Annotated in this window: 43 protein-coding genes (2 of these 43 only partly in view); 20 read left to right on the top strand and 23 right to left on the bottom strand. The window is 39.6% G+C overall.

What is annotated here, in order from left to right; translation table 11 throughout:
- The 3 genes from prpF to HUU81_RS13770 form a co-directional block, all read left to right on the top strand.
- A protein-coding gene (gene prpF, locus HUU81_RS13780) for a 2-methylaconitate cis-trans isomerase PrpF (RefSeq protein ID WP_199609514.1) crosses the window boundary here: on the top strand, positions 1 to 613 show its 3' portion. It extends 575 nt beyond the left edge of the window; only the last 613 of its 1,188 coding nucleotides appear in the window; the start codon falls outside the window, past its left edge; it ends in the stop codon at positions 611 to 613.
- Positions 614 to 719: 106 nt separating this feature from the next.
- Positions 720 to 1,196, top strand: coding sequence for a GNAT family N-acetyltransferase (locus HUU81_RS13775; RefSeq protein WP_199609513.1), 477 nt, complete (start codon positions 720 to 722; stop codon positions 1,194 to 1,196).
- A 16-nt stretch (positions 1,197 to 1,212) separates the two neighbouring features.
- Entirely contained in the window at positions 1,213 to 1,620 is a 408-nt protein-coding gene (locus HUU81_RS13770) for a GNAT family N-acetyltransferase (RefSeq protein WP_199609512.1), read from the top strand.
- Between the two features lie 126 nt (positions 1,621 to 1,746).
- Here HUU81_RS13770 and HUU81_RS13765 read toward each other — a convergent pair whose 3' ends face one another.
- A complete protein-coding gene (locus tag HUU81_RS13765) occupies positions 1,747 to 3,852 on the bottom strand; it encodes a neutral/alkaline non-lysosomal ceramidase N-terminal domain-containing protein (protein ID WP_199609511.1) in 2,106 nt (701 codons plus the stop codon).
- A gap of 176 nt (positions 3,853 to 4,028) precedes the next feature.
- Between HUU81_RS13765 and HUU81_RS13760 the strand changes: the two genes are divergently transcribed.
- Complete coding sequence (locus HUU81_RS13760) at positions 4,029 to 5,441, top strand: hypothetical protein (RefSeq protein ID WP_199609510.1); 1,413 nt, start codon at positions 4,029 to 4,031, stop codon at positions 5,439 to 5,441.
- 65 nt (positions 5,442 to 5,506) lie between these two features.
- Here HUU81_RS13760 and HUU81_RS13755 read toward each other — a convergent pair whose 3' ends face one another.
- Complete coding sequence (locus HUU81_RS13755) at positions 5,507 to 6,121, bottom strand: FMN-binding negative transcriptional regulator (protein WP_199609509.1); 615 nt, start codon at positions 6,119 to 6,121, stop codon at positions 5,507 to 5,509.
- A gap of 260 nt (positions 6,122 to 6,381) precedes the next feature.
- Here HUU81_RS13755 and HUU81_RS13750 point away from each other — a divergent pair, with 260 nt between their 5' ends.
- The gene (locus tag HUU81_RS13750; protein ID WP_199609508.1) at positions 6,382 to 7,179 is read left to right on the top strand and encodes an acyl-CoA thioesterase; all 798 of its coding nucleotides are present in this window, start codon (positions 6,382 to 6,384) and stop codon (positions 7,177 to 7,179) included.
- 24 nt (positions 7,180 to 7,203) lie between these two features.
- Here HUU81_RS13750 and HUU81_RS13745 read toward each other — a convergent pair whose 3' ends face one another.
- Positions 7,204 to 7,443 carry an oxidoreductase-like domain-containing protein gene (locus HUU81_RS13745; RefSeq protein WP_199609507.1) on the bottom strand — a complete coding sequence of 80 codons (240 nt, stop codon included), beginning with the start codon at positions 7,441 to 7,443 and terminating at the stop codon, positions 7,204 to 7,206.
- Between the two features lie 246 nt (positions 7,444 to 7,689).
- On the opposite strand from HUU81_RS13745, the gene HUU81_RS13740 reads away from it, so the two are divergent.
- From HUU81_RS13740 to HUU81_RS13720, 5 genes are all read left to right on the top strand, one after another.
- Positions 7,690 to 9,036 carry a sodium-dependent transporter gene (locus HUU81_RS13740; RefSeq protein ID WP_199609506.1) on the top strand — a complete coding sequence of 449 codons (1,347 nt, stop codon included), beginning with the start codon at positions 7,690 to 7,692 and terminating at the stop codon, positions 9,034 to 9,036.
- 201 nt (positions 9,037 to 9,237) lie between these two features.
- Complete coding sequence (locus tag HUU81_RS13735; protein WP_199609505.1) at positions 9,238 to 9,831, top strand: TetR/AcrR family transcriptional regulator; 594 nt, start codon at positions 9,238 to 9,240, stop codon at positions 9,829 to 9,831.
- Between the two features lie 208 nt (positions 9,832 to 10,039).
- Entirely contained in the window at positions 10,040 to 10,711 is a 672-nt protein-coding gene (locus HUU81_RS13730) for a glutathione S-transferase family protein (protein ID WP_199609504.1), read from the top strand.
- Positions 10,712 to 10,852: 141 nt separating this feature from the next.
- On the top strand, positions 10,853 to 11,554 hold the full coding sequence (locus tag HUU81_RS13725) for a pseudouridine synthase (protein ID WP_199609503.1): 702 nt from the start codon (positions 10,853 to 10,855) through the stop codon (positions 11,552 to 11,554).
- A 152-nt stretch (positions 11,555 to 11,706) separates the two neighbouring features.
- Positions 11,707 to 13,533, top strand: coding sequence for a DUF885 domain-containing protein (locus tag HUU81_RS13720; RefSeq protein ID WP_199609502.1), 1,827 nt, complete (start codon positions 11,707 to 11,709; stop codon positions 13,531 to 13,533).
- A 102-nt stretch (positions 13,534 to 13,635) separates the two neighbouring features.
- On the opposite strand, the gene HUU81_RS13715 is transcribed toward HUU81_RS13720, so the two are convergent.
- The 5 genes from HUU81_RS13715 to galE form a co-directional block, all read right to left on the bottom strand.
- On the bottom strand, positions 13,636 to 14,187 hold the full coding sequence (locus HUU81_RS13715) for a hypothetical protein (RefSeq protein ID WP_199612074.1): 552 nt from the start codon (positions 14,185 to 14,187) through the stop codon (positions 13,636 to 13,638).
- Between the two features lie 119 nt (positions 14,188 to 14,306).
- Entirely contained in the window at positions 14,307 to 16,112 is a 1,806-nt protein-coding gene (locus HUU81_RS13710) for a putative bifunctional diguanylate cyclase/phosphodiesterase (protein WP_199609501.1), read from the bottom strand.
- A 248-nt stretch (positions 16,113 to 16,360) separates the two neighbouring features.
- A complete protein-coding gene (locus HUU81_RS13705) occupies positions 16,361 to 16,918 on the bottom strand; it encodes an NAD/FAD-utilizing enzyme (RefSeq protein ID WP_199609500.1) in 558 nt (185 codons plus the stop codon).
- An 89-nt stretch (positions 16,919 to 17,007) separates the two neighbouring features.
- Positions 17,008 to 18,153, bottom strand: coding sequence for a GGDEF domain-containing protein (locus HUU81_RS13700; RefSeq protein ID WP_199609499.1), 1,146 nt, complete (start codon positions 18,151 to 18,153; stop codon positions 17,008 to 17,010).
- 119 nt (positions 18,154 to 18,272) lie between these two features.
- Entirely contained in the window at positions 18,273 to 19,283 is a 1,011-nt protein-coding gene (gene galE, locus HUU81_RS13695; protein ID WP_199609498.1) for a UDP-glucose 4-epimerase GalE, read from the bottom strand.
- A gap of 293 nt (positions 19,284 to 19,576) precedes the next feature.
- Between galE and HUU81_RS13690 the strand changes: the two genes are divergently transcribed.
- The 3 genes from HUU81_RS13690 (at position 19,577) to phoR (ending at position 22,720) form a co-directional block, all read left to right on the top strand.
- Positions 19,577 to 20,485: a porin gene (locus HUU81_RS13690; RefSeq protein WP_199609497.1), complete on the top strand. Its 909-nt coding sequence runs from the start codon at positions 19,577 to 19,579 to the stop codon at positions 20,483 to 20,485.
- 214 nt (positions 20,486 to 20,699) lie between these two features.
- Positions 20,700 to 21,389, top strand: coding sequence for a phosphate regulon transcriptional regulator PhoB (gene phoB / locus HUU81_RS13685; RefSeq protein ID WP_199609496.1), 690 nt, complete (start codon positions 20,700 to 20,702; stop codon positions 21,387 to 21,389).
- 11 nt (positions 21,390 to 21,400) lie between these two features.
- Positions 21,401 to 22,720 (top strand): phosphate regulon sensor histidine kinase PhoR, encoded by a 1,320-nt coding sequence (gene phoR, locus HUU81_RS13680; protein WP_199609495.1) that lies wholly within the window; start codon positions 21,401 to 21,403, stop codon positions 22,718 to 22,720.
- Positions 22,721 to 22,884: 164 nt separating this feature from the next.
- On the opposite strand, the gene HUU81_RS13675 is transcribed toward phoR, so the two are convergent.
- The 4 genes from HUU81_RS13675 to HUU81_RS13660 form a co-directional block, all read right to left on the bottom strand.
- Complete coding sequence (locus tag HUU81_RS13675) at positions 22,885 to 23,316, bottom strand: rhodanese-like domain-containing protein (RefSeq protein ID WP_199609494.1); 432 nt, start codon at positions 23,314 to 23,316, stop codon at positions 22,885 to 22,887.
- 28 nt (positions 23,317 to 23,344) lie between these two features.
- A complete protein-coding gene (locus HUU81_RS13670) occupies positions 23,345 to 24,310 on the bottom strand; it encodes a cobalamin biosynthesis protein CobD/CbiB (protein WP_199609493.1) in 966 nt (321 codons plus the stop codon).
- Positions 24,311 to 24,383: 73 nt separating this feature from the next.
- A complete protein-coding gene (gene mtnN / locus HUU81_RS13665; RefSeq protein WP_199609492.1) occupies positions 24,384 to 25,091 on the bottom strand; it encodes a 5'-methylthioadenosine/S-adenosylhomocysteine nucleosidase in 708 nt (235 codons plus the stop codon).
- Between the two features lie 146 nt (positions 25,092 to 25,237).
- Positions 25,238 to 25,855, bottom strand: a complete 618-nt coding sequence (locus HUU81_RS13660) for a DUF2726 domain-containing protein (RefSeq protein WP_199609491.1) — start codon at positions 25,853 to 25,855, stop codon at positions 25,238 to 25,240.
- Positions 25,856 to 26,113: 258 nt separating this feature from the next.
- Here HUU81_RS13660 and HUU81_RS13655 point away from each other — a divergent pair, with 258 nt between their 5' ends.
- Positions 26,114 to 28,369, top strand: a complete 2,256-nt coding sequence (locus HUU81_RS13655; RefSeq protein ID WP_199609490.1) for a malate synthase G — start codon at positions 26,114 to 26,116, stop codon at positions 28,367 to 28,369.
- Between the two features lie 79 nt (positions 28,370 to 28,448).
- Here the strand turns inward: HUU81_RS13655 and HUU81_RS13650 are convergent, their stop codons facing one another.
- The 4 genes from HUU81_RS13650 to aceK all read right to left on the bottom strand — a co-directional run bounded on the left by HUU81_RS13650 (position 28,449) and on the right by aceK (position 37,534).
- Positions 28,449 to 29,387, bottom strand: coding sequence for a LysR family transcriptional regulator (locus tag HUU81_RS13650; protein WP_199609489.1), 939 nt, complete (start codon positions 29,385 to 29,387; stop codon positions 28,449 to 28,451).
- A gap of 254 nt (positions 29,388 to 29,641) precedes the next feature.
- Positions 29,642 to 31,231: an isocitrate lyase gene (locus HUU81_RS13645; protein ID WP_199609488.1), complete on the bottom strand. Its 1,590-nt coding sequence runs from the start codon at positions 31,229 to 31,231 to the stop codon at positions 29,642 to 29,644.
- Positions 31,232 to 31,442: 211 nt separating this feature from the next.
- Positions 31,443 to 35,681 (bottom strand): EAL domain-containing protein, encoded by a 4,239-nt coding sequence (locus HUU81_RS13640; RefSeq protein ID WP_199609487.1) that lies wholly within the window; start codon positions 35,679 to 35,681, stop codon positions 31,443 to 31,445.
- A 116-nt stretch (positions 35,682 to 35,797) separates the two neighbouring features.
- Positions 35,798 to 37,534 (bottom strand): bifunctional isocitrate dehydrogenase kinase/phosphatase, encoded by a 1,737-nt coding sequence (aceK, locus tag HUU81_RS13635; protein WP_199609486.1) that lies wholly within the window; start codon positions 37,532 to 37,534, stop codon positions 35,798 to 35,800.
- A 148-nt stretch (positions 37,535 to 37,682) separates the two neighbouring features.
- On the opposite strand from aceK, the gene HUU81_RS13630 reads away from it, so the two are divergent.
- Positions 37,683 to 38,057 carry a DUF3703 domain-containing protein gene (locus tag HUU81_RS13630; protein ID WP_199609485.1) on the top strand — a complete coding sequence of 125 codons (375 nt, stop codon included), beginning with the start codon at positions 37,683 to 37,685 and terminating at the stop codon, positions 38,055 to 38,057.
- Between the two features lie 8 nt (positions 38,058 to 38,065).
- Here the strand turns inward: HUU81_RS13630 and HUU81_RS13625 are convergent, their stop codons facing one another.
- Positions 38,066 to 39,481, bottom strand: a complete 1,416-nt coding sequence (locus tag HUU81_RS13625; RefSeq protein WP_199609484.1) for an FAD-dependent oxidoreductase — start codon at positions 39,479 to 39,481, stop codon at positions 38,066 to 38,068.
- 9 nt (positions 39,482 to 39,490) lie between these two features.
- The gene (gltB, locus tag HUU81_RS13620) at positions 39,491 to 43,951 is read right to left on the bottom strand and encodes a glutamate synthase large subunit (RefSeq protein ID WP_199609483.1); all 4,461 of its coding nucleotides are present in this window, start codon (positions 43,949 to 43,951) and stop codon (positions 39,491 to 39,493) included.
- Positions 43,952 to 44,506: 555 nt separating this feature from the next.
- Here gltB and HUU81_RS13615 point away from each other — a divergent pair.
- On the top strand, positions 44,507 to 46,390 hold the full coding sequence (locus HUU81_RS13615; protein ID WP_199609482.1) for a cyanophycinase: 1,884 nt from the start codon (positions 44,507 to 44,509) through the stop codon (positions 46,388 to 46,390).
- Between the two features lie 31 nt (positions 46,391 to 46,421).
- Positions 46,422 to 48,806, top strand: a complete 2,385-nt coding sequence (locus HUU81_RS13610) for an ATP-binding protein (RefSeq protein WP_199609481.1) — start codon at positions 46,422 to 46,424, stop codon at positions 48,804 to 48,806.
- A 205-nt stretch (positions 48,807 to 49,011) separates the two neighbouring features.
- On the opposite strand, the gene arcA is transcribed toward HUU81_RS13610, so the two are convergent.
- The 5 genes from arcA to trmB all read right to left on the bottom strand — a co-directional run bounded on the left by arcA (position 49,012) and on the right by trmB (position 54,113).
- Positions 49,012 to 49,737, bottom strand: a complete 726-nt coding sequence (arcA, locus tag HUU81_RS13605) for a two-component system response regulator ArcA (protein ID WP_199609480.1) — start codon at positions 49,735 to 49,737, stop codon at positions 49,012 to 49,014.
- A 134-nt stretch (positions 49,738 to 49,871) separates the two neighbouring features.
- Positions 49,872 to 50,432: a YfiR family protein gene (locus HUU81_RS13600; protein ID WP_199609479.1), complete on the bottom strand. Its 561-nt coding sequence runs from the start codon at positions 50,430 to 50,432 to the stop codon at positions 49,872 to 49,874.
- Complete coding sequence (locus tag HUU81_RS13595; RefSeq protein WP_233520506.1) at positions 50,429 to 52,060, bottom strand: ATP-binding protein; 1,632 nt, start codon at positions 52,058 to 52,060, stop codon at positions 50,429 to 50,431. Before HUU81_RS13595 ends, HUU81_RS13600 begins: the two co-directional genes overlap by 4 nt.
- 132 nt (positions 52,061 to 52,192) lie before the next feature.
- Positions 52,193 to 53,257 carry a 16S rRNA (guanine(1207)-N(2))-methyltransferase RsmC gene (gene rsmC / locus HUU81_RS13590; protein ID WP_199609478.1) on the bottom strand — a complete coding sequence of 355 codons (1,065 nt, stop codon included), beginning with the start codon at positions 53,255 to 53,257 and terminating at the stop codon, positions 52,193 to 52,195.
- A gap of 133 nt (positions 53,258 to 53,390) precedes the next feature.
- Positions 53,391 to 54,113 carry a tRNA (guanosine(46)-N7)-methyltransferase TrmB gene (gene trmB, locus HUU81_RS13585; protein WP_199609477.1) on the bottom strand — a complete coding sequence of 241 codons (723 nt, stop codon included), beginning with the start codon at positions 54,111 to 54,113 and terminating at the stop codon, positions 53,391 to 53,393.
- A gap of 149 nt (positions 54,114 to 54,262) precedes the next feature.
- On the opposite strand from trmB, the gene mutY reads away from it, so the two are divergent.
- The 3 genes from mutY to HUU81_RS13570 all read left to right on the top strand — a co-directional run.
- Positions 54,263 to 55,339 (top strand): A/G-specific adenine glycosylase, encoded by a 1,077-nt coding sequence (gene mutY, locus HUU81_RS13580; RefSeq protein ID WP_233520505.1) that lies wholly within the window; start codon positions 54,263 to 54,265, stop codon positions 55,337 to 55,339.
- Positions 55,340 to 55,460: 121 nt separating this feature from the next.
- Positions 55,461 to 55,733, top strand: a complete 273-nt coding sequence (locus HUU81_RS13575) for an oxidative damage protection protein (protein WP_199609476.1) — start codon at positions 55,461 to 55,463, stop codon at positions 55,731 to 55,733.
- 376 nt (positions 55,734 to 56,109) lie between these two features.
- Positions 56,110 to 57,671, top strand: partial view of a DUF885 domain-containing protein gene (locus HUU81_RS13570; protein ID WP_199609475.1) — the 5' portion only. 223 nt of this gene lie beyond the right edge of the window; 1,562 of the gene's 1,785 nt are visible here — the first part of the coding sequence; its start codon is at positions 56,110 to 56,112; the stop codon falls past the right edge of the window.

The following is a 57,671-nucleotide window of genomic DNA, read 5'->3' as shown; positions in this document are numbered from 1 at the left end:
GAACTTAGTCGATCAACTTGAAGTGCCGGGCATAGGCACGTTGAATGCAACTATGATAAACGCCGGTATTCCAACAATTTTTGTAAATGCCGCGGATATTGGTTACAACGGTACCGAGTTACAAGAAGCGATTAATGGTGATGAAAATGCATTAACCATGTTTGAAACACTGCGTGCTCATGGCGCAATCAAAATGCGATTAATCAGTGATTTAGCAGAAGCAAAAGCACGCCAGCATACCCCTAAAATTGCGTTTGTAGCTCCGCCAACTGGCTATGTTTCTTCAAGTGGTAAAACGGTAGACGCTGAGCAAATCGACTTGCTCGTTCGTGCACTTTCTATGGGCAAGCTACACCATGCAATGATGGGAACCGCTGCGGTCGCGATAGGTACAGCCGCCGCAATTCCCGGCACTTTAGTTAATGTAGCCGCAGGTGGTGGAGAGCGAAATGAAGTTCGTTTTGGTCATCCCTCGGGAACATTAAAGGTAGGCGCGCAGGCGTCATTCGTTGATGGACAGTGGCAAGTCGACAAGGCAGTGATGAGCAGAAGTGCACGCGTACTGATGGAGGGCCATGTTCGGGTTCCCGCAGACGTATTAGACAATAATTAGCCGCTACTTTATTTCAGTTTTTAAAGGGGGATATCCCCCTTTTTTTGTGCTTAATACAGACCGCAGTTAATAGTGATTAAGCAAAGTAAATTACAACACGGATAATATGATTAAGAAACTTGCGCATTACAATCAAGTAGTTGCACAGCAAATTTACACTGTGTTCCAACGCTCATATCAAGTTGAGGCACAATTAATTGGTGTGAGTGACTTCCCGCCTTTGTCGAGAAGTGTGGATGATATACAAAGTGCTGACACGTTATTTTTTGGCTTTTTTGAAGATAACTGCCTTGCTGCCGTTATTGAAATTGCGCTAGAGGATAAGATATTAGAGATTGATAGTTTAACGGTTGACCCAGCGCATTTTAGAAAAGGCATTGCCAACAAATTAATAAAGCATGTATTAAGCGTTACTAATTATCGCCAAGCTAAAGTTGAGACTGCTGTGGCGAATATGCCCGCAATCGTTTTATATCAAAAGCATGGATTTGTAGAATATAAACGATGGACTCCTTCACACGGTATTGAAAAAGTAGCAATGTCGCTTGAATGTTCAACACATCAGTCACTTAATGGAAATTAATGGGAAGTTAATCAGTATGGAAATTAAAACGATTTCTTGGGAGCAAGCCATCCCACTTCGGCATCGTGTTCTATGGCCAAGTAAAACACCTGAGTTTTGCTATGTAGAGGGAGACGAAGAGGGGCTGCATTTCGGTGCTTTTATTGATGAAGTATTGGTGTGCGTGGCGTCTGTTTATGTACATCAAAATAAAGCACGTTTACGAAAGTTTGCGACCGATGTTCGCTATCAGCAACAAGGTATCGGCTCAAAGATGCTAAATCATATTATTCAGTCGCTTAAAGCAAGTGGTTTAGCATATTTTTGGTGCGATGCTAGAGAAACCGCAAGCGGGTTTTATAGTCGTTTTGGCATGCATAAAAGCAGCGAACGTTTTTACAAATCTGACGTAGCGTATTTTAAAATGGAGCTAGCCTTGCAATAAGTGCCTTTGTAAAGCTGCTATTTGTAATAGCGCTTACTGTAATAGTTGAGCAAGCTGTATTCTGCTATTAGAGTTTTATAAGTAAGGGGGAAGTTAACTTCCCCCTGTCAGCATCAGGATGAAGCGTTATGGTTTAACCACAGTAAACGCCTTTGATTTACCAGTATAACTGCGTATTCTTCTATCCCAGCCACTTTTCCAATGACCACGATGTACAATACGATAGGTTCCTTCAGGTGTAGATGCACTTGGGCGCCAGACTCCATCTGCAAATGAACAGGCTAAGCAATCTACGGCTGTATCTCTTCGCCAAATAAATTTTGTATCAATATCATCATCGGTTAACCATGTAACCCAATTGCCATTCACTTTACGTTGTACGTCAATAAAGCTGCCACCAATTTGCAAATTGTTACGAGGATGGCCAGAGCGGAAGGTAACTTTAACTTCCTCACCGATAGTATATTGGTTTCTTGCATTCTTTGTAACTTGGCCAAATGACTCCCACAAGCGCTTGTCATCATATACCACACCAAGCACGGGAATAATTTGGTCGTCAGACAAGTCTGGCGGCGTAGGCCCACTTGGTACTGATTGGTTTTGGAGCATGGCGTCTGCCATATTTGAATATATTTGTTGATATGCAGGAAGCGTATTTGGACCATAAATAGTATGGCCACCTTCATAATACTGCATTTGGAATTCTTCTGGTGTAGTTACGTAGCCATGATAAGCGTTAGCTAGCCCTGCAATCACTACTTGATCAATCCCGTGTTCTGCAAACTTAGTGGTAAGTGTATTAATAAGACGTCGGCCAGACATTGTCGTCATTTCACCCGCACTTGATACGATTAAAAGCGAGCCAATTCTAAACATTTGAAACGGTAGATGGGCTGTATAGAGTTCTATGCCGAGTGTTTTTCTATTTAAAAACGTTGGTTTTGGGTGCTGGCAAGGATCGTCTTGAGCTTCGTTGAATAGACTAATGGAAGAAAACGCATTCATTAGGCCGAAAATAGGGTAGCCGCTGATAACCGAGTCGAATAGATTTTGACTACGATCCCAGCTTTGTCCTTCATTGATGGTGGTCATCCCTTCAAAAATGCCGGGAATATTTGTTGGCCCATCCCAGGTTGAACCTGCAGTCATTGACCAACCTATGGCTCCTTCACATACTCCTTGCTGAATACCACCAGTAAAATTAGCATTAACTTGGTAGTCCGGCATGTACACGTATTGATGACGATAGTCTAACGAACCATTTAACGGTGCAGAAGCGGCTTCGTATAATGACTTTGCTTTATTAAATTGTTTAGTCGCAGATAACAGTGCACTTTCTTCATTATTTGCGCCGCAACCATCTGATGGGCCGCACACATTCGGTGAGGCATCTCCTAGGTTACTGTTAGCAAAAGCGCCGACAAAATCGTTAGAAGCGGAGTTTCTTGATTTCGTCCACTTCTCAAACAATTGGCTGGCAATGCCTTTGTTATCACTGCTTAATTGGCGTTGAGACATGCCAAAAGAGACATTATGCACAGCAAACCAGTTAATCATGCCAATTTCTTGATTATTATCAGTCACTAATTTTAATACTGTCATATTTTTATTAGTTTTGTGGAGGTAATCAGTAGCCTCTGGATTTTGCCCATAAGGCACAGGGTTGCGGTTGATGCTTGCGTCAGTGAGCAAACCGTTTTCGATTAATATATTGCCTGGTGCAAGTTTGCTATCCGCTGCCACAATAGAGTCGTAAATGCCATCTACAATCGCTTGATAATTTTTGCTGTCGTAGCCAAGTGCACTCATATTGAGCATCACGTAATGATCATAGCCGCCCGGGCCTACATGTGTATGGGTAGCAGTTAACATTACATTTTCGTCGTTATAGCGGCTACCAAATTGCGCCTGTAATTTTTTGATAACGCCCTGCTTTACGCCTTGTGTAATGCTTTGTAAGTCAGCAGACACAAACACTACTCTTTTACTGTTAGTTTTATCTGCAATGACAAAGGCGCGCGACCATAATCGTGTATGAATGCCTTGGGTGGTTTGACTTACTTCGCCATAACCTACCATACCCGCATCGGCAGCCGGCCCTGTAATATCGTATTTCGCACTGCCAATTAACCATTCACCCGCCAATGTAGTCGTAGGCCCAACGGTGATAAATAGCAGTAAGGCACTTTTTATCAGCCGTGTAGCCGAAAGTAGACTTTTATTTTTCTTCATAGGTAACCTTCTGATTTTATTTTTATATTTATTTACAGCACAAATAAAGTAGTACATAAATTAACGGTTGTTAATAACATATTTAATAAATATTATGGATGTTGGATTCTGGGGTTTAAGCCATGTCATATTAAAAGTGGTAGCCCAAGTTGTAATCGTAGTAAGGGAAGGAAGTTATGTTACAGAATGACAAAAAAGTCACTGAAATATGTCGCGATGAAGTAGGACGTAATACCGAGCAATATTCAGCAGAGTACTCTGAGCTTGTTTCATTTATCGAGTCTAATAAAGAGTATGCCGAGCAAATAGCGCGTGCGGCTAAACAGCATGTGCCAGCAAATATGCTTACTGTCAGCTTTAAAATGGGGGCTTGGCCAGTAGTAATTAACACGCAGATGGTAAATCAATTTAAAGACTTTAATCAGCGTTTACCCACACTCATAGTTAAAGCGCTAAATAGCTACTTTGAGGGTGATGCTAATGCGTTTTCGGCATACTTGAATGAAGATCCAGCTTGTTATGCTCAGGTCTGTAATAACCAATTTAATTTAAATGAATTATTGATGCGTCATGATCTTTGCTTTTCTGATAATCAGTTAAAGTTATTAGAGGTAAATGCGGGTAGTGATCTTGGTGGTTGGGAGTTAGATTTATTACATGCAGGGCCACTTTTTGCTGCAAGCAAAATTCCTAGTCAGTCATGGTCTAAACTAACGCATCGTAATGTATTACACACTCTTATGAGTAGACTGTGTATTAATTTAGATAAGCTGAGTAAAAAAATAAAAACAGGCAATATTTTATTCATAACAGATAAAACCAACCAAGCCACGCTTCCTCAGTTACAGCTTTTTATACAGTCTATTTTTCAGCAATGTAAGGAATATAAACAAGGAAAGGTATTCTTAAGTTGCCATCCTGATGAGTTAGAACTGTCATCCAACAACCAAATTCATTATCAAAACCATCAAATGGACGCGGTATTGCTGCTCGATTTTAATTTCTCTAATACAACAATGAATAAGCTAAAAGTGAGTTACCAAGCTGGAAACCTATTATTTCCAGACAGTGATACACATCGATTGTTTGGAAATAAAGTGCTTATGGCTTTGATGCATGAAAAGAAAACACTATCAAAATTTACTGAAGAAGAGCAGGCTTGGGTAAAGCGTCATATACCTTGGACGGCCAAACTAGAAAGCGAGCATGTGAATTATGAAGGGAAAGATTACGCATTATCTGATCTGCTGGTTGAACAAAAAGCACGGTTAGTATTAAAGAAGTCTAACTCGATGCAAGGTAAAGATGTAGTAATTGGGAAGGATGTAACTATTGCTCATTGGCAGCAAACTATTGAGCGGGTTAGCAAAGAGGCGGGCTGGATTGTTCAAGAGTTTTGTGCCCCAGACTTAATTTTTGCCACAGATCCTGAAGGTCAACTAGATACCTATGTGCCTGTGTGGGGGATTTTCGGTTTTGGTGAAAGCTATGGTGGCGGCTTTACTCGAGCGCAAAGGCTAAGTAGTGGTAACGGAGTCGTTAATGCTGCGAAAGGCGCTATTCTTCATGCAACCTTAGAAGTTAATTAACTTATATTAAGAGCCTAAGCTTGGTCTAGGCTCTTAATTTCTCCTCATCAAGAAAGTAGTTATTCCTATTCACCTATTCCTAATGTTAACTGCTGCATATAACTTGCGAGTGCTTGATCGTCTGGGCGTGACGATTGATTAAGGGCGTGATAGACACCTTGTTGGTCTTCAACTTTACGGTGCTGACCTAACTTATGCTTGCCTTCTAGCTTACTCAGTTCAACTTTAAACCCGACGATGCCTTTTAATAATTTACTTTTGAATTCATCACTTAAAGTTGTGGTGTCGTTATGAAGGTTGGGTTCGTATTTCGTTACAGTGTCATTAATAATAGACAATGTTTCATCATCGCTGGTTAAAGTTAGCACGCCATAAGCATGTACCGCAGAATAATTCCATGTGGGTACTGCGGGGGCAGTTGCATACCAAGTTGGTGAGATGTAAGCATGTGGCCCATTAAAGATGATGAGTGCAGCTTGATCAGAAAGGGTTTTGTAATGTGAATTAGCGCTAGCGAAATGGCCATAAAGCGTACCATATTCTCCTTCATCTTTTTTTAAAAGAAATGGTAAGTGTGTAGCAGTGAGATCATCTGAAACAACAATGCCAAAACTAAATTGTTCAATAAAAGCGTGAATGTCAGATTTACTTTTAATCTCCATATTTTTAGGTATGTACATCTTATCCCCATCATTTTGCTAATTTATTTGTATCTGATAAATAAAGCTTATTTAGATTCAAATATTGAAGTAAAAAGAAAGTTGTAGTTATTAAAATCATACTTTCCAGACCGCGACTAAATCTACCATGTTGGTTTTTTAAGTCGATAATCATGGTGCTATTTCAGGGAAAATATAATGACATCAGACCAGTTTAAGTGTTTAAATGTCGCAGAAAACAGTATTTGAATTAGTCCAAAGCCAGTATTAAAAGGTGATTTATGCATATTGATGAGTTATTTAATCAAGTTAAGGTAGCAGATAGCGATACCACATTGAGTTTTCCCGCCAACTGGTGTCAGGGACGTACCGCATTTGGCGGTTTATCTGCATCAATGTTATATGTTGCTATTCGTCAACGTGTTTCTTCTGATCGAGTGTTACGTGCTTTAAATACCAGCTTTATTGGTCCGTTATTGGCTGAAACTCCATTTTCAATTGAGGTGGAAGTATTACGAGAAGGAAAAAATACTTCAGTAGTACAAGCAAAAGCGATTCAAAATGGTGAAGTTTGTGTATTAACACAAGCAAGCTTAGGTACTTCTCGTGAATCTGAAATAAATGTTGCTTCAAATACTCGTCATCAGATGCAAGCGCCAAACCCAAAAGCTAGCATTAAATATGTTGAAAATATGATGCCTGCTTTTTTTCAACATGTTGACTTAAATGTAAGTAAAGGAAGTATGCCGTTTTCTGGTAGTGAGAGTTCAGAATTGTCAGGATGGATGCGGTTTGCGAGTGCACCAGATGTTTTTACAGATGCACATCTTATTGCGTTGGCAGATGCATGGCCACCGTGTGTATTACAAATGGCGAAAAAGCCAGCGCCAGCGAGCACCTTAACGTGGAATTTAGAATTTATTCATCCACACTCAGAAATTACTGCTGATAATTGGATTGCTTATGAAGCAAAAACGCGACAAGCTGCTGGTGGCTATGCGCACACTGAAGCTAACCTGTGGGACGAACAAGGTGAGTTAATCGCGATTAGCCGTCAATGCGTAACGGTATTTGCATAACTCTTACAGTGCTATTTTCTGTGATTAACGAAAAACAGGCCAAACTCGACCTTTATCGTCTGGTTTTGGCTTGTTTTGTTCTTGGTTATTAGCAAGTTGCTCATTTTCAACATCGTCTGCAATATTATTGGCTAATCGCCATGCCTTCAGTTTTTCTCGGTAGTCATCCCAGACACACGGGCAGCAACTGCCACTGCCGCAGCATTCATTGGATTCTGGCCGTTTCGGCTTCATCATGTTTTTAGAAATGTTTTGCTCTTTCATATTACGGCATTCATACGTTTAGAACTTGGCTATATTTGGCGAAAGTTTACCCTATTTGTCAGACCAGTGATATTAAGGGCTATCCTTTTTGCAGGATTTTGAGTAGATTAACCCGCTAATTGGTTAGTTTTGTGCTTTTTTAAAAGTAAACACAAGGAAACATTCGAACAATTTCGTTTTTTTGTGAAAGCGACCATGAAGTCAGAACCTATCTGAATAACTAAAAAATAAAGAAAGAAGACGTATATGAGTGCATCTAGGGGTGAATTTACTTCACGATTTGGTTTTATCTTAGCGGCTGCGGGATCAGCGGTTGGCTTAGGTAATATTTGGGGGTTTCCTACACAAACAGCAGGGAACGGCGGCGCAGCATTTGTGCTTGTTTATTTAATTTTGGCATTTTTTCTAGCTTATCCTGCATTTATGGCAGAGTTAGTCATTGGTCGTCATGGTCAAGCTAACGCGGTTACTTCTTTAAGAAAAATTTCTAACAACAGTACTCAGCGTATTTTTGCCTTTATTGTCGGCTTCGGCGGTATTGTGTGTGCTGCGTTAATACTAAGCTTTTATGGCATTATTGCAGGTTGGATGATGTCTTACGCGGTAGAACCTGTTACCAGAGTCGTAGGATTAACAGCCGTAGGGGATTGGGTAATTTCGCAATCGTTAGCAAGAAATCTCTTATTTGTCAGTATTTTCATGTTTATGACGGTGTCGATTATTCGCTTTGGGGTAGAGCAAGGGATTGAAAAATGGTCGAAGCGCTTAATGCCAGCACTGATCATCATCTTGCTTTCATTAATTGGGTATGTGATGACCCTAGAAGGCGCTTCAGAAGGGCTTCAAGCCTATTTACTCCCTGACTTCAGCAGAGTATTAGATCCTAATTTATTGGTAAGTGCATTAGGACAAGCATTTTTCTCCTTATCGCTGGGCACCAGCGTTATGATCATTTACGGTTCTTATATCTCACGAAAAGAAAATCTAGTCACATTAGGTGCTCAGGTTACGTTGATAGATGTCAGCATTGCCTTTTTAGCAGGCTTATTAATTATTCCTGCAATGTATGTTGCACAGGCAAGCGGAGTAACGATTTTTGGTGAAGATGGCAGCTTAGTGTCAGGGCCGGGCTTAGTATTTTCGGTATTACCTGCCTTGTTTGATGGCATGGGGAGCATGGGCGTATTATTTAGTTTTGCATTTTTTGTATTAATGAGTGTAGCTGCGTTAACGTCTTCAATTTCAATGTTAGAAGGACCTGTATCCTACGTGGTTGAAAACCATGGAGTAGAGCGTAAAAAAGCGACTACGTTGATTGGTATTTTCATTCTTATGCTTAGCTGTATTATTGTGTTTAATTTAGGCACTTTATTAGACTTTGTTGCTACATTATCAACAGAGTATGGCCAGCCAATTATAGGGATGTTGTGTTGTATTTTTGTTGGTTGGATTTGGCACAGAAATAACTTATTGTCAGAGTTACAGTCTGGTTATGAAGGCGTTGAGCACTCGTTGTTCTGGAAAATTTGGCCTTGGTACACCAAGTTAGTTTGTCCACTTTGTATTGGGTTAGTGTTCTTTAATTCTTTATAAGTTTACTTTCTGGTCTGAAAAAGCACGGTATTGCCATGGGTAGCCGTGCTTTTTTGTTTCTCTCTTATTTTCTTCTCTTCACTTCTTTTTCTAAGTAGTTCTATTTTTAAACGTTAAATTAAGTGTTGCATTTATAGACCGATTGGTCTATTTTTAATTTATCAACTGAAGTAATAGCAAACGTGGTCATTAGTAATAGCAATGAATCAATCAAAAGGTGAACAAACAAGACAGCATTTAATTGAAGTTGGCGCACATCTTTTTCATCTGCAAGGCTATAGTAGTACGGGCTTGCAGCAAATTTTAAAAGAAGCGGGCGTAGCTAAAGGTTCATTCTATTTTCATTTTAATGATAAAGAAGCATTTGCATTAGCAATTATTGATTACTTTGCGGGTGTTTTTAAACAAAGGGTCGCACAGCATTTACTTAACCCTGAATTAAGCGCTGAACAAAAGCTAGACGCGTTTAATCATTATACCGTTACAGCTTTTACTGAGATGAACTTTAAAGCAGGCTGTCCAATTGGAAACTTTTGCCAAGAATTGGCTGATTCATCTGAGAGTGTTGCTATAAAAGTTGGCGCCTCGTTAAACGGAATGGCAAGGTGCTTTGCCGGTGTTATTGAGCAAGGTAAACAGGAAAACGTTTTCAGTAATGACCTTGATGCAGAAGATTGTGCGAATTTTATTGTAGACAGCTGGGAAGGGGCTGTATTGCGAATGAAAGCACAACGCTCTGCTGAACCGCTTCACAATTGGTTAAGTTTTATTAAACGATTACTAAAGCCCAGTTAAGTTGATGTGTGGCTGAAAGTAAAAAATTTTAACTAAAAATAGACCACTTGGTCTATCAATTGAAAAGGATCTGTTGGAACGTAATCCACAGTATTAACGTAATTCGATGTAAAAATTGAATTACCTTCTCGGCTTTGTATTTTGTGGTATGGCTTGGGATATTTAGTCCTCTGTTAAACAGAGATAATGGAAATTAAAGGAGAAAAACATGGCTATTATTTATGGCGTTGAAGCATCACCCTATGTACGTAAAACACTGTTGGCACATCAGTACAAAGAGGCGGAATATGAGTTGAAAATGACAGTGCCCCACACTGATGATGCTGACTTTAAAGCGGCCAGTCCATTTGGCAAGATTCCGGGATATAAAACGGATGATGGTTTTGCGTTTTCTGACTCGTCGGTGATTATTGCTTATCTTGAAAAAACTAATCAACACAAGCCGCTTTACCCGTCAGATGTTAACGACTATGCCTTCGCGCTATGGTTAGAAGAATTTGGTGATACCAAAATGATGGAAGCAACCGCAGGCTTGTATTACCAAAGAATTATTGGTCCAATGTTTTTTGAGCACAAAACCGACCCTGAACGTGTTGCAGAATTGACTGATGAGCTCATTCCTGCGGTGCTAGATTATGTTGAACAGTTATTGGAGAAAAAGCCTGCTGATCAAACTTGGATAGTGGGTAATGACCTGTCGGTTGGCGAGCTAGCAATTGCAACAAACTTATTTAATTTACAACATGCTGACTTTAATCTTGATGAAAACAAGTGGCCGTTAGTAGTGAAGTTTAAAAAGCAGTTATTTGAGTTAGAGTTTGTTGCTAAACAATTGCAAGTAGAAGTGGCTATGTTTAAAGAAGCTTTTAAACAAGCGTAATATTGCGCCTAAATTAACCCGCAATATGATAAGGGTGGCTGTCTTTTAAAGTGATTAGGCAGTCACTTTTTTAATGGTAGAATGCTCGCTTAATGCGTGCTTTAAAAACGTTTATTTTTGTAACAAAGGTAACAAAGAAGTTTGACAACAAGACTGGCAAAATACATCGCTCAATCAGGTTTATGTTCAAGGCGCGCTGCCAGCAGGTTAATTGATGCACATCGAGTAACGGTTAATCATCGGCTTGCTAACCATATAGATCATGTGACCGATAATGACAAAATATGTGTAGATGGCGAAGTACTTGCACCTAAAGCGCAGCAATTAGTTTTGGCACTCAATAAACCTGTAGGAGTAGATTGTAACTGCGATCCTACCAACCCTGACAGCATTGTTCATATTATTGCTGGTGATGAGCGGGTCTTTCCGGTTGGGCGGTTAGATAAAGACTCACACGGCCTAATGTTACTGACGAATGACGGTGAACTGTGCCAGCAATTACTCCATCCTGACTTTTATCATGAAAAAGAATACTTAGTGGCGGTTGATCGGCCTTTTGATGCCAGCTTTGTTTCTGCTATGCAGCAGGGTGTTAGCATCCCCCAAGGCATTACGCGTCCGTGCAGTTTGCTTCCAGTTTCAGACAATCAATTTAAATTAACTCTAACTCAGGGCTGGAATAGGCAAATTAGAAAAATGTGTAAACAGCTGGGATACCGCGTGATTGATTTGCAAAGAATTAGAATGGTAACGATAAAGCTAAACGCGCTGCCGCTAGGAGAAATACGACGGCTATCTCATGAGGAAGTGAACACGCTCTCACGCGCAGTTCAGCCTATATAACAGCGTTAGATGGCTTATAAAATAGCGTTTCCTTCACTTTGTTACAATTTTAAGCGTAAAAATAGCAATAAAGTGTGATCAGCTACTTGATTGTTCTTGATAGCCTCGGCAGACTTGCTCCATTCCAATTTTGTTACAGATTATGCTAAAACATGAAAAAAACAATTCTTACTGTAGCGCTGAGCGCTATCTTAGCCACTGGCTGCCAAAGCACCAACCCCAACGCCTATCAAAATACCAGTGCCACTTCTAATAAAGAAGTGGCTGGGCAGAATAACGAAGCAAGAAAACTAGAGCAACTAGTTACTAAATACTTTGAAGAAAGTTTAAAGCGTGACCCAGTGTACGCAACGTTTGTGGGCGTTAATGATTATAACGACCAATTCAATGTACCAATTAATCAGCTAAATATTGATGACGCTAAAGCGTTTGAGCAAAAATATTTAAAAGCCATTAATGCAATTGATGCGAGCTCATTAAGTGGGCAAGATTTACTAACTTACCAAATTTTTAAGCGCGATCGTGAGTTAGCGATAGAAGGCTTTGAACATCCTTCATACCTAGTGCCGTATAACCAAATGTATGGCGTTCATAATATCTTTGCGATGCTCGGCTCGGGTAGCAGTGCCCAACCATTTAATACAGCCAAAGACTACAGAGACTTTATCAAGCGTGCAGCAGGCTTTGCTACGTTTATGGATAGCACTATTGTGGCTATGCGAAAAGGGGTAAGCATTAACATAGTGTTACCCAAGCCTATTGTGGAAAAAGTGATCCCTCAACTTGCTGCCCATGTCGTAGAAGATGTGACCACTAGTGTATTTTATGGCCCTGTAAAACAGCTAGACAGTAATACGCAAATTAGTGAAGCTGACAAAGCAACACTAAAGCGCGATTACATTGAAATGATTAAGCAAGTCATTATTCCAACGTATAAAAAGTCCCATGACTTTGTAAAAGATGAATATGCGCAACACGCGAGAAGTAGTGTAGGGTTGTCTGCGTTGCCAAATGGTAAGGCGTGGTATGAATATAAAATTAAAGAAAATACAACGCTGCCATTAAGTGCTGAAGAAATTCATCAATACGGTAAAAAAGAAGTTGCACGCATTCTAACTGAAATGCAGCAAGTTAAACGTATCGTGAAGTTTGATGGAACCTTGCCAGAATTTTTTGCGCATTTGCAAAACCATCCAAAGTTTTACTTTGATTCAGAGCAAGCGGTGATTGACGCTTATAACGAGGTTAAACAGCGTATTAATGAACGCGTGCCGCAATTATTTAATGTGTTCCCAAAAGCTGATTATGAAGTAAGAGCGGTTGAAGCTTATCGTGCTGCGTCATCAGCTGGTGCAAGCTACCAATCACCTGCACCAGACGGATCGCGTCCGGGTATTTTTTATATCAATACACATAACTTAAAAGCACAGCCTAAGTTTTTAGTTGAAACGCTAAGTATTCACGAGGCTGCTCCAGGACATCACTTCCAGATTAGTATTCAGCAAGAAGTTGAAGGCTTACCAGAATTCCGTAAATTTGGTGGCTATACTGTATTTGCCGAAGGTTGGGCGTTATATGCTGAAAGCTTAGGTAAAGAAATGGGATTATTTACCGACCCATATATGTGGTACGGCAGATTAGTAGATGAACAACTTCGTGCAATGCGCTTAGTTGTAGATACAGGATTGCACGCATTTGGTTGGACACGTGAAGAAGCGATTCGATTTATGGCGGACAACTCTTCAATGGCACACAGTGATATTGTGTCAGAAGTCGAGCGTTATATTTCTATACCAGGTCAAGCCTTAGCCTATAAGCTAGGAGAGCGAGCGATTAGAAAAATGCGTGAAAAAGCGGCGGATCAGTTAGGCGATAAATTTGATATTAAAGCGTTTCATACTCAAATTCTCATTGATGGCGCATTACCAATGCCGATTTTAGAGCAAAAGATTGATCGTTGGATTGAATCGCAACTGTAAAACGTAAATCAAACATAGTGTGAGATGATGATAAAAAGAGTTAGCCTGTATTGGGTTAACTCTTTTTTATTTAACACTGAACATTTAACACTTAAAAATTAGCTACTTTTGCTCATAACCCCACGGTGCGGCGGGTGGTGTTATAGGTGTCGTTAAATCAAAATCTACTCTAAATTCTCTACCTTGTCGGATTAAGCGATAGGTAAATTGCTTTGGATAAATAAACATTTGCCACGTATTACCAATAGATTGCGGAATACCTTGTTGAACAAATAGTTCTTTAGAGTATTGATCTGCTGGAAATGATTGTACTTGTGCCCAGCCAGCATCAACAGTATGACCGCCGTACATGGTTGAGATGTCTGAACTACCATCTTTATGGCGATGATCATGTTTTAATGATAACCCTGAGCCTGTTTTGGTGATTAACCAAGTGCGAGAAGCGTCATCGCCTACATGAAAAGGGATTTGCAGTTGATTTTCTTCACACTTACGCACGTGCATAATTAATGGTTTATTACTGAAGCCATCACTCTTGGCGTTATCAACGGTAACTTTGCCTGAATATGCTTTGCCACAGTGCTGTTTAATACTATTAAAAAACGCATCATGATTTGAAATTGAAACGGTATTTGCCACTTGGTTACCTGCCATTGCAGGGATAGCAAACAAAGTAGAAAACGCTAACAGCGCAAATGTAGGGGGAGTTTTTGTTTTTATTCTTTGATTATCAAGCATATTTTTTCTTATCACGTGATTGATGTTCCAGCACGTTATGAAACTAAATGATAAGTGTCAATAAATTCCTGCCAAGGAATGGGTTTCGATAAGTAATAACCTTGCATGTAATCGCATTTGGCTTGCTGTAAATATTCAAATTGATATTGGTTTTCTACCCCTTCTGCCACAAGCTCTAAATCGTACAACTTTGCGATTGTGAGGATGACATCAACCATCGAGCTTTTACTGTTGGTCTCGTCGCCAATACTGTCTACAAATGAGCGATCAATTTTCAGTGTATCAACAGGGTAAAGTTGCAGTTGGCTAAATGCGGTATAACCTGTGCCAAAATCGTCAAGCGACAGCCGGAAGTTCATTTGTTTTAGAATAGTGAGCATATCGATACTTTGTTCGTCATGCGACACAAGGCTGGTTTCAGTAAGTTCAAGTTCAACCATTTGAGGGGGGACATTGTGCTTTTTCATTAACTCTTTTAACTTGTCGGGAAATTCTAAATTTTGTAGTTCAATGGCTGAAATATTAATGGCAAAGCGCAAATTGCAGTCAGGGTTATGATTGAGTAATTCTCTAATTTTTTCAAAGGTGTGATCTATCACATAATAGTCAATATCTTTAATGAGGCCATACTCTTCCGCAATTGGAATGTATTGATCAGGCCCAATACCTTTTAATTCGTCAGAGTGGCAGCGAATTAATGTTTCTGCTCCTGCGACAACCACACCGTCGGGATGAAAAATAGGCATAAAGACAAGGGTAAATTCATTGTTTTCTAAGGCTGATTTAATTCCAAGCGAAACGTTTTTACGTAAACCAATATCATTTGCAATGCTTGAATTAAAGAATTGATAGCGATTTTTTCCTTCTTGTTTCGCTCTAAACATTGCCGCATCTGCATTGTGTAACACTTCGTCAGCAGTTCTGGTGTCTTCGTCAATGAACGCGATGCCAATACTGGCATTAACTCTTATAGTTAGGCCATCAATATCAAAGTCTCTGTTTAGCGCAGCAATCAGCCTGTTAGCAATGACATCAGCATTATTTTTACTTTTCAGATTGGTGGTGACTAAGGCGAATTCGTCGCCAGCAAGTCTGGCGACCCCTTCTTCATTTAATAACGACAGCGCATCGCCCACGCGGATACACGACAATAAGCTTTTACTGACGTGCTTAAGTAGAAGATCACCCGTTTCGTGGCCATAGGTGTCGTTAACTCGTTTAAAGTCGTCTAGATCAATAAAGTACACGGCTGCAATCTGCTTTTCGCGAAGTGTTCTGTGTACTAGTCGTTGTAGCCAATCATTAAATCTGCGGCGATTCATAATGCCTGTTAGGTGATCAACGCTGGCCTGTGTTTCGAGGGCGATTTGGTGTTTGGAAATAAGGTAAGAGTAAGCTGCTGACAATAACATAGTCATCATCAACGGTACTGAAAAGCGTAATATCATTTGCCAATGCAAGGAGTTTAGCGCGGCTAATAGACAAAGTATTAGCATGCTGGTTGTTACAACCATTGAAAAGCGGAAGGACGTAAATGTGAAAAATATGCCAGTAATGGCTGGGAAGGCGAAGATAATGCCTCGTATGCCTAAAAAGTAGGTAGCGACAATGACAGTGAGGCAAACGGAAGCTAGGATGCCGTATCGATAGTACGTGTTATCTAGCTCTTGCATGACTTTATAGGTTGAAAGTAAGATGGCTAAGCATATTGCGGTAAGGCAAACACCCAGCCAGATATTTCCTTCTAATAAGTGATATAACGCATAACCTGCGGAGGGAACCAGTCCGATAAAATGAAATAACGTGGTATGTTTATTCGAAAATCCAGTATCACCTACCATACAAAAGGTACCCCAAGTATTTGATCATAAATTGCCAGCGCGTTGATCACTCGTCGCGCTACTTTAACGCTATTACACTTAGTAAAATCTTTTAGAAACTTGGGTATAATACTAGTTGGTAAATGTAGATTGTCATTATTAAACAGCGACAACCCAATTGATTTTCATCCATAATTCACAAAAAAATAAGGGTAGATAACGGCTTCTACCCAGTTAATAAATCAGAGAGCGGAATATATGATTCTTGGTTATGGCATCGATTTCATAAATCGCCTAAACGTATCTTGGCTACGAACAAACCATCGTGGCCTAGCCTCACCAACGCCTGCCATTTGTAGTTTAGGATGATGGCCAACAACGTTAGCTAGCACTGGCTCTTGCTCTGGATCTACATCTACAAAAAATACATGCATTCCTTTTTTTAATTTGTCTTGAAATTGTTTAAATTGATAATTGGGTTCTTGAATGCCAAACAACCCGCCTTCCCAAGTGCAAAATCCAAGGATAACAATAGATAAAAAAATAAAGGGAAGCCAACCTGCTGCTGAACTTGTCCATCCGAGCAAGTATGCCACTGTTAATACTAATGCGGCGAATACCACTCCGATTGCAGCGCCAATTTCTGTAGAGTGCACAACATCTTTTTTTAGTACAGCTTCGACTTCGTTTAATTGATGTTTTTCTACTTCACTGTCTTTTTCACTGAGCACATGAATTTGAAAAGGTGAAAAACCTTTCTGTTTTAGTTCCTGTTCAACTGTAGCAAGGTCATCCAAGTCCTCAGTAATATAGAAATGTCGTAACATACTCCATCTCCAATTAATAAGTATTAATAACTACAGCTGATAAATAACAAACACAGTTACCAGTACGCGATAGCTTAAGTGTAGCAGGATTAAACAGTATTGCGTTTTAGGTTATCAAGAGACGGTTGGTAAAGTTGTACGTTATTTCTGCCAGTATCCTTCGCTTTATAAAGCGCAATGTCGGCATTTTTAATTAACTTGTCTGAACTGATGGTTTGGTTTGGCACAATGCAGGCAACGCCAATACTTGTTGTTAAATTAAGCTCGACGCCATCTACTGTAAATGGGGCTCGCGCTAACTCTTCTCTGATCGATTCAGCTAACGCATATGCGTTTTGTTCACTGCAATTAGGTAGAATAATGGCAAACTCTTCACCGCCATAGCGCGCGATAGTGTCGGTACTTCTTTTGGCGGTCTGCTTTATGATATCTGCGGCATGGCGAAGGCATCGGTCGCCCACCAAATGACCGTATTGGTCGTTAACTCGCTTAAAATGATCTAAGTCGATTAACAGTAAGGATAAGTCGGTTTGGTGCCTGATCCCATATTGCCACTGTAGTGCTAATGTTGTATCAAAATGGCTGCGATTGTAGAGCTGAGTAAGGGCGTCTGTGATGGTTAGTTTTTCAAGTTCTTCCTGTCGCTGTTGTAATTGGTATTCGGTATAAAATGCCCGTCTATATTCTTCACTATAACGATGGCCAATGATTAATAAGTAACACCATATACCAAATAACATTGGGCTTAGAAATGCATCTGTTGAGTCATAAAAGCCAGCAATAAATGAAGGGAGCATGAGAATTGTGATGTAGGCAAGAGTAAGGCGCGGCTTTGGAATTAAGCTGGAAGTAGCACCGCAACTTATTGCAATTAACAGAATAAGCATTGCTTGTTGTATAGACTCAAATCGTGCATCGGTAAGGGTAATATAAAAAATGATACCCCAAATTGCAGAATGACCAAGTGCAAGTATTGCGAGTGTGAGTCGCCATGAGTCAGGATTTTTAGGGTACCAAAAACGAGTAGTAAATAAGTGAACTAAGCGAAGTATTCCTGGAATGATGAGCAATAGTGCAAAATAAAAGCTAAGTACCGGAGCTGTTTTATAAAAGCCTGTGCTTCCGGCAATAATTGGCCAAGCAATAATAAAAATGATAACGCCCGGAATAGAGCGTTTTACAAAATCATGATCAGCGCGCTGCTGTAATTGTAACCCTTCATCTTTATTGGTCATTTTATCTTATTGATGTACGTACAATAGGAACGTGCAACAACATTGGTAATGAATTACGTTACACACGCCCTATAAAGATAGTTCAAGTATGGTTAAAGTATAAGCGTAATTTTTTAATGCTATTGATAACCATTGGGGTTATTTTGCTGCCAGCGCCAACTGTCTTCCATCATTTCAACTAATGATTTTGTGGCTGTCCAATTTAACTCTTGGTTCGCGAATTGTGGATCAGCATAACACTCTGCAATGTCTCCAGCGCGTCTGGCGCTAATTTGATATGGAATCGCTTGTCCGGTGGCTTTTTCAAATGAATTTATCATCTGTAAAACGCTGTAGCCTTGTCCTGTTCCCAAATTATACGTTACCAAGCCAGGCTGACTGTTCAGTTTCTCTAACGCTTTTAAATGGCCATGAGCTAGGTCAACAACATGGATATAGTCGCGCACACCCGTTCCATCAATCGTATTGTAATCATTTCCGAAAACGCTTAATTGTTTTAACTTACCTACTGCAACTTGAGTAATATAAGGCATGAGATTATTAGGGATGCCATTTGGTGCTTCACCAATGGTGCCGGATTCATGCGCGCCAATGGGGTTAAAGTAACGTAATAATGCGATATTCCAGCTAGGATCTGAGCGATATAAGTCTGCTAGCATTTCTTCAACCATTAATTTGGAACGACCATAAGGATTGGTAGCACTAGTAGGAAAAGATTCTTTTATTGGAACGGTTTCTGGGTCACCATATACGGTGGCCGACGAGCTAAACACTAAGTTTTTAACACTGTGTTGCGCCATTACTTCACACAAATTAAGCGTGCCATAAACATTATTTTTGTAATAATGAAGTGGTATTTCGTTAGATTCACCAACCGCTTTTAAACCTGCAAAATGAATCACGCTGTCGAATTGATATTGTTTAAATAAGGAATGAAGTAACTCGGTATCAAGAATGTCGCCTTCAACAAAGGTAACTGCTTTATTGGTAATACTTTCAATTCGCTTTAACACTGCTTTAGATGAATTACTTAAGTTATCAAGGATAACTACATCCTGATTGATTTGCTGTAGTTCAACAACTGTATGGCTGCCAATATAGCCTGCACCGCCAGTGACTAAAGTCGCCATCAAATATTCCTCATTAAGGCCGTTAATTCGTGCATCAGTTTAAATGACTTTACGTCATTTGTAATTAAAAAATCCACATCGGTAGGAAACAGGAAGAATTACAAAATCCTGCTAAAATTAATCCGTGCATTAATCAAAAAATATGTTTAGGCGCATACTCTTATGTCATTTTAATGCGTTTTCTGTTTCATATTTAAGAAAAAATTATGACTGTCATATAACTGTCATAAATGGGTGGCAAACTGCCTGCCAATTCAGTTTGACTGCCTACAAATATCCGCAAGGGGACAGAGATGAAAACAAGAAAATCTATAATAGCTATCACTTTAGCTAGTTTGTTTGCTGCGCCAGTGATGGCTCAAGAAGTGCAAGTGTACGGAAAAGCGAATGTATCTTTTCAATCTTCTGACGAGGGTGAAGGCTCGTTTACTGAAATTAAAAGTAACGCATCACGTTTAGGTGTTAAAGGCAGTTATAAATTATCTGATAGCTTAGAAGCGGTTTATAAGTATGAATTGCAGGTTGATTTGTCAGATGAAGCTAACGAAGACAATCTAAAGTCACGTAACCAGTATGTAGGATTAAAAGGTAATTTTGGTGAAATCTTATTAGGCCGTAACGATACGGTACTTAAACAGTCTCAAGGTAAGATAGACCTGTTTGGCGACTATGAGGCTGATGTTAAAGTGCTGTGGAAAGGCGAAAATCGTATGGGTGATTCACTCACCTATAAGTCGCCAAAATTTAATCATTTTCAGATCGGTGTAACTTATATTACAGAAGATGATCCAGAAGGCGACGATGGAGTTTCTTTAGCTTTAATGTATGGTGACGCTAAGCTTAAAAAGAGTAAGATATTTGCTTCAATTGCAATGGATAATGATGTGAAAGGGTATGATACTGTGCGTGCCAATATCCAAGGCAAAATGGGCGACTTTAAATTAGGTGCAATTTATCATACGCAAGAGCCATCTGAAGGTGGTGAAGATATGGACGGTTACTTGCTAAGTGCTGCTTATAAAGTCGGTAAAGCAACATTGAAGGGGCAGTATCAAACACTTGAAGATGATGATGCGAGCTCGGTAGGTGTAGATTACTCGTTAGGCAAGAAAACGAAAGTGTTTAGTTGGTATTCAACAATGAACCTTGAATTTAAAGAAGATAAAGACTATTTCGCGGTTGGTGTAGAACACAAGTTTTAATCTTATCAATATCGCTAAAAAGCCGCTGTAGCGGCTTTTTTTATGAACACGTCTATTAGCGAAACTATGAGTAAAATACAGTTTCATATGACCAAATCGCATATAAATGTTATAAAAGTGTCAAATATCTCAGTATGGGATAGATTTTTTAATAAAACTGTCATACTTATTGAGAATAATTCATCCAATCTAAAAATGAGTACAGGAAAGAAACATGGCTAGGAAAATTTTAGTAGTTGAGGATGAAGCACCAATTAGAGAAATGTTGGCGTTTGTATTGGAACAAAATGGCTATCAAGCGATTGAGGCAGATGACTACCACTCTGCATTAGAAGCGATTATAGAGCCTTATCCCGATCTAATCTTATTAGATTGGATGCTACCTGGTGGCAGCGGTATTCAGGTTGCTAAAAAAATTAAGCAAAATGAACTAGCTAGAAACATTCCTATTATTATGCTGACAGCTCGTGGTGAAGAGGAAGATAAAGTTAAAGGGCTTGAAGTTGGTGCTGATGACTACATCACTAAACCATTCTCACCTAAAGAGCTGATGGCTAGAATTAAAGCGGTTATCCGTCGCGTTTCTCCAACTAGCTTAGATGACTCCATTGAAGTACAAGGACTGCGTTTAGATCCAGTATCACACCGTGTTACCTCGAATGAAGCTGATTTAGACATGGGACCAACCGAGTTTAAACTGCTGCACTTTTTTATGACGCACCCAGAGCGAGTATATAGCCGTGAACAATTGCTTGACCAAGTGTGGGGCACTAATGTTTATGTTGAAGACAGAACGGTAGATGTGCACATAAGAAGGTTGCGTAAAGCCCTTGCTGCATATGAACACGACCGTTTGGTACAAACAGTGCGCGGTGCTGGCTACCGTTTTTCCAGTAAACTATAACGAACCATAACATGCACAAATCCACGTCTATTTCTGATTTGCTAACAACATTAGCAATATATTTTTCCCTTGCGGGCGTATTCGGCTTTTTGATTGGCTTTCCCTTCGCTGTGTTGTTTATCTGTGCGCTTGGATTGCTAGGGTGGCATTATCGGCAAGTGTTAAAAATGAATGAATGGCTGTGGCACAGAAAAAGCTTCATACCCCCTCAAGGGCAGGGAAGTTGGGCGTCTATTTTTGATGGCGTGTATCGTATACAGTTAAATAACCGAAAAAAGCGTAATGAATTAAAAGAACTCATTCGACGCTTTCGAGAAGGGGCAGAAGCGTTACCGGACGCTGCAATAGTCATGGATAACAACTTAAATATACTGTGGTGTAATAAATTATCACAGTTATTTTTAGGTTTACGCTGGCCTCATGACAAAGGTCAGCGGATAGATAATTTACTGAGGCATCCAGACTTTGTTCGATACATACACTCAAACGATTTTAATAACCCTTTAGAACAAGCGTCGCCACTTAATGATGAGGTGATCTTAGAATATCGCGTAATGCCTTATGGTGCGCAGCAATTGATGTTGATTGCCCGCGATATCACGCAAGTAAAACAGTTAGAGCAAATGCGCAAAGACTTTGTCGCAAACGTTTCGCATGAGCTTCGTACGCCATTAACAGTATTACAAGGTTATTTGGAAATGTTTGACGAAAGCCTCATACCTGAGCAGCCTATGTGGGGTAAAGCGCATCAAATGATGACAGAACAAACGCATCGCATGGATAGCTTAGTGACTCAATTACTTAGCTTATCGAGAATTGAAGCCAGCTCACAGCAAGAATTTGAAGAAGTTGTTGATGTTCCAGCTATGTTAAATCTGATTAAGACTGAGGCGGCAACCCTTAACGCCGATAAGGCTCATACGTTGAGTTTCAATATTGATGCATCATTGATAGTGTATGGCATGAAAGATGAGTTGCGTAGCGCGATGTCTAACCTTATTTTTAATGCCGTGCAGTACACACCAGCGAGTGGATTAATTGAAATTACATGGGCATTAAAAAACAATAGTGCTTACTTTGCAGTTAATGATAATGGTGAAGGGATTCCTGCAGAGCATTTGCCAAGAATTACAGAACGATTTTATCGATTAGATAGAGCAAGGTCACGCAAAACAGGTGGTTCAGGGCTAGGCCTTTCTATTGTGAAACATGCACTTAGCCGACACAACAGTCATTTAGAAATTAATAGTGAAGTGGGTAAGGGTAGTACATTCTATTTTACACTTCCTAATAACTTAACGGTAAGCAAACAAGAAAAAGTAGCGGGCTAATGGCTGAATATAAGGGGTTAATATAAGGGCTTAACTCTTCTTAGCTGCAAGATATGCTTATCCCGGTCGAGCTCGGCGGCGCTGAGGGCGCTGAGAGTGTATCTCAGCGCTATTTTTCAATTTTACCCTGAAAATATTTCATCAAGCGAATAAATTAATTTTGATTACTTTGATTCGTTTGCAGGTTTTTCAATGGGTAGTTTAGCAGCTCGCCAGCCTTTCATGTCACCAGCAAGGTGCTGAATATGATTAAATCCTTGTTCAGATAAGATATCTTCTGCGATACCTGCTCGGCGGCCAGAGCGGCAATACACCACAATAGTTTTATCTTGCAGTGTTTTTAATTGCGATAGGTTTAGTGGTAGCTCATCGTGTGAAATATTAATTGCATTAGGGACGTGGCCTTCGGCAAACTCCTTCGCTGTACGAACATCTAAAATAACGATGTCATCCAGTTTATTATCAATAATTTTTTGGTGCAGTACTTCTGGTTGAATTAACGGTTGCTTACCCGTATATCCCGCATAAGCAGCAGTACTTATGCACACAATAATTAGTATTGCTAAAAACATGTTGATTGTGCGTAGCGTATTCATTTTTTCCTCGAAAATAGGCCATTACAGTTTAACTAACAGTATGGTATGCAATGACGAGTAATTGAATTAATAATGCACCTAATAGCCAAATTATTAAATTGATTTCGACTAACTTTATTGCCTCCCCTAGCATGGAAGGGGTTGGTTCTACACCACAAAGTATCCGAGTTCGTCGATGCTTTTCGTTATCATATATTAGTGGGCCGCCTAACTGTGTATTGATGGCTGCTGCTCCCGCTGCAATAACCCATGCTGCATTTTTATTTGGCCATTGAGAGTGGATTGATTTTAGGTTTTTGATGCTTTGAGAAAAACGCCCTGTTAAGGCTAGCGTAAAGGCGAATAATCGGGTGGGGAACCAGTTTAGCCACTGCGTTAATCGCGCAATAGCTTGGCCAAAGTAGCGGTAACGATAAAGTTTAGCATTCCATACCTGTTGCATTTCAATAAGCAACCGGCAGCTAAAAGCAGCAATGCCTCCACCTATTAAATAAAAGAACATCACTACAAATAACTCTTTTTGGGCGCGAAGTAGCGTAGCTTCAATGCCTGCCTTACAAATGCCCATTTGACTTAAGGTTTTAGTGTCGCGCAGAACGAGCCGTTTTAATGTTTCTTTTGCTAGCGACTTTTGATTTTTTAATAAAGCGCGTTGCGTTTTTTTTATCGCTGACCGGGTAGATGCCCAGCTGAGTGATAGCCAAAGCAAAACAGCCTCAATTAGAAGCGGATATTCAGCAAAAAAAATTAACGCATAAACAATGGTAATAATAGGGGTTAACAAGATTGGAATTGCTAACTTTCCCGCAAAGCGTTGATGGGCAATAGAGTGTTTATCAGGATTATTCACTTTTTTACCCACCACCATGGCAACATGTTTAAATAAACTTAATGGATGGTAAGCAGGGGAAACAGGTAGGAAGCGATCTACAAGTAGAACAATGAGCAGTAATCCAAACTCTGCAGGTAATTGAAGAAGAATATCAGTGAACATAGCATGTTAGCTGGATACGTTATGATGACATAACGTATCCAGTGTAATAGGACGCAATAAATAACACTTCAAATTAAAGTGCATTTACATCCAGCTTTTTGATTAGTGCCGTCACCATTTCTGAAGAATGTTTTGAAGCTTGTTCTAAATAAGCTTCGAATGAGTCTGGCGACTCTTTTCCTGCAATGTCTGAAAGCGAGCGAATAACCACAAATGGCATATCCAGTTGGTGGCAAGTTTGAGCAATAGCTGCACCTTCCATTTCAACAGCAAGCATATCTGGAAAGTTGTTACGCATTTCTTCAATACGTTCAGGTTGGCAAATAAAGCTGTCACCCGTGGTGATAAGTCCCAGTTTGGTTTTACACTGTCCTAGCTCTTGAATGCTCTGCTGCGCGGCTTCAACGAGTGCCATATTAGGCTTAAATGACGCAGGCATATTGGGTACTTGTCCAATCGCGTAACCAAATGCGGTAACATCCACATCATGGTGTTTAACTTCAGACGAAATAACAATATCGCCGATGCTTAATTCTTTATCAAAACCACCAGCTGAGCCAGTATTCACTACACAAGCAGGTGTAAAGTGATTAATTAACAGTGTAGTTGCAATAGTTGCCGCTACTTTGCCAATACCAGACTGCACTAATACTACGTCTTTACCAGATAAGTTACCTTCAAAAAAAGTATAGCCGCCAATGGTGTGTTCAGTTTTGTTAGTAAGTGCTGCTTTTAATATTGCAACTTCAGGCTCCATTGCGCCAATAATGCCAATCTTCATGTGTTGTTCCAGTCTATTGAATTTATTTGAATTATAAGCGTTATAAAAAGAGGATCAAATGACAAATAACGAAAGTGTGAAAGTAGACGTGCCTTTCGTCCATAAAAGGCACATCAACGGAGGTAGCTATTGTGCTAAATATCCCGCTACAGTTGAGGGATTAATTGCTGGGAAGCCGGTGTATTTGTATTCTTTTGTGCTTTAACTTGCGACAGAGATAACGCCGCTACAGGCTGGCGCGGTATATTGCCTTTAATCCGTGGGGTTAAGCGAGCCTTCTTCCCAATTTTAAAGTCAATGCAATCTCTAATGTCTTTTGCTTTGTAACCGGGTTTCACTTTTATTCGTACATGTGGAATACCGGCAGACTCTAAAGCGCCTGTTACAAACCAGTCGCGTTTTGCTTTATGACCGCTAGGGCGTTGGTTATTAACCAAATCTACCGCAGCCACAATAGATAAGGTGTCTTTATCTACTAATACATAATCTATTGTTTTACTGGTTGCAGCAAGCATTGCCGCTCGCTTTGCACGACTAGCTACACCAGGTTTAACTATCACGATATCAGTTAACTTAACCCGGTTCATGATTTTATATTCATTGCCTACAGCGCGTTCCATCAGCGTTAAAAACGACCTTTCAACTTGCGTAAACAACGTCGGCTTTTTGGTAAATGGATAGGGGTTGTTATTATCCATAAAGCGACTAGATATGACGGCAACAACCACGACCAGTACAACTAATAACAATAAGATGAGTTCCATTTACTACTCCAACACAAAAGTTTGACGATTTTGGGTTTAATCAACATTTTCAGTTCTATCAAGCAGAATGTATGCCAGAAGAATAAAAATAGTGGATTAATAAAATGAATGAAGGTTATGGTTGGTATAAATGTTGTAAATGCTAGGATGAGCTAAAAAACGCATATAGTTACCTATATACGTTTAATATATCTTCCTTAGTTGAAACACATGCTTCAACTTCATCAGGATTCGGCATAAATGCAAATAGGATCAGGTATGAGTCGTTTAGACAATTCAACATCTCCAATTCAATATAATTCATCAAGTTACACGTCGGTTGGTCAATTACAAGTTGCAAATACCTTGTATCAATTTATGGAGCAAGAAGCATTGCCAGGTCTTGGTATTTCAAGTGATGACTTTTGGCAGAAATTTGCAGACATCGCTATGCGATTAACCCCCATCAATCACGCCTTATTGGAAAAGCGAGAAAAGCTACAGCAACAAATTGATCAGTGGCATAAAGATCACCAAGCTGATTTTAACCTTGCTCAATATAAACAGTTTTTATTAGACATTAATTATTTATTGCCAGAAGGCGATGACTTTGAAGTAACAACCAAACAGGTGGATGCAGAAATAGCTACCATTGCTGGACCACAATTGGTGGTGCCAGTAAAAAATGCACGTTTTGCGTTAAATGCTGCTAACGCGAGATGGGGGAGTTTATATGACGCACTGTATGGCAGTAATGTGATCAGTGAAGCCAACGGTGCTGAAAAAATTGGTGGCTATAATCCGATTCGTGGTCAGCAAGTGGTTAATTACGCTAAAGAGTTTCTTGATAAGGCCGTTCCGCTTAAAGAAGGGAAATATAGCAACGTTGTTAGTTTTAACGTTGAATACAATAAATTAGAAGTGTATGTAGAAAAGGAAACTGGCGATCTCACCAAAACAACCCTGCAAGATAAAACGGCGTTTGTTGGCTATAAAGGTGAGAAAAATGCACCTAGTGCAATATTATTGAAAAATAATGGGCTGCATATTGAAATACAACTTGATAAAAGCCACCCAATTGGTAAAGACGATGCTGCGAATATTAAAGATGTACTGTTAGAGTCAGCAATCACGACGATTCAAGACTGTGAAGACTCTGTTGCTGCGGTTGATGCAGAAGATAAAACGCAAGTGTACCGTAACTGGTTAGGTTTAATGAATGGCAACCTTAGCGAGTCGTTTGATAAACAAGGTAAAACCATCACGCGCAGTTTAAATACGGACCGTACTTACTTAGCACCAGATGATACAGAATTAGTGCTCTCAGGCAGAAGCTTAATGTTAGTGCGTAACGTAGGGCATTTAATGACTAACTCAGCGGTGCTGTTTAATAATGAGCAAGGCGAACTACAAGAAATACCAGAAGGTATTTTAGATGCAATGGTAACCAGCACCATTGCATTACACGACATTACAGGTAAATCAAAATTGCAAAACAGCGCGCAAAATAGCGTTTACATTGTAAAGCCTAAAATGCACGGCCCTGAAGAAGTAGCATTTGCATGTGACTTGTTCACCGAAGTTGAGCAAGCGCTTAACATTCCTAAAAATACGTTAAAAATAGGAATTATGGATGAAGAACGACGCACCACGCTTAATTTAAAAGCATGTATTCGTGCTGCTCAGTCTCGCGTTATCTTCATTAATACCGGATTTTTAGATCGCACCGGCGACGAAATACACACCAGTATGCACGCAGGTGTTTTTGTGCCAAAAGCACAGATGAAAAATCAAGCGTGGATAAAAGCATACGAACAATGGAATGTTGAAACAGGGTTAATGTGTGGCCTACAAGGCAAGGCGCAAATAGGTAAAGGTATGTGGCCAAAACCTGATGAGTTAGCCGAAATGATGGAAACCAAGGTGGCACATCCTAAAGCGGGCGCTAACTGTGCGTGGGTGCCGTCGCCAACTGCTGCGACTTTACATGTTACTCATTACCATGAAATTAATGTAGCGGAGCAGCAACAGCAAATTAAGGCTGAATTAGCTAACGAACAACGTGAGCAACGGTTAGATGACTTGTTAACTATTCCATTGCAAGCTAATGCGAAAGAAACATTAGACGAGCAAGAGATTCAAAAAGAAATCGATAATAACGCTCAAGGCATTTTAGGGTATGTAGTACGTTGGATTGATCAAGGTGTGGGTTGCTCAAAAGTGCCTGACATTGACAACGTTGGATTGATGGAAGACAGAGCAACGCTGCGTATTTCTAGCCAGTATTTGGCCAATTGGTTGTTACATGGAGTGTGCAGTGAAGCACAGGTAATGGCGTCGATGAAACGGATGGCTGAGGTTGTTGATCAGCAAAATAGTGGTGATTCGAGCTATCAGCCGATGTCTGCTGATTTTGAAAACAGCATTGCATTTCAAGCGGCATGTGACTTAGTGTTCAAGGGAGAAGTGCAGCCTAGTGGATATACCGAACCGCTATTACATCAACGTAGATTACAGAAAAAAGCACAAGCGTAAGTTGCTTTAATTGTTATAAAGAGTAATTGAAAAGGGCGTACCAATTGGTACGCCCTTATTGTTTCAGTACTTAAGAGAGTTAAGCGAGCTGGTGTGCAATTTCCGTGATGGTTTGTCTTAACCAGTTGTGGCTGGTGTCACGATGTAATAATGGGCTCCATATCATTTTCAGTTCTAATGCAGGAATTGGAAATGGCGGATCTAATATTTCCATATTTTCATTATTACGGTACAGCTCTGCCGCTCGGGTTGGCAGTGTTACTACTAAGTCTTGTTCTTTTGCTAAATGCATTGCGACATGGTAATTACGAGTAAACACCGAGATGGCCCTTTTTTTACCAATATTCGACAATGCTTCGTCTACCCAACCTAGCTTTTGTACGTCTTGTGGATCCATGCCTACGCCAACACCAAACCCTGTTTTGCTGACCCAAATATGCTGCGCTTTTAAATAAGAGTCTAAATTAAATCCATTGATGATGGGGTTATTTTTATTTACTAAGCATGAGAAGCTGTCGCGCCAGACTGTTTTTTGATGAAACGACTGAGGTAATTCATCAAAGCGGTTAATCGCCATGTCTACTTTACCGTTTTCAACATCATGAAACGTAACATCACTGGGTGTCATGATATCAATGGAGGTATGTGGTGCTTCTTCGCGTAATTTTTTTAACAGAGGAGGGATTAACGTTGAGGCGGCGTAGTCACTGGCCATAATGCGAAACACGCGGTGGCTCAGTTCAGGTTCAAATTCTTTATCAGGTTGTAGGGTTTCTTCAAGAGTTAAGAGTATGCCACGTACAGTAGGTTGTAATTCTTTTGCCCGTTCTGTGGGTACCATGCCTTCACTTGTTCGCACTAGTACAGGGTCATTAAGCAGCTCTCTGAGGCGTTTTAACCCGTTGCTCATCGCGGGCTGAGTAATGCTAAGTTGATTGGCCGCGCGTGTCACATTTTGTTCGCGCAATAATACGTCTAAATAAACGAGTAGGTTAAGATCGATCTTGTTTATATTCATGTAGGGAATGCAGCCTTTGTTTTTTATAAACAGAGTGAATCATAACAAAGCCAATATTTTTGTCTATGTATTGGTTGATATTTATTTGTAAGGCAATGAAAGTTGGCAGTTTGTTAGCAGTCTGTAGGTAGTTATTCGGTTGTAATTTAGCATGCATACATTGATGGTTGGGAGCCTCAATGTATGCATGGTTCATTTTGTTATTTCCGATTAAGTTAGAAGGTTAATCTTCAAATACTCGGATTTAGCTTCGTTTAGAACTGGTTCATGGTGTTATCTTTACCTGACGCTTTTAGCGCTTGTTCACCAGAGAAAAACTCTTTGTGGTCATCGCCAATGTTAGAACCAGCCATGTCTTGGTGTTTTACACACGCTAAACCTTGTCTGATTTCTTGACGCTGAACACCTGCAACGTATGCCAGCATGCCTTCTTCACCAAAATAACCTTTTGCTAAGTTATCAGTTGACAGTGCTGCGGTGTGGTAAGTTGGCAGAGTAATTAAGTGATGGAAAATACCTGCTTCACGTGCTGCATCTTTTTGGAAGCTTTGAATTTTTTCATCCGCCGCTTTTGCTAGTTCAGTACTGTCATATTCTACATTCATCAGTTCGTTACGGTTATAAGAAGATAGGTCTTTACCTTCCTGCTCCCATGCATCAAACACTTGCTGACGGAAGTTAAGAGTCCAGTTAAATGATGGTGAGTTGTTATAAACAAGTTTTGCGTTTGGTACCACTTCACGAATACGGTTTACCATGCTTGCGATTTGGCCAACATGTGGTTTTTCAGTTTCAATCCACAGTAAATCAGCCCCATTTTGTAGTGAAGTAATACAATCTAATACGACGCGGTCTTCACCTGTGCCTGCTTTAAATTTAAATAAACCATTTGGTAGGCGTGCTGGTTTTAATAGTTGATCGTTTTGTTTAATTAGCACATCGCCATTGTTAATGTCTGCAATGTTAGTGATTTCTTCGCCGTCAATAAATGCATTATATTGGTCTGCTAAGTCACCCGGTTGCTGGCTAACCGCAATTTTTTGAGTAAGGCCAGCACCTAATGAATCGGTACGCGCAACAATTACACCGTTATCTACACCTAACTCTAAGAACGCATATCTTACTGCACGAATTTTAGCTAAAAACTCTTCATGTGGAACGGTTACTTTACCGTCTTGGTGGCCACATTGCTTTGCGTCTGATACTTGGTTTTCAATTTGAATACAACACGCCCCTGCTTCAATCATTTTTTTCGCAAGTAGGTAAGTCGCTTCTTCGTTACCAAAGCCTGCGTCAATATCCGCAACGATTGGCACAATGTGAGTTTCAAAATTATCAATCTTGTCTTGGATAGCGGCAGTATCTTCGTTGTTATTACGAGCTTGCTCTAGCTCTTTAAATAGGTGACCAAGTTCACGTGCATCTGCTTGACGAAGGAAAGTATAAAGCTCTTCAATTAGCGCTGGTACAGATGTTTTTTCATGCATTGATTGGTCAGGTAACGGACCAAACTCTGAGCGAAGTGCAGCTACCATCCAGCCTGAAAGATATAGGTAACGCTTGTCTGTTGTGCCATGGTGTTTTTTAATTGCTAGCATTTTTTGTTGGCCAATAAAGCCATGCCAGCAGCCTAAAGACTGAGTATATTGCGCTGAGTCAGCATCATAGTCTGCCATGTCTTTACGCATAATATCTGCTGTGTATTTTGCGATATCTAAGCCTGTTTTAAATTGGTTTTGTAGCTTCATGCGTGCAGCGTAGTCAGGGTTTAAGTTGCTCCAGCTTGCGCCTTGTTGGTTAATTAGATTTGCGAAATTGTCGAGTTCAGAACGATAGTTAGACATGATGAGATCCTCTGATCTTAAAAACATTTTGGTTAAGGCAAATTACAGTAAACAGTCATAGTATTGAGTACTTAAGCTGATGTACTTTGCTGGCTTGCAATTAAGACTATTACAGGAAGTGATATATTTTCAGTTTATAAATATTATTTTCGGTATTAGTTTTGTGAATGTTGTCAAGGACAGTGCTAGGGCGTGTACTGGGTGGGGAAAATTAAACGTCATACCCTTTTACTACTGCGTTTTTAACTTCCTCAACGGGGAGTGGCCTTGCGAAGTAATAGCCTTGTATTTGCTCGCACCCTTTATTTTTCAAGTAGTTAAATTGCTCTTGAGTTTCAACACCCTCAGCAACAATTTCTAAACGCAAGCTTTTCGCAAGATTGATAATAATATCAACAATCGCATTTATATCTGGCTGATTATTTATTTCAGAAACGAAGCTACGGTCAATCTTTAATGTGTTTACAGGCAGCTTGTGTAGGTAACTTAGCGAGGAATAGCCTGTGCCAAAATCATCAACAGAAACTTTACAGCCTAATGCTTGTAAATAACTGAGTGTGGTGACTGTTTCTTCCATATTGGCCATGAGTAAACTTTCAGTTATTTCTAACTCAACATGTTTTGCATCTAAATCATGATCATTCAGGCAATTTATGATTAACTTAACTAAATCGTATGATTGAAACAGTCTTGCTGATAAATTAATCGATAAGCCTATTGATGTTAGGCCATCTTGTCGCCAGAGATTGAGCTGTTTACAACTTTGCTGAAATACCCATTCGCTGATTGCAACGATGATCCCAGATTCTTCAGCAATTGGAATGAATTTGGCGGGAGAAATAAAGCCTAAATCAGGGTGAATGAGCCGTAATAATACTTCCAATGATTGCACTTCACCTGTTTTTGAGTCTACTCTAGGCTGATAAACTAAATGAAAGTAATTATGTTCAATAGCTTTACGTAAAATATTTTCTAATTCGAGCCGCTCTAGCGCTTCTTCATTTAATGTATTGCTAAAGAATTGAAAATTATTTTTACCCTGAGCTTTTGCGTGATACATCGCAATATCTGCGTTTTTCAATAGTTCAGAAATGTCTTTGCCATCCTCAGGGTAAACTGCAATGCCAATACTGGTTGACGTACTAACGTCATAACCCCGAAGGTGAAATAGCTCTGAAACCGTGGTATTAATGCGCTGGGCAACATTGACTACCTGGCTAAGTTCATGAAATTCCTCGATGACCAATATAAACTCATCACCACCTAAGCGAGCAAAGGTATCATCTTCCCGTATTTCTTTACTTATCCGCTCAGCAACACCAATTAATAAAAGGTCGCCCACGTCGTGCCCCAATGTATCATTAACTTGTTTAAAGCGATCTAAATCAAGAAACATCACAGCAAGTTGTAAAGACTCACGATGAGCATGAGCGATACTATGCTGGAGTCGGTCATTTAATAGCGTGCGATTGGGTAAGCCTGTTAAGGTGTCGAAATTGGCCAGTTGTTGTAGTTCATGTTGATGCTTGAGCCGCTCGGTAATATCTGAAAAAACAGCAACAAAATAGTTTTGCTCACCTTTTTCATACTTCACTTCACTCACCGTTGCTTCGATAGGAATAACTTCGCCATCAGCGTGAATAATGGTAGTTTCACCGTTCCAATTGCCCGTGGTATTAAGTTTATGCCATAACTTGTCGCGTGCTTGAGGGCTGTTTGCTGCACTAGTAAAACGAGCAATATCCATGTTAATGACATCACTTTCGCCATAACCAGTGATTCTGGCTGCAGCCTCATTGATTGCAACGATATGGCGATCGCGGGTAAAAATCACCACGCCTTCGGTTGTATTTTTTACTGCTTCTGCAAATAGGTCTAATTGCTTTTGTACGGCTCGTTGATTTGCTGTTAAATGTCGACGTAAATAGTAAAGGCTCATCAACAATATTGCTGCAAACACAACATAAAGAAAGTAGGCTAACGGGGTTTGTGAAAACGGCGCTGGAATAATAATTTCTAATGTGGCGGAGTCAATACCATGAGTGCTTTTTAACTTCAGCTTATACTCCCCTGGTGGTAAGTTACCAAGTGAAATCTTTTTACCTAGCCCTAGTGATATCCAACTTTTATGTAGTCCCTCAAGTTGATACAAGTATTTGGTAGCGAATGGGCTTGAAAAGTCGAAATCTGAAAAAATAATATCAATCGCATAGCTGTCAATGCTGGTGACTATGCGCTTTTTTTCTAGAATGGGTGTCACAATAGACTCTTTTTCAGTGTGTACAATTGACTCAACAAAGGTTAAATTTTTTCCTGAGCGAGAGTCAATTTCATCTGGATCTATCGAAGTTACTCCGTTTGTTGTACCAAAATATAGTCGACCTTTATTATCTTTGAACGCTGCACCTTCATTAAACTCTTCTCCAGACAATCCATCATAAATTGTGAATAATCGTGTTGTTCGGGCAACTGGATCTACCATTTGAAGGCCTCGCATGGTGCCTAACCAAAGCCTTTCTTTTGAGTCAGATATAAGCGAGTAGATAGCATTTGTTGAAAGGCCATCTTTAATCGTGAAACTAAGGACCCTCGGGTTAGTAATAGACTCATTAATGTCGAATAGCTTCAGTCCAGAGCCCATATAGCTTATCCAAAAATAGTTTGGCTTTGTTTCTGTAATGCCAGTAATAGTATATGGATCTAAATCTATATTTTTGTCGGCGCTATCTAGAAAACGCTGAAAATTATCTTCTTTTTCATTATAAAGATTTAACCCATTATCTGACATTATCCATAACCTTCCTTGATGATCGGTATAAAAACCATTGTAAACTTGAGCATCTGTTAAGGACTTAGGATCATTTTCATCATGATAGTAATGGGAAAATGACTCGTCTTTTAGATTGTAGCGAAATAAGCCATTAGTCGTGCCAAACCAAATATGCCCTTTGTAATACTTTAATTTTAAAATAAAGTTTTCTACGTCCTCTTTTTTTGTAGACTGGCTTATAACATCTATCGTTTTGATTTTTTTCCGAGTGTCTAAATTAAAAACATCTACATACTTAAAAGCAGAGGCCCAAAGTGTGTTATCAAGTGGGTTTATGGTTGCAGAATAAATAATAGGATCGGTTAAACTGTTTGTTTTGCCTTCCTGATACTCTATGTGTGAAAACTGTTCTTGTTCAGAGATCTTGGTAATACCATTATCTGTGGTTACCCATAAGTTATTTTTCTGATCTTTAATTACTTCCCATACAGTGTGGTTAATAATGGAGTCATGCTTATTTGGTGTAGAAATATAGCGATGAAAAGAAAACGTGGTTGGACTCCACAAAGCAACGCCGTAACCGTCAGTGCCTAACCATACCCTTCCTGCTACATCGGTGGTTAAAGATTTAATGGTATTATTAGGTAGGCCGTATTTACTTAATTGGGTGGAGTAATAATGCTTCAGTAATTTACCGGTAGGTGATAGAAGAAATATTCCTTTGTTGTAAACAGCTGCCCAAATATTCCCTTGTCGATCTTGGGTAATTGCATCTACCGACTCATCTTCAAAAACATCTTTCAGTGAGCTATCGTGATATGACTTATTAATTGTGTTAGTTTTGGGATTTATCCAAACGAGTCCATCATGGGAACCTAACCATATCGTGTCATTATCATCCTGAAAAAGGCTGAGTATTCGGTTACTATTTTCAAAGATACCTTCTTTTTCATAAAAGAAGACATCTGTGCGGTTGCTGGATGGGTGATAGGTAAGCACTCCATTTTCGAATGTACCAATAAGCAGCCTTCCATCTGTGAGCAAAAGCATGGTACTGATAGCAATAAAGTCATTTTCTTCTAGGTTAGGTGTATTTAAAGCGATTTCTTCGAATCGGCGATTGGCCATATCATATTTGTACAAGCCACCTTCAAGTGTAGCGACCCAAGTATTATTGTCGTTATCATGAATAATAGAGGTAATGAAAAAAGACCTAAATCCTATTTGAGGCGTTAGCTGTGGTGAGAAGTGTTCAATTTCCCCTGAGTGGGGATCGTATATAGAAATGCCATTGGATGTAGCAATCCAAATATTATTTTGATGATCTTCTGATACATGTGTAACTTGATCATCCACAATGCTGAACCCGTTACTATTTGACTTTAAAAAGTGGGTAAACTTATTTCCATCAAATCGGTTAACACCTGCTTCCGTACCTATCCATACAAAGCCGTGGCTGTCTTGCATAACAGTACTCACGACACTTTGAGATAGTCCCATTTCTACAGAGTATAGTTTTACGACTAGCTCATCATCATACGAATGTGCCTGTGCAGTACTAAATATTGTAGTCAGCAGAAGTAGTATAAAAAAGACGTAATAACCAAACGTGCGTAACCAGTTAGCATAATGAATAGGCGCTAAAAAAGAGAGGGGAACTGTGTTGCTATTTTTTTTCATTAATTTAGGCACATTTTATTGCAACAAATGTAATAGTAAATTAAGTCGATATGATTAAAAAAATACATAGTCTAAAGCCTAATGTATATTTTTAAATATTCAATAAAGATAGTGGTTTATCTATATTGTTGCGGATACTTTAAAATAAAACGTGATTTGTCGGGATAAGGAAAAATATCTTCTACTTTACCGTGTTTAATATTTTTTTGTTTTGCTTGCCAGTAATTGGCATCAAGTAGTTCGGAATGCAGTTCGGTAAACAGGGCTTTGATTTTTGGTTGTGCGGTAACAAATGTTGCAATTTGTTCTGGGAACACATCACCGGGTGAAATGGAGTACCATGGCTCATCAGACATTTCATCTTCAAAGTTTTTAGCTTGAGGGATGGCTCTGAAGTTCATATCCAATAAATATTGCACTTCGTCATAGTCATAAAACACCACGCGTTTATGGCGTGTAACCCCAAAGTTTTTCAATAACATGTCGCCCGGAAAGATATTGGCTGCAATCATTTCTTTTAGTGCCATGCCGTAATCTTGTATTGCATGGTGGGTTTCTTTTTCGTTAGCGGTTTCTAAATATAAGTTGAGCGGTGTCATTCTGCGCTCAATATACAAATGCTTAATCACAATAAACTCGCCTTCACAATGTAACGAAGAGGGTATAACGTCTTTTAAATGTGCAAGCAATTCATCACTAAATCGTGAGCGTGGGAAAGCAACGTCGGAATATTCAATGGTATCAGCCATGCGGCCTACACGGTCGTGTTGTTTCACCAATTGGTAACGCTTTAAGACCGTGCTACGAGTAAACTCTTTGGTAGGGGAAAACTTATCTTTAATCACTTTAAACACATAAGGAAAAGAAGGTAGGGTAAATACGGCCATTACCATGCCTTTTACGCCGGGTGCGATAACAAACTCATCTTGGCTCTTATCAAGATGGTGTAAAAATTCACGGTAAAACTCGGTTTTACCTTGTTTATGAAAACCTAGTGATGAGTAAATTTCTGCTAAGGTTTTGTGTGGCAGCAAGTCGTATAAAAAGTTAACCAGCGCGGAAGGCGCAGTGGCTTTTACAAAAAAGTAAGCTCTTGAAAAACCGAAAATAATGGTCATGATATCGCTATTAGTGACTAATGTATCAACATATAGCTGGCCTTTTTCGTTGTTTAAAACGGGGATAATAAACGGTTGGTTACCCTGCGGCGACACTACACGCCCAACAATATACGCAGCTTTATTTCTGAAAAATATGGGTTTTAGCATGTCTAAGCGTACTTGATGAGCAGGAAACTTTCCTAGTTTTGACTGCCCAATAAACGTACGCATCATTAACTTTATATCTCGCTCCATGTTCTCAAACGGTAAAGAAAAGTTATAAGCTGCAATAATTTCTTCAATAGTGGTATTCATTCCATCTACGGCTGGAAAGTAACTACGGTACACAAACTCTTTAGGTACAGGTGGGTTATCGGCAATGGTAGTTTCAACAAAAATATGATCATTGTTGAAGTACTTTCGGTCGAATAACTGACAAAAAACGGAGTTGTAGAAGGTTTCAGCCAGTTCAGCTTGAGGGTGAAATTGTAATAATTCTAAGTAATATTGTTTAACTTCAAACCACAAGGTGTGATCAAATAAACTAAACTCAAATTCGGTACGAAGTGTTTCAATGGTTTCTTTAACCCGTTGGTCATAATAATTAATACGAGCGGAAGAGGCGGTTTGTACGGCGGTCCAATCAGCTTGTTCAAATCTTGCTTGTGCTTTTGCAGTAATTTCTTGAAATAATTCAAAGTGTTTTTTAAATCCATTTAAAATAACAACGGCAATAGGGTTAGCACGTGACATAAATACTCGATTTTTTAGTTATTGAGTTAATACTCTAATTTGTACACGAATTAATAGGAAATACAATCTAACTCTAGCACTTTTTTAATTATTAAAAGTACCCATTTAAATATGATAATAACGATATAGCGTATAAACGAGGTGAATAATGGCGACATTTAAGCAACTTATTAAACCTTATGTTGAAGCAGAATTAACCTTAGCAGAACAAGCTGAACAGCAAGGTGACTTAAAACGTGCATTTAGCCACTTAGAAAATGCACATGTATTAGGACAACGTTGTACGTATTATCATGTAAAAGTTCACTTACACATGTTCAGGCATGGCTGGTTAACCCGTGACTGGCAAGAAGTATTCGGCCAAATTATACGGTTAATAGGAGCCGCTACGAAAACGGTGTTTGGATTATTGCCCGAAGGCAATACGGGAGGTGCTGATGTGAGCGCATTCAAGCCTATGCCGTTATCTGCGCAACACCAGCAAATATTGCATGAAGTGAAAAAAAAGCGCCAGGCGGTATAGAGAGTGTTCTATACTGCCAAATAATCTAATATGCCCTCGGCGGCACTGCGACCTTCAGCAATAGCTGTGACCACGAGATCTGAACCGCGCACCATGTCGCCGCCAGCAAATACTTTTGGGTTAGATGTTTGCATTGCTAATTCATTATCTTCCTTAATGTCGATTGTTCCCCACTCGGTGCGATTAATGCCAAAGTTATCCAACCAATCTAGCTGGTGAGGTAGGAAGCCAAATGCAGTAATCACCGCGTCAGCTTTTATTAAGTGTTCAGAATCAGGAATGATTTCCGGCCGACGGCGACCATTCTCATCGGGTACACCTAATTGAGTTTTGACCATTTTAACTGCGGTTACGTTTTGATTAGCATCTACTTCAATACCAATAGGTTGTACATTCCAATTAAACTTAACCCCTTCTTCTTGCGCGTTTTGTACTTCACGTTTTGAGCCGGGCATATTTATTTGGTCGCGGCGGTAAGCACAAGTTACCGATTTTGCTTGTTGTCTAATGGCTGTTCTTACGCAATCCATCGCAGTATCACCGCCGCCTAACACCACTACGCTTTTATTTTTTAAATTTACGTACGGATGTTCGTTTTCAGCTAGCTGCATGGTATGACGAGTATTGGCGATTAAATATGGCAGTGCATCGTATACGCCTTTGGCGGTTTGGTTGGGTAAATTGGCACTAATTGACTGATACGTTCCTAGAGCTAAGAATACAGCGTCGTATTGTTCGAGCAAGTCCTCAAATTTAATATCAGTGCCAATTTCGGTAGAAAGTTGAAACTCAATGCCCATTTCTTCAAAAATTTTACGGCGTGTTTGGATTACCGACTTATCTAATTTAAATGAAGGGATGCCAAAGGTAAGTAGGCCTCCAATCTCTGGGTGACGATCAAACACAACAGGGTGTACACCATTTCGTTTAAGTACGTCAGCACATGCAAGCCCAGCAGGGCCTGCACCAATGACCGCTACTTTTTTACCAGAATCTATCACATGACTAAGGTCTGGCCGCCACCCCATTTCAATGGCTTTATCGGTTATGTATTTTTCTATGTTACCTATGGTGACGGCTTCAAAATCATCATTCAAGGTGCATGCACCTTCACATAAGCGGTCTTGCGGGCATACTCGGCCACATACTTCGGGCAAACTATTGGTTTGATGTGATAGCTCTGCGGCTTCTATTATTTTTCCTTCGTTAGCAAGTGACAGCCATTGTGGGATGTAATTATGCACAGGACATTTCCAACCACAATAAGGATTGCCACAATCTAAACAGCGGTCTGCCTGCCCTTGTGCTTGTGAGTCGGTCAGCGGTTGATAAATTTCAACGAACTCAATTTTACGCTGATTAATCGGTTTTTTAGGTGGCTCAATGCGCTTTACGTCAACAAATTGATAGATATTTTGGCTCATACAATACTCCTAATTAACCTCAACACGCAGCTCAGCAGTAGAGCGGCTTCGGTGGCCAAATAAGCTATTTAAAGCAGTAGTTTTCGGTTTAATTAATCTAAATTGACTTAAATAAGAGGAAAAGTTGGCTAAGATTTCATGGGCGCGATCGCTGTCTGTTTGTTCAACGTGTTGATTTATTAAACCTCGTAAATGCTCTTGCATAATGGGGGTTGTTAGCTCAATGCTTTCAACCAACTGATGATTTAGATTGAGATGCAGATCATTTTGTTCATTCATAACGTAGGCAAAGCCGCCTGTCATACCTGCACCAAAATTAACACCGACTCTGCCTAGCACCACAACAATGCCGCCTGTCATATATTCACACCCATTGTCGCCTATTCCTTCAACAACCGCTGTTGCGCCAGAATTACGCACGGCAAAACGCTCTCCAGCCAAACCGGCAGCAAATAACTTACCTCCGGTTGCACCGTAAAGGCAGGTGTTGCCCATTATAGTAGTTTGATGCGCTAAGTATTTAACGCCTTTAGGTGGGTGCATTATAATCGCGCCACCTGCCATGCCTTTCCCTACATAATCATTAGCATCACCAATTAAATGTAAATTAAGCCCGCCCGCATTCCATACCCCAAAGCTTTGTCCGGCGGTGCCAGTAAAGTTAAGTGTAATTGGTTTTACCGCCATACCCTGATTACCATGTTTACTGGCAATCAGGCCAGATAAAGCAGCACCAACTGAGCGATCGGTATTTTTTATTTCATAATAAAAATTTCCGCCAGTACGCTTTTTGACTGCCTTAGTGCATTCGTTAATAAGCTTGCGATTTAACTCTCCTGAATCAAATGGCATATTTTTAGTTTGGCAACTAAGTGGTTGGTTAGATGAAATACCGCTTGAGTCCAAAATGTTGCCGAGTGCCAAATTGTTTTGTTTTTCAGTGACACCTGCTTTAATAGTTAACAAGTCTGTACGGCCAATTAAATCAATTAATTGCGTGACTCCGAGTTCGGCCATTAAGGTACGCGTTTCAGCGGCAATAAATTCAAAATAGTTAATGACACGCTCGGGTAAACCTGAAAAGTGGTGTTGGCGTAATTGCTCGTCTTGTGTTGCAACGCCTGTTGCACAATTATTGAGGTGGCATATACGTAGGTATTTACAGCCAAGCGCAACCATAGGCCCCGTGCCAAAGCCAAAGCTTTCCGCTCCTAAGATGGCGGCTTTAATAATGTCTAATCCTGTTTTTAGTCCACCATCAACTTGCAGCCGTACTTTATGTCTTAAGTTATTTTCAACTAACGCTTGATGAGTTTCAGCTACACCAAGCTCCCACGGACTGCCAGCATATTTTACTGAAGTCAGTGGGCTAGCACCTGTACCGCCGTCATAACCAGATATTGTGATCAAATCTGCGTAGGCTTTTGCTACGCCAGTTGCGATGGTGCCAACGCCGGGTTCGGAAACGAGTTTCACCGACACTAATGCCGTAGGGTTTATTTGCTTCAAGTCGAAAATAAGTTGGGCTAAATCTTCAATCGAATAAATATCGTGATGAGGTGGGGGAGAAATAAGCGTGACGCCAGGAACAGAGTATCGTAACTGAGCAATTTCTGCGGTGACTTTATCACCCGGAAGTTGGCCGCCTTCGCCTGGCTTGGCACCCTGCGCAACTTTTATTTGGATGACATCTGCATTGATTAAGTAATGTGGTGTAACGCCAAATCGGCCAGATGCAATTTGTTTAATTCTTGAATTTCGCTCTGTGCCAAATCGCTTAGGATCTTCTCCGCCTTCGCCTGAATTAGATGAGCCGCCAATCCGATTCATCGCAACGGCTAACGCTTGATGAGCTTCAGGACTTAGTGCACCCACTGACATTGCTGCGGTATCAAAGCGAGCAAATAATGATTGGGCAGGCTCAACTTCGTTAATATTGATAGGTTTTTCGCGCGGTGTTAATGCTAATAAGTCGCGCAAATGTGCAACTGGACGCTGGTTCACTTGTTCTGCGTATACTTGATAATCAGCATATTTACCTGAATATACCGCCTTTTGTAGCAAGGTTACGACATCAGGGTTGTAGGTGTGGTATTCACCTGTGGCAGTATATTTTAGTAGGCCACCGTAATTCATCGTTTTACGTTTTAGCCATGCTAACTTTTCTAGTTGAATATTTTCTTGGTGGAAGTCGTTAAAGCATGCGCCTTCAATGCGGCTAATCATACCCTTGAAGCATAGATTTATGACAGTTTGGCTGATCCCCACTGCCTCAAATAGTTGTGCACCACGGTAACTAGCAATAGTGGAAATGCCCATTTTAGACATGATTTTCAGCAGGCCTTTGTTAATCCCTTTTCTAAAATTAGATACCGCCTCTCTTACTGGTAAGGCAATACTGCCTCGTTCACACAATTGTTCAATGGTTTCGTATGCTAAAAAAGGATAAACGGCGGTAGCACCTAGTCCCAATAAAACGGCAAAGTGATGTGGATCACGAGCGCTTGCTGTTTCTACGATAATATTGGAGTCACAGCGTAATTGGGCATCAATTAGTCGTTGCTGAACAGCGCCTAATGCCATTGCCGCAGGAATTGCTAATCGGCCTTTCGCTAAATCTCGATCAGAAAGAATGACTATAACACTGTTGTTACTTTTTATGGTGTCTACAACGTGATCGCAAATGCGATGAATAGCTTGTTGTAACTGTTCCGTTGCATCGTAATCTATCTTGATGGTGTCGGTGCGATAATGTTCTTTATCGAACTCTCTTAGCTGTTTTAAATCGGTGTACATCAGTATGGGGGATTCAAACATCACACGATGTGCATAGCCTGAAGTTTCGTTAAATACGTTCTGTTCTCGGCCAATACACGTTTCAAGTGACATGACATGCGCTTCGCGCAGCGGATCGATAGGCGGATTGGTGACTTGAGCAAACTGTTGGCGGAAATAGTCGTAGATTGTGCGGTGTTTTCTAGATAAAACAGCCATGGGCGTATCGTCTCCCATCGAACCTACCGCTTCTTGGCCATCTTTTGCTAAAACACGAATCACTTGGTCGATTTCTTCGTAACTATAATTAAATAGCTTGTGATAGCAGTCCATTTGTTCATCAGTATATAAACGCTGACCGAGCAACTCAGCGTCAACCTGTTCGAACGGAGTTAAACGCTGAATATTACTTTCTAACCACTCTTTATATGGGTGACGTGTTTTTAAATCTTCGTCAATTTCGTCAGAGTGATAAATTTTACCTGTGTAAGTATCTATTGCGAGCATTTCACCAGGCCCCACACGGCCTTTTTCTACCACTTCGTCAGGCGCATAGTCCCAAATACCGACCTCAGACGCGAGAGTCATTAAGCCATCGGACGTAATAACATACCGAGCTGGACGTAAGCCATTACGGTCAAGGTTACAAGCAACGTGACGGCCATTTGTCATCACAATGCCTGCTGGGCCGTCCCATGGCTCCATATGCATTGAATTAAATTCATAAAACGCTCGCAGTTCATCATCCATATTGGCGTTATTTTGCCAAGCTGGTGGTACTAATAAACGCATAGCACGGAATAAGTCCATTCCTCCGGCTAAGAACACTTCAAGCATATTATCTAAAGAAGAGGAATCTGAACCTGAGCTGGCAACAAACGGCGCTGCTTGTTGTAAATCTGGAATTAAGGGAGAGTTGAATTTATATTCTCGTGCTTTTGCCCACTGGCGATTACCGTTAATAGTATTTATTTCACCATTGTGAGCCAAGAAACGAAAGGGCTGGGCTAACCGCCATTGTGGCGTGGTATTTGTTGAGAAGCGCTGATGGAAGATGCAAATAGCTGATTGTAGTCGAATATCAGCAAGGTCTTGATAAAAGTGCGGTAAGTCAGCTGGCATCACCAGCCCTTTATAAACAGTGACTAGGCAAGATAAGCAGCTAATGTAGAAGTCTTGGTCCTCTTTAATTCGCTTTTCAATTCGTCGTCGAGCCATATAAAGACGACGCTCCAAATCTTTTTTGCGCCACCCCGGTTGGGCATTGACAAATATTTGAACAATTTGAGGCAGTTGTTTTTTCGCTATTGGTCCTAAAACTTCTATGTTTACGGGAACCGTTCGCCACCCAACAATAGATAAGGTTTCTTGATTAAGCTCTTGTTCGATAATTTGTTTGGCGGCATTGGCTTTATCTTCATCTTGAGAAAGAAAGATGGTACCAACGCCGTACTTTTTACCTAATCGCCAATTGTTCTCTTCAGCGATAGTACGAAAGAAAGAGTCGGGCTTTTGCATGAGCAAACCACAACCATCACCTGTTTTTCCGTCTGCGGATATACCACCACGATGTTGCATGCGGTCTAGTGAGCTAATTGCGGTGCGTATTATTTTATGGCTGGCTTCACCTTCAATATGGGTGATTAACCCAAATCCACAGTTGTCTTTAACTTTATCATTATTATGAAGGCGCATTATGTTCTCCCACAGCCCGAATTATTCACCAAAAATTAAGCAGAAGCATTTGAGCATCTAATTTCAACTTAACCACATGTACACCTAAGTATTGGAGTGTATGTGTTGAATAAAAATTCAGTATTTATGAATTTGTCGTCTTTTTGAACATACGCTTGCTAAGAATTAAAAGCAATTACAAATAGAGTTTAAACTCTAATCTAAGGCTGGATTCTGCCACTAAAAGGGCATGTATACGATTTACAGAGTAGACAAATACCTTGAATATACAAAGGATAGACGTGTATGCGATGTATTTTTATGTATGAATATTCATTTTATGAATATTTAGTATTTCTTAATAGTTGAAAGCTGAATTGAAAAAGTCGAGAGGGAAAAACAGAAAAGTGATTTTTGTAACTACAAGAAAAGTATTAGAAATAAAAAAAACTATTAATTAATGCACATTTTTTAGTAGTCGTATTTGGCAAAAATGTCAATACAAGGTAAGCTAGCGCGTCTTAGTAGTTTCTAAATATAAGTTTGAGTTCAGACCTTTCGTCGAAAATGATTAGTATGTCTAAAAATTTAATAAAAATAACATTAGCTTCAGTTTTCCTTTCATTATTTTCAGCTCAATTATCAGCAATGAGTGTTGGCGATTATTTTAAAGAGCAACAGAAAAAGAAAAAGTCTGCAAAAGCCAAAAAAGAAAAAGTGGTTGAAATTCCACAATACTCTCTCATGATGATTGGCGGTGGATTAAAAGCTTGTTCGTCAATGTCTCCAAGAAATTGTACACGCACTGATGACGACATTTTTGACAAGGCCAAAACTACGCAGTTATTTGCTATGAGCGAAAGTAAAGTTAAGCGTATTAACGATACTGAATTTTGGTCTCCGTCTCGTTCTGATATTCAGCAACAAACACACCGAGTGTTAGATTATTTACTGGCGCGTTTAGGCACAGAAACACTCACAAGAAAAGAGTTTGAAAAGTCCTGGAAAGAGTCTGAACTTGAAATTGATGGCGTATGGGTGTCAGGTAAAGATGCATTCTACGCTTTATCAAAACGAGAGCTAGCTTACGTGTTAGATAACTTAGAAGTAGAAGTTAAAGTTGGCGATAAAAAGAAAGAACGCGCACAAGAAAGAGTGAGTATTGAACATAGTAAAGATTCAATCAGCACAGCTATTTATCGAGAATTTGTTGATCTTGCAAGTAAGGTGGCTGGCGGCAAAAAACCTAAAGTACTCGTTGTAACCGCGGGTGAGCGAGATAGCTTCGCAGCTGCAGATTTATACGTGAATACCTTTGCATCAGCTGGAGCAGAAACGCTTTGGTTGCCTATTGATCCAGCATACCAAGTGGCTAAAAATAGTGAAACATGTGAAAAATTAGCAACTTATCGAGCTAATATCCAAGGCGCATGGAACCGTGATGCAGTTTATCCTTACTGGTCTGAAAAGCAGACTCAATTTTGTAAAAAACCTCGCTTAACCATTGCAGAAATTAAAAGTGCAGACGCTATTTTTATTGGTGGTGATGATCAAACCTTAATCTTTAAAGCATTTAAATCGAGTCAAGGCTATGACACTGAAGAGCTTAAACTGATAAAAGAACTGGTAGAAAAAGGAAGCTTAATTGTTGGTGCATCCAATGCCGGTACAGCTGCACTAAGTGGAGGTCAGTTTATGGCTTCAACAACACCGATGATCACAAGTGGTCGTAGTTTAAATGCGTTACTTAATGGCAGCCACAATACTACGGCTCCTAAACTTGGCTGCGCTAAAGAAGGTAGCTGCCAATCTGGACTAGATGAAAATGATTTAACGTACCAAAGTAAAGGCGGATTAGGATTGTTCCGCTGGGGGATTTTGGATACACACTTTTCGGAAAAAGGCAGGCAAGCGCGTTTAATTAAACTAAGTGCAGATACTGACACACGATTCGGCTTTGGTATTGATGAGAAAACAGCTTTATTAGTTGGTTGGGAAAGAAAAGATAAGAAACAAGTGAACTTTAGTGTTGTGGGTCAAGGCGGTGTCTATGTTATTGATAATGAAACAACAGAGAACAAGTTTAAAGGTGACGTATCTAAGTTAAATAATGTTTCGACGCATTACATCACGACAGGCGACACAATGTTGTATCGTCAGGGGGAGTTAAAAGTGACGTTTGCTCCTTGGAAATACAGCGTTAACAATCATCAAACACCTTTATTAGTCAGCGGCACTATTTTTAGTGGCCAAAATTACAAGAAAATATCTCAATTAATGTGTATGACGCAGGCTAAAAGTGCCCAAGGTCGACAGCAACGTAACGAACGTGGATTCCAGTTAGATATTAAGAAGTCACGTTCTACGCTAACTCGTATGGGAGTTACTACTCACATGGGTGTTGAAATGAAACTATGTTCTTACCGTAATTTCCAGGTAGATATTAGTCCTTTGCTATAATCAGCATTTAGTTAATTGAAGATATAATTAAATGTCACAATTTGAGTTAACGGCAAACTCTAAATATTTAATTGAAATTTATCAAAAATTTGGCAGCAAACGCTTAGGTATTGGCCTGTACTTGGCTACCTTGTTTGTTGCCTCCATTGTCCAACTGATCTATCTATATATTGCTTTTGGTTATATTAATATCAATCAAATCGCGATAAACCTTTTCTTTCTCGCATTAGTAATTCCATTTTTTATTTTTGGTTACTTAAACTTAATTAAAAAGTTTATTCATACCGTTGACTATATAAATGATTCAAGTCGACAAGAGCACCTTTTAAATCAAAATCTTCAAGACAATATCTACCGTTTGAATTATGAAATTGAAGAGCGTAAGAACGCATTCCAAGCAAAACGTAGAGCAGTTGATGAGCTTCGAAAAGAGGTTACCGAGCGTAAGAAAATGCAGCAAGAGTTGCAGGAGCAAAGTTTACTGCTGCGTTCGATTGTTGATAGTTCACCTGACTTATTCTATTACCGCGATGAAAATGGTTTATTCGCATCATGCAATCGCATGTTTGAAAAGATCATCGAAAAATCAGCATCAGAGATTTTAGGTAAACGTCCTTCAGAAGTGTTTGCTGATAATCCTGCGATTGAAGCAATTGTTAACGATCATGAAGTTTTTTCTCATCATGTTGAATTAACCATGGATGTCGAGTTTTTTACAGAAAACGGCTCATGTTGGTTCGAAATGAGAAAAGTGCCGTTTTATGATGGCCAAGGCAAATACATTGGATTGCTGGGGTTTGGGCGTGATATTACGGAACGTAAACTAACGGAAACTAAACTCGAACGAGCATATTTAGAAAAAGGGCGGTTTATTGCAACATTAAGCCACGAATTAAGAACTCCGCTTAATGGTATTGTAGGTTTAGCAAGAATGCTGCTCGAATCTGAAATGAATCAAGAACAACGTAGTTGGGTTAATACAATTTTCAGCAGCGCTGAAACATTAGGTAATATATTTAATGATATTATTGACTTAGATAAGTTAGATAGAAGTGAACTCGATATTTCTTACGAATCGGTTTGTTTAACAGACTTTATTAATGATGTTTTCAACTTTGGCTGTTTAGTCGCACAGCAAAAAAACTTAGACTTTAAAATTCATCGTGAAGGGCCGTTGGAAAAGTTTGTTTACCTCGATCCAACTCGCTTGCGACAAGTATTATGGAACTTAATTAATAATGCGGTGAAATTTACCAAACAGGGTGAAATAGTGTTAACAGCAAGGCTTATTCAGCTTGGTGACTTGCCAATGCTAGATATTGAGATCTCTGACACTGGTATTGGCATTCCTGAACACGAGCTAGATAATATTTTTGAGCTTTATTATAAGGTAAGTGCAAAAGGGCAAAATAATGCGCTTGGCTCGGGTATTGGTTTAGCAGTTTCTAGAACACTAATTGAAAAAATGGATGGCACAATTAGTGTTCAAAGTAGAAAAGGTGAGGGAAGTTGCTTCAGTATTAGCCTTCCGGTGCAATTTGCTCAAAAAGAAATGCCTGCATTGTATGATGGTAAGCCGTTACACATCCTGTTGGTTGAAGACGTGCCGCTTAATGCGCAAATTGCGATTGCCTTATTAGAGCAGCGCCATCATGAAGTGGTGTGGGCTGAAACGGGAGAAGATGCACTGGCATTTTTAGAAACTGAAGATGACTTCGATTTAATATTGCTAGATATGCAATTACCCGATATGAATGGCAGTGAAGTGGCAAAGATTATCAGGCAAGAGTCGCGCTTTGATAGTGTAGCTATGGTTGCACTAACCGCAAATGTGAGAAAAGCTGACGAAGAGCTGAAAGGCATTGATATGCAGGGCTCGTTAGCCAAGCCATTGAACACGGCTAAATTGGATAACGTATTAGCAAATCTATTTGGCAGCAGTGATAATCATGAATTAATTGTGGTTAACTCAAGTGATATTGAAAACGTGGAGGAGCCAGTCTCTGTCTATCAAGGTCATCACGTTGAAGCCCTTGATGCAACGACTTTAGCTGAGGATACAAAAACGGAATTATCGCTGTTAGACGAATCAGCAATTGATGACTTCTTGGTGGCGTTAGGAAAGGAAGCTTTCACACGTAGTATTAATTTATTTAAAACCTTATATCCTGCTTACCTCAAAGAAATAGAGAATGCGCTAGAGCAGCAAAATGCAGAAAGTCTTACTTCTTCAGCTCATAAGCTTAAAGGTGCGGCGGGGTCGATTGGTCTTCGTAGAATACAATCTATTGCTAAAGAGATAGAAAACACACAACAATACGACTGGCAGAAATTACCTGAAGATATTGAACAATTAAGAAAGCACGTAGAGTACGACTTATTAACTGTATTTGAATATTGTGAGAGGCATCGCTAGGATTTAGCCTAAAGCGTTGTAAGCTTAAGGTAGATACTGTTACAGCTAACGACAGCTAACGTCGCTGGTAAGCTTCTTAAGGTGATGCAGAGCGAAATTTTGTATTGGTTTAATAAGATGTTTAAGGTAATAAAAAAGCAGTGTTACTTATTAAATAACACTGCTTTAATCGTCAACTTAACAACGTAAGTTTATTGAGGTAAGTTTATTGAGCGTTTTGCTTTTCGATTTTACCGATAAAGCGATATCCTTCACCGTGAATCGTGCTAATTAGCTCTACGCTTTCATCTTCACTTTCAAAGTGCTTACGAATACGTCTAACAGTTACGTCAACAGTTCTGTCGTTCTCTCTAAGCTCGCGGCCTGTCATGTGCTTGATCAGCATTTGACGAGAGAAAATTTTACCCGGCGAGTCTAGCATTAGTCTCAATGCGCGGTATTCACCTTTAGGCAGTCTTCTTGATTCACCTGATGGTGACGTTAAACAGCGACTATTTTCGTCTAGTATCCAGCCATTGAACTTAATAATACCGTCGTTACTGATAGGATCTTCTGCTGGGCCACCTAGTGCACGTTGTAACAAGTTACGTGCTCTGATAGTTAACTCTCTAGGATTGAATGGCTTAGTAACGTAGTCATCAGCACCAATTTCTAGTCCTAAAATTCTGTCAACGTCATTATCGCGACCAGTAAGGAAAATGAGAGCCATATCCCCAGTTTGTCTTAACTCTCTTGCTAGAATTAAGCCGTTCTTGCCAGGCAAGTTAATATCCATAATAACTAGATTTACGGTGTGAGTAGACAACTGTTCGTGCATTTGCTCACCGTCAGTCGCTTCTAATACATTATAGCCTTCTGCTTCAAACAGGCTGACTAAATTGAGGCGAGTTACATCTTCGTCTTCAACGATTAGGATGACAGGTGTTTCCATTGTATTTAGGACCTTTAGTTAAGATTGCACCATAAAAGTAGTATTGGTTATTTAGACCAAATACCCTCTGTGCAATACATTATATTCAAACAAACCCACGGATTATAAGTTGAATACAGCAAAGACTCAAGATGCTATTTTTGTGGGTAGAATTTCGCTAAAGCTAATAACTTAGCATTAATACGTAAGCTGCTTTGCTTAAGTTCTTTACGGTTAACATAAAATTTGATTTTTTGCTGTTCATAAACCAGTGAGATTAAACCACCATTAGCCAAAAATTCTTGGCTATCGCCTACAGTTAACTGCGTTTTAGACAATAACTTTAGGCTTGCTTCAGTAATATATTCGATGTCATGCTTTGAAATATATACGAGTTGGCAGCTTTTGTTGCTTTCGTCGTCCAAAGGTAAGGCAAGTTTGCGTATAGTTATATTGTATTTATCTGTTTTCAACGTGTCTTTTTGTTGTAAGACGCTTGATGGTGATTCAGGTGATGTGTCGGAGAAACAGAAGATTAGTTCATTTTGCGATACTCCTTGCCATTGCACAAAGCGCGTCATTTTAAATATAAAAGCAGCACGTACAGCCTCAACCGATACTGCTTGTGCGTTAGCTGCAGCATTATTGATAAGCAGCAATAGCAGAACGCATAAGCATGCTATTGTGCGATGTTGAAAAGCAATATTTCTATTCATGATGTATGCTGCACAATAACAGGAAACACAATTTCAAAGGTAGCGCCTTTATTGGGCTTTGTTTGCATGGTAATGCGACCTTGTAGAGCTTGTGTTACAAGGTTATACACTAAATGCATGCCTAAACCACTTCCTCCTGTGCCTCTGGATGTTGTAACAAAAGGGTCGAAAATCTTATTCTGTATTTCAGGCGCGACGCCTTTACCATCATCCGAATAGGTTATTTTAATTTCGTTTTGTTGGTTTAATAATTCAACGTTAATGTTTATATTTCCGCTATGGTTTTCATCAAAAGCATGAATTAGCGAGTTCATCATCAGGTTAATAATAATTTGAGTAAGAGGGCCAGGCTTTGATGTAACAAGCAGTTGTTTGTCACAGTCAATGGTAATTTTGTGATCAACTTTTTTCAGATGTGGACGAAGTGTTACTAATACTTCTTGTAATAATTTATGACAACTAAATGTGCGTGTTTCTTCATGAGATTGGTCAACTGCAACCTGTTTGAAACTTGAAATAAGTTCTGCTGCACGGTCGAGGTTGCGGTAAATAATATTAAGGTTATCTTCGCCTTCTTTTAAAAAGCGTTTGAGTTGATTTGCACTTAGTTTTTCATTTTCAAACGCTTCTTGAATCTTGCGTAATTTATCTAACATAAGTGTCGACGCGGTAACACCGAGCCCAATAGGGGTATTTACCTCGTGTGCGACGCCCGCAACCATTTGCCCAAGTGAAGACATTTTCTCTGTTTCAACAATTTGCTGCTGATATTGGTGCATTTTTTCTAATGTTGCCAGTAGCTCGGCGTTTGACTCTTTTAATGCGATAGTGCGCTGATTGACTTTTTCTTCTAAGTTTTGATTTAAAGTTAGGTTTTCTTGTTCTGCCTTATCACGCTTATGCATGGTTTGCTCGATACGCTGAAGCATAATGTTGAAGGTTTTAGCTAACGTATCTAATTCAGCAACTGGTATTCTCTCCATTCTTACTGAGTAGTCTTTTTCTTTTGATATTTTCTGTACTGTTCTAACAAAGCTTTGTATTGGGCGGTTTATGCGCCGCTTAATAGCTAATGCAAGCAGTAGTGCAATTATCAATAACGTGGCTAATAGCACGCCAGACATAGTTAAACGTTCAAGCTGATTTTCTTTTAGCTTGTCTAGCGAGGCACGAATATACACATAGCCATAGGTAAGGCCTTCGTATTCAATTGGTTCAATATACTCAAGGTAGTCGGCAGTAAACGTCGGGGTTTGCAGTTGCTCTATTTGAGTTATTTTTGAAATAACAGTCGGCACCCCCAATTTGTTGTAGCTGGTAAAAAAGTGAGCTTCCTCAGTAATTTCATCTTTTTTATAAATATGTATATTTTCTATTGTGTTGATAGCTTGAAATGATGCTAAGCGTGTTTTTTCAGTATCTGGGTCATTAAAAATAATACTTGTACTTGCGTTAAAGGCGATTAAAGCAGCGGTAGACGTTACTTGATTAATTAGCTCTTCTTTTTGGGATTTTATTTCGAGCGTAGTCATGGCGATAACTTGCACCATTAATGACAACGCGCAGATGGACATGATCCCCCAAATTAACGCATTTTTAATAGAAATTTTGGTTTTAAAGTCAGTCAATTATGAGTTACATAAATTAGATAGGCTTAATTATAGTTAAGCATAAACTGCTTTTTTAACAACTAATTATTTGTAAATCTCGCCACCAACATTAGCACACCTAGCTATTTATAAGGTGCTCAAAAAATCAACTTAAGCTTGGTAAATGCTAAACTTTTTGGTTTTGGTGATACACAAGCATTGGCCAAACGTTTTTTCAATAATAGGCGGGTATTTAAGAAATGAGTTAGCAACAATGTAGAGGCCGTGGGATTTGTTTGTACGACTGTTTAAATGTGACTTTGCATCCCTTAAAAATTGCTCTGTCATGTCGTACCGAGTTTTGACACCGTCATGAAAAGGCGGGTTAGATACTATGTAGTGATAGTTTTGAGTAATTTCTGAAAGACCATCAGATAAAAATACTTCGCCGTCTAACCCTTGTTCCATTAATGTTTTTTGTGTTGATGCTACAGCAAGTGCGCTTACATCAACCGCGGTCACTTGAGCTTTAGGATTATTTTTGGCAAGCCATGCTGAAATAACACCCGCGCCACAACCAAAGTCTAATATTTTTCCACTCAATGGCGTTTTGTGCTCAGTTGCTAATGTTTCAAGCAGTAGTTTAGTTCCTTCATCTAACTCTGTTTGGCTGAACACGCCAGGCAGGGCATATATATCCAATTCAGTATTAGCCACGTTGAATGAGTATTTGCTAAACCAGTCTTCAGGTTCAAATGCCTGCTTTTCTTTAGGTGCCGAAATAGCAAATAGTGAGCAATGTCTGGCTGAGTCAATTTTATCAACGCTTACGGTGTATTCTTTCAATAATTTGGGTAGTGATTTTACGCCACCTTTATTGTCGCCAACCACATACACAACCCCATCACTTTTTAATTGTGCAAAAATATTTTCAATGTTGAAAAGAAATTCTTTTTTAGATTTTGGAAAAAAAAGTAACGCAGCATCGAATGTTTGAGCTTCGTTATACCAAGGGCCAATATGATGGTTTACGGTATGGTTAGAGGTTGTAGCACAGACTTTTTGTGCATTTTGATAAGAGGCAAAATTCGACGTGAAAGCCGTAATACATTTCGCGTGTTGGCAAACGGTAGTCAGTAGGTTATCTGTAAACGCATTAAATATGAGTAGCTGCTCCACCTCTAATAAATCAATATTTCTAACAATAAGCTGGCTTGGGTTTGAAAGTGGTGACATAGCTAATCTCTGACTAAATTATTTCGTACAAATGATAATGTTGATGAAGATGGCAAAGTGTAAAGAGAAAATGCTCAATCCGTTTTTTAGTTACGCGTTGCGTAAAGAAAGTGATTGAGCATTCAGTTGCAGATTACTTCACACGCTTAAACATAATATCCCAAACACCATGACCAAGTTTTTGGCCACGATTTTCGAATTTAGTCAATGGGCGATGATCTGGACGTGGCATATAATCGCCATCTGTTGCTAAGTTTTCAAAGCCTTCCATTTGGTTCATGACTTCTATCATGTGTTCGGCGTAATTTTCCCAATCGGTTGCCATATGAAAAACACCGCCTATTTTTAGTTTTTCTTGAAGTTTTGAAACAAATTCAGTTTGCACAATACGACGTTTGTGGTGGCGTTTTTTATGCCATGGATCAGGGAAGAACAACTGCACAGTGGCTAAAGAGTTGTTCGGAATATTATCTCTTAGTACTTCTACTGCATCGTGCTCATAAACACGTAAGTTTTTAACATCGTGCTCAGCGGCTTCACTCAAGCAAGCGCCTACGCCCGGACGGTGTACTTCTATACCGATAAAATCTTTTTCTGGTGCATTTTTTGCCATTTCAACTAACGACTTGCCCATGCCAAAACCGATTTCTAATACAACGTCACTCGTACGGCCAAACACATCTGCAAAATTGAGTTGCTGATCATTATGCGTTAATCCCATAGTTGGCCAGTACTTTTCCAGTGCACTAGCTTGCCCTTTAGTTAAACGGCCTTCTCTTTTTACAAAGCTTTTGATTTCGCGAATGTATTTGCCTTCGGCTTTTGCTTGTTCCAGTGTTTTTTGGTCTTTTTGCATGGTGACTTGTTTGATGTGCGTTAGTTTTAAAGGTGCTAATTATCGCCCGTATTAATAGGCTTAACAAGTTTATCCTTGTTTTTTGCTAACGAAAGCCTAGACTGTGCCGCAATTTTAAGAAGATAGATGTTGTTTGAGTGGCAAAATACGTGACTAACGCTGAATTTATTTTATATGACGATACTTGGTTTGCCGATCAGGTTGTTAACTGGTATCACGCTAAAGGGCGAAAAAATTTGCCATGGCAACTGAACAAAACACCTTACCGAGTTTGGGTATCGGAAATCATGTTACAGCAAACTCAAGTGGCAACAGTTATTCCTTATTATCAACGTTTTATGGAACGCTTTCCAAATATTGAAAGTTTAGCAGAAGCACCTCAGGACGAAGTGTTAAACCATTGGACAGGGCTTGGCTATTACGCGCGAGCAAGAAACTTACATAAAGCTGCTCAGCAAGTGGTTGATATCCATGATGGAGTGTTTCCTAGTAACATTGAAGATGTAATTGCATTGCCGGGAATTGGCAGAAGTACTGCTGGTGCTGTTTTATCGCTATCGCTTGGGCAGTCACACCCAATTTTAGATGGTAATGTAAAACGCGTACTTACTCGCTTTATGGCCTTAGAAGGTTGGCCGGGTAAAAAAGATATCGAGAATAAATTGTGGCAAGCTGCAACCCTTTACACCCCAAAGCAAGAAGTTCCAGCCTATAATCAGGCGATGATGGACTTAGGTGCCACAACCTGTACACGCTCAAAACCTAAGTGCGATATTTGCCCGTTAATTGATCGCTGTGCAGGTTATCAAACGGGTAAACCAACTCAATTTCCAACGTCTAAACCGAAGAAACAAATTCCTACAAAAAGCACAATAATGCTGGTGATTAAACAAGACGATAAAGTGCTGGTTAAAAAGCGTCCGCCGACGGGGATTTGGGGTGGGTTATATTGTTTCTACGAAGTTGAAGAAGAGCAAAATATTGCAGAAACATTATCAAGTTTGGGTTTAGTTGCGCTATCACAGCATGAGTTAAGTTCGTTTAGGCATACTTTTAGTCACTATCATTTAGATATTAAGCCAATACTCATACAAGTTGAACATAGTGATAATTATTCTATAACCAAAGTGGCTGAGCATGAATTGCAGCTTTGGTACAATTTAAATGTAACACAAAAAGTAGGGACAGCTGCCGCTACTCAAAAAATTTTAGAGATGATTATCTAGCGTGCGTGTTGGAAGGTAATATAGCTACAAATAAAATTGTATTGGCTATTTTGGTCAGTAATATAAACTATGAATAGGGTAAGCCCTAGTAAAGATTTTTGAATGAATTAAGGAATTAGAAATGTCGCGTACAGTGTATTGTGAATATTTAAAAAAAGATGCTGATGGTTTAGATTTTCAGCTTTATCCGGGCGAGTTAGGTACCAAAATTTATAATCACATTTCTAAAGAAGCTTGGGCGTTGTGGCAAAAAAAGCAAACCATGCTTATCAATGAGCACAAATTAAACATGATGGATGAACAGCATCGCGCGCAGCTAGAAGAAAGCATGGTGAAGTTTTTATTTGAAGGTGAAGATATTGTGGTAGAAGGTTATAAGCCACCTGAAAAATAACGCCAAATCTCTCTATAAAGCCAATGTAAATAACCTGACTGTGGTAATGTTTATATTGGTTTTCTCTCGTTTTGATTACGTTTAATCATTGCAATCATGGCACGTAAATAGCGTATCAGGGAGGATCTCATCACATCAGATTACTAATTACATCAGATTATTAGCATTAGGCTACTAATATCACCATTGGTTTTATGTATTTCTAAAACACGCTCTAATAACATTTAACTTCAATAAATCCCCCCTATCTGCACAATATATGTTGGCTACGCTAAATCATTAATGTAACGTCTAATTATCATAATAAAAAATACAGCCAGCATTATCTTTAGTTGGCTATGACTTTAAATGAAGAATATTAAACGGGGAAAGTGAAATGAAAAGATCAGCATTAAGCTTAGCGCTAATTGCGGCTATAGGTTTGGCAGGTTGTAACAGTGCACAACAATCTAACTCGGCAAGTTATGAAAGTGCGGTAGCTTCCGAGCAAAGTGTAAGCGAGCGTTTCACGCAGTTTTCCGATCAGTTTATCGAAGATTATTGGAGACAGTTTCCTGAGTCCTCTACATGGGCTGGATATGGTAAATACGACCACATAATTACTATTCCGAATGCGGAATCAATGGTAAGCAATATGGCGTTTGTTGAGTCTAAACTAGCGCAGCTTCGTGCTTTTGACCTAACTAAATTAGCACCTAAACAAAAAATTGATTATTACTTAATAGAAAATGCGTTACAAAGTGAAGCTTGGTATACCAAAACGTTTAAAGACTGGCAGTGGAATCCATCTAATTACAATGTAGCCGGAGGTTTTGCACAAATACTTAATAGCCGATTTAAGACCGATGATGAGAAACTATCACTTGTGTTAAAACGGTTACAGTATGTACCAGATTACTACAATGCAGCACAGCAAAACATTAATAATCCAACATTAGAATATACTCAGCTGGCTATTCAGCAAAACCAAGGTGCTTTCAGCATACTGAATGATGAATTACTAAAGAAAGTGGAGCAATCTAATCTTTCGTCAGACGACCAAAAACTCTTTATGGGGCGCTATAGTCAAGCAGTCGAAGCCATAAAAAACTATATCTCATTTTTAACAGCACTCGAGCAAACATTAGCTAAAAATGGAGATGCACGTTCATTTAGAATTGGCGAAGCACTTTATGAAGAAAAATTTGCGCTTAATATCCAGTCTGGTTACACCGCAAAACAAATGAATCAAAAAGCCTTGGCAGATAAGGCTCGAGTAACCGCTGAAATGGTTAAGCTTACCGAGCAATTATGGCCAAAGTATTTCCCTAATACAGCAAAGCCCGCGTCTGACAACGAAGCTATTGCAAGGCTCATCAAACACTTATCAGTTAAACATGTTGCTAAAGACAATTTTATATCTGAAATTAAGCGTCAAATTCCTGAGCTTGAAACGTTTGTTCGTAAAAATAATTTAGTAACGCTGGATCCTGACAAGCCATTAGTGGTGCGCGAAACGCCAGAATATATGCGAGGTTTCGCAGGTGCATCAATTAGTTCTCCGGGACCTTACGATAAAAAAGAAAATACGTATTACAATGTAACGCCGCTAGACAATATGGATGAAGAGCAAGCCGAGTCATACTTAAGAGAATATAACCACTGGATATTACAAATTTTAAATATTCATGAAGCCATTCCTGGGCACTATGTGCAACTGGTTTATGCTAACGAATCACCATCATTAATTAAAAGCGTATTTGGTAACGGCGCAATGATAGAAGGTTGGGCTGTTTACGCTGAGCGCATGATGCTTGAAGAGGGCTACGGCAATTTTGAGCCAGAAATGTGGTTAATGTATTACAAATGGAACTTACGAGTGATTTGTAACACCATTTTGGATTACGGTATTCACGTAAATAATATGACCCAAGAAGAAGGGTTAGATTTACTCATGAA

This window comes from Flocculibacter collagenilyticus (genome assembly GCF_016469335.1).
GTDB classification, from domain to species: Bacteria; Pseudomonadota; Gammaproteobacteria; order Enterobacterales; family Alteromonadaceae; genus Flocculibacter; species Flocculibacter collagenilyticus.
Note: the sequence above shows the minus strand (reverse complement) of the source record. Positions and strands in the feature narration are given on the sequence as shown.

What these genes read in the sequence shown, in the direction of transcription:
- HUU81_RS13775 (WP_199609513.1), top strand. Translation starts at nt 720, where the DNA reads ATGATTAAGAAACTTGCGCATTACAATCAAGTAGTTGCACAGCAAATT.
- HUU81_RS13770 (WP_199609512.1), top strand. Translation starts at nt 1,213, where the DNA reads ATGGAAATTAAAACGATTTCTTGGGAGCAAGCCATCCCACTTCGGCAT.
- HUU81_RS13765 (WP_199609511.1), bottom strand. Translation starts at nt 3,852, where the DNA reads ATGAAGAAAAATAAAAGTCTACTTTCGGCTACACGGCTGATAAAAAGT.
- HUU81_RS13760 (WP_199609510.1), top strand. Translation starts at nt 4,029, where the DNA reads ATGTTACAGAATGACAAAAAAGTCACTGAAATATGTCGCGATGAAGTA.
- HUU81_RS13755 (WP_199609509.1), bottom strand. Translation starts at nt 6,121, where the DNA reads ATGTACATACCTAAAAATATGGAGATTAAAAGTAAATCTGACATTCAC.
- HUU81_RS13750 (WP_199609508.1), top strand. Translation starts at nt 6,382, where the DNA reads ATGCATATTGATGAGTTATTTAATCAAGTTAAGGTAGCAGATAGCGAT.
- HUU81_RS13745 (WP_199609507.1), bottom strand. Translation starts at nt 7,443, where the DNA reads ATGAAAGAGCAAAACATTTCTAAAAACATGATGAAGCCGAAACGGCCA.
- HUU81_RS13740 (WP_199609506.1), top strand. Translation starts at nt 7,690, where the DNA reads ATGAGTGCATCTAGGGGTGAATTTACTTCACGATTTGGTTTTATCTTA.
- HUU81_RS13735 (WP_199609505.1), top strand. Translation starts at nt 9,238, where the DNA reads ATGAATCAATCAAAAGGTGAACAAACAAGACAGCATTTAATTGAAGTT.
- HUU81_RS13730 (WP_199609504.1), top strand. Translation starts at nt 10,040, where the DNA reads ATGGCTATTATTTATGGCGTTGAAGCATCACCCTATGTACGTAAAACA.
- HUU81_RS13720 (WP_199609502.1), top strand. Translation starts at nt 11,707, where the DNA reads ATGAAAAAAACAATTCTTACTGTAGCGCTGAGCGCTATCTTAGCCACT.
- HUU81_RS13715 (WP_199612074.1), bottom strand. Translation starts at nt 14,187, where the DNA reads ATGGCAGGTAACCAAGTGGCAAATACCGTTTCAATTTCAAATCATGAT.
- HUU81_RS13710 (WP_199609501.1), bottom strand. Translation starts at nt 16,112, where the DNA reads ATGGTAGGTGATACTGGATTTTCGAATAAACATACCACGTTATTTCAT.
- HUU81_RS13705 (WP_199609500.1), bottom strand. Translation starts at nt 16,918, where the DNA reads ATGTTACGACATTTCTATATTACTGAGGACTTGGATGACCTTGCTACA.
- HUU81_RS13700 (WP_199609499.1), bottom strand. Translation starts at nt 18,153, where the DNA reads ATGACCAATAAAGATGAAGGGTTACAATTACAGCAGCGCGCTGATCAT.
- galE (WP_199609498.1), bottom strand. Translation starts at nt 19,283, where the DNA reads ATGGCGACTTTAGTCACTGGCGGTGCAGGCTATATTGGCAGCCATACA.
- HUU81_RS13690 (WP_199609497.1), top strand. Translation starts at nt 19,577, where the DNA reads ATGAAAACAAGAAAATCTATAATAGCTATCACTTTAGCTAGTTTGTTT.
- phoB (WP_199609496.1), top strand. Translation starts at nt 20,700, where the DNA reads ATGGCTAGGAAAATTTTAGTAGTTGAGGATGAAGCACCAATTAGAGAA.
- phoR (WP_199609495.1), top strand. Translation starts at nt 21,401, where the DNA reads ATGCACAAATCCACGTCTATTTCTGATTTGCTAACAACATTAGCAATA.
- HUU81_RS13675 (WP_199609494.1), bottom strand. Translation starts at nt 23,316, where the DNA reads ATGAATACGCTACGCACAATCAACATGTTTTTAGCAATACTAATTATT.
- HUU81_RS13670 (WP_199609493.1), bottom strand. Translation starts at nt 24,310, where the DNA reads ATGTTCACTGATATTCTTCTTCAATTACCTGCAGAGTTTGGATTACTG.
- mtnN (WP_199609492.1), bottom strand. Translation starts at nt 25,091, where the DNA reads ATGAAGATTGGCATTATTGGCGCAATGGAGCCTGAAGTTGCAATATTA.
- HUU81_RS13660 (WP_199609491.1), bottom strand. Translation starts at nt 25,855, where the DNA reads ATGGAACTCATCTTATTGTTATTAGTTGTACTGGTCGTGGTTGTTGCC.
- HUU81_RS13655 (WP_199609490.1), top strand. Translation starts at nt 26,114, where the DNA reads ATGAGTCGTTTAGACAATTCAACATCTCCAATTCAATATAATTCATCA.
- HUU81_RS13650 (WP_199609489.1), bottom strand. Translation starts at nt 29,387, where the DNA reads ATGAATATAAACAAGATCGATCTTAACCTACTCGTTTATTTAGACGTA.
- HUU81_RS13645 (WP_199609488.1), bottom strand. Translation starts at nt 31,231, where the DNA reads ATGTCTAACTATCGTTCTGAACTCGACAATTTCGCAAATCTAATTAAC.
- HUU81_RS13640 (WP_199609487.1), bottom strand. Translation starts at nt 35,681, where the DNA reads ATGAAAAAAAATAGCAACACAGTTCCCCTCTCTTTTTTAGCGCCTATT.
- aceK (WP_199609486.1), bottom strand. Translation starts at nt 37,534, where the DNA reads ATGTCACGTGCTAACCCTATTGCCGTTGTTATTTTAAATGGATTTAAA.
- HUU81_RS13630 (WP_199609485.1), top strand. Translation starts at nt 37,683, where the DNA reads ATGGCGACATTTAAGCAACTTATTAAACCTTATGTTGAAGCAGAATTA.
- HUU81_RS13625 (WP_199609484.1), bottom strand. Translation starts at nt 39,481, where the DNA reads ATGAGCCAAAATATCTATCAATTTGTTGACGTAAAGCGCATTGAGCCA.
- gltB (WP_199609483.1), bottom strand. Translation starts at nt 43,951, where the DNA reads ATGCGCCTTCATAATAATGATAAAGTTAAAGACAACTGTGGATTTGGG.
- HUU81_RS13615 (WP_199609482.1), top strand. Translation starts at nt 44,507, where the DNA reads ATGTCTAAAAATTTAATAAAAATAACATTAGCTTCAGTTTTCCTTTCA.
- HUU81_RS13610 (WP_199609481.1), top strand. Translation starts at nt 46,422, where the DNA reads ATGTCACAATTTGAGTTAACGGCAAACTCTAAATATTTAATTGAAATT.
- arcA (WP_199609480.1), bottom strand. Translation starts at nt 49,737, where the DNA reads ATGGAAACACCTGTCATCCTAATCGTTGAAGACGAAGATGTAACTCGC.
- HUU81_RS13600 (WP_199609479.1), bottom strand. Translation starts at nt 50,432, where the DNA reads ATGAATAGAAATATTGCTTTTCAACATCGCACAATAGCATGCTTATGC.
- rsmC (WP_199609478.1), bottom strand. Translation starts at nt 53,257, where the DNA reads ATGTCACCACTTTCAAACCCAAGCCAGCTTATTGTTAGAAATATTGAT.
- trmB (WP_199609477.1), bottom strand. Translation starts at nt 54,113, where the DNA reads ATGCAAAAAGACCAAAAAACACTGGAACAAGCAAAAGCCGAAGGCAAA.
- HUU81_RS13575 (WP_199609476.1), top strand. Translation starts at nt 55,461, where the DNA reads ATGTCGCGTACAGTGTATTGTGAATATTTAAAAAAAGATGCTGATGGT.